Below are 57,671 nucleotides of genomic sequence, written 5' to 3' on the forward strand. Positions count from 1 at the left end.
GACCCCGTACCGCGTTGTCGATGTCGGCGTACCCGAAGGGGCACGCCACCCGCCCGGATCCGTCGGGCCGAAGCCCGGCCCGCTGGGCGACCTCCTCCAGGTCGTCCCGGAGGGCGGGTCGCCAACTCCCCGGCGTACGCAAGGGATCCGCCAGCTTGGTGGCCACGCGGAGCACGGACGACGTGGTGCACCGTTCCGGTGGGCCCCAGCCCACCAGCACCGCGGGTGTGCCACGACGCACGAGCGGCCCCGCCCCGGTGAGCAACTCGGCGAGCCCCTCGGAGTCCCCGGCCACGCAGCCGATCGGTTCGAAGGCGGTCACGAGGTTGTACGCGGGCTCCCTGTACCCGGGCTCCCCGGAGGCACCGACCGCGTCGGCCACGTCCTCAAGAGTCCCGTCGACGATGAGCCTCTCCGCACGCGCGCGCGTGCCCCAGTCCTGCGGCACCAGCCTTTCCCGCGCCAGACGCACCCGCTCGGGTGACTTCGCGTCGATGCCGGTGACGGTGGCCCCCCGGGAGGCCGCCATCAGCAGAGCGAGCCCGGAGCCGCAGCCGAGGCCCAGCACCCGCGTACCGGAACCCACTTCGAGTCGCTCATAGACGGCCTCGTAGAGAGGTACCAGCATCCTTTCCTGGATCTCGGCCCAGTCACGCGCGCGTGTGGCCTGGTCCATGCGGGGCGCTGCCCCCGCGAGAGGTAGGTGCTGCCGCATGAGCGTAGGTGTCATATCGAAGCGCCCCAATCCGCCGAGAGTTGCCACGTTGCCCTGTTGCCCGTTTTCCTGGGCCCCCCGCAGTGCGGTCGCACTCCCCCCGCTTTGTCCCCCGTATGCCAGGAAACTCCGCACCCGACGCCCCGTCCAGTGGTCACGGGCACCCGCTTGCGTGACGACCGTGCTCCAGGAAAAGAATTCACATCCCCGCAACGTGGCCCCGTACCATCGCGCCATGGCCAAGGCACCCGTTCTCACACCCCGGGCGGACGACTTCCCGCGCTGGTACCAGGACCTGATCAACAAGGCCGAACTGGCCGACAACGGGCCGGTGCGCGGCACCATGGTCATCCGACCGTACGGGTACGGGCTGTGGGAGCGGATGCAGGCCGAGATGGACGCACGGATCAAGGAGACGGGGACCCAGAACGCGTACTTCCCGCTGCTGATCCCGCAGTCGTACCTCACGCGTGAGGCCGACCACGTCGAGGGCTTCGCGCCCGAACTCGCCGTGGTCACGCACGGCGGTGGCAAGGAGCTGGAGGAGCCGGCGGTGGTCCGCCCGACCTCCGAGATGATCGTCAACGACTACTTCTCGAAGTGGGTGCAGAGCTACCGCGACCTTCCCCTGCTGATCAACCAGTGGGCGAACGTGGTCCGTTGGGAACTCAGGCCCCGCCTGTTCCTGCGCACCACCGAGTTCCTGTGGCAGGAGGGCCACACCGCGCACGCCACCTACGAGGACGCGCGCGACTTCGCCGCGCACATCCACCGCAAGGTCTACGAGGACTTCATGGTGAACGTCCTCGCGATGGACGTCATCGCCGGCCGCAAGACCGTCAAGGAGCGGTTCGCGGGCGCCATCAACACCCTCACCCTCGAAGGCATGATGGGCGACGGCAAGGCCCTGCAGATGGCCACCAGCCACGAGCTGGGCCAGAACTTCGCCAAGGCCTTCAACACCCGGTATCTGTCGCGGGAGGGCAGACAGGAGCTGGTCTGGCAGACGTCCTGGGGCTCGACGACCCGCATGATCGGTGCCTTGGTGATGATGCACGGCGACGACAGCGGCCTGCGCGTCCCGCCCCGCCTCGCCCCGGTCCAGGCCGTCGTCCTCGCGGTCAAGGAGGACGACGCGGTGCTGGCCAAGGTCCGGGAGATCGGTGACCGGCTCAGGGCGGCGGGCGTACGCGTCCACGTCGACGACCGCACGGACACTCCGTTCGGGCGCCGTGCGGTCGACTGGGAGCTCAAGGGCGTCCCCGTGCGCATCGAGGTCGGGCCCCGCGACCTGGAGAAGGGGACCGCGATGCTGGCCCGCCGTATCCCGGGAGGCAAGGAGCCCGTCGCGATCGACTCGCTCGCCGGCATGCTCCCCGCGGTCCTCGAAGCGGACCAGGCGCTCCTGCTGACGCAGTCGCGCGAGCTCCGCGAGTCCCGTACGAGCGATGTGGCGACGATCGAGGAAGCCGTCGAGGCGGCGGCCGCCGGCGGCTGGGCGCGCCTCCCGTGGGCCGTGCTCGGTGAGGAGGGCGAGGTCAAGCTGGCCGAGCACGCGGTGACCGTACGGTGTCTGGTCGCCGAGGACGGGTCGGTGCCCGACTCCGACGACGCGCCGGGTAACGTCGCCGTCGTGGCGCGCGCCTACTAGTGGCCTTAGGAGTGCGCCCGGCTCCGCTGCGCCCGGCTCCGCTGCGGGAGAGGCCGAACGGCATCTTGCGCACGTGACGACTCCGGGGTGCCCCCGGCGGGAGGAGACGGGCGGGCGTACGCGTGTCTACGTACCGCCTTGGTATGAGCTGTGCGGCTTCTCCGCAGATCGGCGTACCCGCCCTCGTCAGGTCGCATCAGCGGCAACTGACGGGTACGTGCAAATTATTTGAGATGCCCCGGAATAGGAACACAGCGGGACCCGGGCTCGTTGTCATTACGTGAGCACGACACAGACACCACCTGTTCTCGCCGCAGAGCTGGCACAGGCGTGGGCCGACATTCAGCGGTACCACCCCGAGCTGCCGGATCTTGCCGCTCCCGAGTCCCTGATCGGAGAGTCGTCGTCCGCATGCGGGCACGAGCTCTCCTTCGAGCGACTGCTCCATGAGGCAGTCCACGGCATCGCCGCCGCCCGCGGAGTCCGCGACACCTCGCGCGCCGGCCGCTACCACAACCGCAGATTCCTCGCCATCGCCGAGGAGCTGGGCCTGGACCACCCCGAGGAGCCGCACCCCAGCAGTGGCTTCTCGCTGGTCACGCTCAACCCCGAGGCGAAGCGGCGCTACCGCCCGACCATCGAGCGGCTCCAGCGCGCGCTGAAGGCCCACTCCGCCGCGACCGCCGCCGACACGGCCCGCTCCTTCCGCGGCCCGGCCGCCCGCCACGGCTCCTCCGGGGGCGGTGTCCGGGTGAAGGCGGTGTGCGACTGCGGGCGCAACGTCCGGGTCGTACCGTCGGTCCTGGCCCAGGCGCCGATCGTGTGCGGCGGATGCGGAAAGCCCTTCCGCATCCCCGAGGTGGTCGGCGCGGCGGCGAGCTGAGACGACGGCTGCTCGTGGCAGCCGTACCTCAGCCGTCGCAGCGGGGGACGAGTGGGCGCGGCGGCACCCTGCCCGGGCGGTGAGCGGACACGCTTCGCCGAGCCGGCGCCGGGTGTCGCTCAGTCATGCCCGGGAACCCCCTCGGCCGGAGTGATCTCCGGCGTGTGGCACAATGACTAGCTGTACTCGACAGCCGCACAGGACCCCTCTCTCCTCCGGCTGACGCGTCCATCGGGCCACTCGGGTACCGCAACCCCACGCGGCATCTCGTTGTGCCCAACCACGTCAAACCAGGAGAACCCACTCCCGTGGCAGTCAAGATCAAGCTGAAGCGTCTGGGCAAGATCCGTTCGCCTCACTACCGCATCGTCGTCGCCGACTCCCGTACCCGCCGTGACGGCCGGGCCATCGAGGAGATCGGCAAGTACCACCCGACGTACCACCCGTCGGTGATCGAGGTCGACGCCGAGCGCGTCGCGTACTGGCTGGGTGTCGGCGCGCAGCCGACCGAGCCCGTGCTCGCGATCCTCAAGAAGACCGGCGACTGGCAGAAGTTCAAGGGCGAGCCCGCCCCGGCGCCGCTGCTCGTCGCCGAGGCCAAGTCCGGTCGCCCGTCGTTCGAGGCTCTCGGCGGTGACGACGAGGGCAAGGGTGAGGCCATCACCCAGAAGAAGAAGGCCGAGAAGAAGGACGAGGCCGCGGCTGAGTCCGAGTCGACCGAGGCCTGAGCAGCATGCTCGAAGAGGCGCTTGAGCACCTCGTGAAGGGCATCGTCGACAACCCTGACGATGTGCAGGTCGCCTCGCGCAACCTGCGTCGCGGGCGCGTTCTTGAGGTCCGGGTCCACCCCGACGACCTCGGCAAGGTGATCGGCCGCAACGGCCGCACCGCGCGCGCCCTGCGCACCGTCGTCGGAGCCATCGGCGGCCGTGGTGTCCGCGTCGACCTCGTCGACGTGGACCAAGTCCGCTGACGCGAACGCAGCACCGGCTCGGGCCGGGGAGGGCCACTGGGCCGTCCCCGGCCCGCAGTCGTATGACAGGAGATCTTCACAAGTGCAGCTGGTAGTCGCACGGATCGGCCGCGCCCACGGCATCAAGGGCGAGGTCACCGTCGAGGTACGTACCGACGAGCCGGAGCTGAGGCTCGCACCCGGCGCCGTCCTCCTCACGGATCCCGCCTCGGCGGGCCCGCTCACCATCGAGACCGGCCGGGTGCACAGCGGCCGGCTGCTCCTGCGCTTCGAGGGCGTACGCGACCGCAACGCCGCCGAGGCCCTGCGCAACATCCTTCTGATCGCCGAGGTGGACCCGGAGGAGCTCCCCGAGGACGAGGACGAGTACTACGACCACCAGCTGGTCGACCTGGACGTGGTCACCAAGGACGGCGTGGAGGTCGGCCGGATCACCGAGATCTCGCACCTGCCCTCGCAGGACCTCTTCATCGTCGAACGGCCCGACGGGAGCGAGGTGATGATCCCCTTCGTCGAGGAGATCGTCACCGAGATCGACCTGAAGGAGCAGAGGGCGGTCATCGACCCGCCGCCCGGCCTGATCGACGACCGAGCCGAGACGGCCTCGCCGAGGGAGCCGGGGGAGCCGGGGGAGCCGAGTGAATCGAGGGAGTCGAAGGACGAGCACGCATGAGACTCGATGTCGTCACGATCTTCCCCGAGTACCTCGAACCCCTGAACGTGTCGCTCGTGGGCAAGGCACGCGCGCGTGGACAGCTGAACGTGCACGTGCATGATCTGCGGACCTGGACGTACGACCGCCACAACACGGTCGACGACACGCCGTACGGCGGCGGCCCCGGCATGGTCATGAAGACCGAACCCTGGGGGGACGCGCTGGACTCCGTGCTGGCCGACGGCTACGAGACGGGCTCCCACGGCCCCGCCCTCATCGTCCCCACCCCCAGCGGCCGCCCCTTCACCCAGGCGCTCGCCGTCGAACTCTCCGAGCGCCCCTGGCTGGTCTTCACGCCCGCCCGTTACGAGGGCATCGACCGCCGCGTCATCGACGAGTACGCGACCCGTATGCCCGTCTACGAGGTGTCCATCGGCGACTACGTCCTCGCCGGCGGTGAGGCGGCCGTCCTCGTCGTCACGGAAGCCGTGGCGCGACTGCTGCCGGGCGTCCTCGGGAACGCCGAGTCACACCGGGACGACTCCTTCGCGCCCGGAGCCATGGCCAGTCTCCTGGAGGGCCCGGTGTATACGAAGCCGCCCGCGTGGCGCGGCCGTGGCATCCCCGAGGTGCTGCTCAGCGGACACCACGGCAAGATCGCCCGCTGGCGCCGAGACGAGGCGCTCAGGCGTACGACCGTCAACCGGCCCGACCTCATCGAGCGCTGCGACCCCAAGGTGTTCGACAAGAAGGACCGCGAGATGCTCTCCATCCTCGGCTGGTCGCCGGACCCCGAGGGCGAGCAGCACGGCCGATTTTGGCGCAGGACAGAGGGCGTGGAAGAATAGGCCGCTGTTGTGCGTCGTCCGGCGCGCGTCCCTGCCACAGGGGGACACGACGCCCGCCCCGACCCGGACAGCAATCCTCCCGAACAACCTAGCTCCCGCCGATGACCTGTGGCATGGGCGAAGAAAGCAGACGAAATGTCTCACCTGCTCGACTCCGTCGACGCCGCGTCGCTGCGCAGCGACATCCCGGCCTTCCGCCCGGGTGACACCGTCAACGTCCACGTCCGCGTCATCGAGGGCAACCGCTCTCGTGTGCAGCAGTTCAAGGGTGTTGTCATCCGCCGCCAGGGTGCTGGTGTCCGCGAGACCTTCACGGTCCGCAAGGTCTCGTTCTCCGTCGGCGTCGAGCGCACCTTCCCGGTGCACACCCCGATCGTCGAGAAGATCGAGCTCGTCACGCGCGGTGACGTCCGCCGCGCCAAGCTGTACTACCTGCGCGACCTGCGCGGTAAGGCGGCGAAGATCAAGGAGAAGCGCGAGAACTGAGCGCGCTCAGGTGTCACAGAGCGGGGCCGGATAGCATCTGGCCCCGATGGACACCGAAGCACACCACGTGGAGCGCGACCGCTCCTCCCGCCCCTCTGGGGACGAGACCTCATCGGACAACTCCGGCCGGGCGCCGGACGGTTCCGAAGAGATCTCGGACACAGCGGAGCCGGAGGGACGGTCGCGTTTCTCGTTCGGCATCCGTGTCGCCGACTGGCTCCCCGGCGGGCGGATCACCCTGACCGCACTGGTTTGCCTGCTTTTCCCGCTGCTGCTCAGCACGTTCGTGATCCAGCCGTTCCAGATTCCCAGCAGCTCCATGGAGAGCGGATTGAGGGTCGGGGACCGCGTTCTCGTAAATAAGTTGGCGTACCGTTTCGGTTCCGAGCCGCAGCGGGGTGACGTCGTGGTGTTCGACGGCACCGACTACTTCGGGAACGCCGACTACGTCAAGCGCGTTGTCGGCGTCGGGGGAGACCATGTGGTCTGCTGCGACAGGGAGGGGAGGCTTGAGGTGAACGGCCGGTCGGTCGACGAGTCGGCGTTTCTGTACCGCGGGGACAGCCCGTCGGACGTGCCCTTCGACGTGGTCGTGCCCGACGGCACCCTGTTCGTCCTCGGTGACCACCGCAGTGACTCCAGTGACTCCCGTGACCACCTCGGGTCGCCGGGGGGCGGCATGATCCCGGTCGGGAGAGTGATCGGCAGAGCCGGCTGGATCGCCTGGCCCGTCGGGCACATGACGGTCCTGGACCGCCCCGGCGCCTACGCGCGCGTGCCCGCCGCGTCCACCGCGGACGGTGCGCATGGGTAACCGCGGCAAACCCCGCGGGGTCGTCAGCACCCCCGCCGACAACCTGTTGCCCACGGGCGCCCGACGGGCCGGTGGAGCGGCCCGGCCGAGCCGGGTCGAACGGCGCAAGCTCGCCCGTAAGATCAAGCGCCGCAGGCGCCGCTCGGCCCTCAAGGAGATCCCGCTCCTCATAGGCGTCGCCGTGGTCATAGCCCTGGTCCTGAAGACCTTCCTGGTCCAGGCGTTCGTGATCCCGTCGGGCTCGATGGAGAACACGATCCAGATCGGCGACCGCGTCCTGGTCGACAAGCTCACCCCGTGGTTCGGCTCCGAGCCGCAGCGCGGGGACGTCGTCGTGTTCAAGGACCCCGGCGGCTGGCTGGAGGACGAGCAGACGACGGTGAAGCAGGACGACCCCGTCGTGATCAAGCAGATCAAGGAGGGCCTCCAGTTCATCGGACTGCTGCCCTCCGACAACGAACGGGACCTGATCAAGCGGGTCGTCGCGGTCGGCGGAGACACCGTCAAGTGCTGCGACACCCAGGGGCGCGTCACGGTCAACGGCATGCCGCTCAACGAGCCGTACATCCGTGCCGGCAACGCACCGTCGTCGATCAAGTTCGAGGTGGCGGTGCCTCCGGGCCGCTACTGGGTCATGGGCGACCATCGTGCCAACTCCGCCGACTCGCGCTATCACCGCACCGAGTCGTACAACGGCACCGTCTCCGCGGACTCCGTCGTCGGCCGTGCCGTGGTCATCGCCTGGCCCATAGGGAACTGGAGCCAGCTGGAGGAGCCGGACACGTACGCGTCGGTGCCGAGCGGGTCGACCACCGCTCTCGGCGCGTCGCATAGGGTGGCCTCAGCGGATCTGAATGGATTGATCCCGCTCCCGACCCCTGCGGAACTCCCGCTCGTTATGGGAGTGGTGGGCCTGCACCGGATGAGGCGTGGGCGGCGGTACGGCGTGAGGAGTGGATGTGGGGGATTTGGCGGTCGGCGCACGATCCGGACACGGTGGCCCCGAGGAGCAGCCGGAGCGGCCCGACGAAGCGGCTTCCCCGGCCTCGGAGGACGCGGCGCGCTCCAGCAACGCCGCAGGCCCGGGTGGTACCGGGGGTTCCGCGGGCTCCGGGAGTGACTCCCCGGACGCCGAAAACCCCAGGGACGCCGAAGACCCCAGGGACGGCGAGGATCCAAGGGACGGCGAGGACCTCAGGGACGGCGAGGACTCCGCGGACGGCGAGGAGGGGGGCCAGCAGCGGCGCAAGCAGCGGTCCTTCTGGAAGGAACTGCCGATCCTCGTCGTCATCGCGCTGGTCCTCGCGCTGCTGATCAAGACTTTCCTGGTGCAGGCGTTCTCGATCCCCTCGGACTCGATGCAGAACACGCTGCAGCAGGGCGACCGGGTCCTGGTCGACAAGCTCACCCCGTGGTTCGGCTCCGAGCCCGAGCGGGGCGAGGTCGTCGTCTTCCACGACCCCGACAACTGGCTCGCGGGCGAGCCCACGCCCGAGCCCAACCCCGTGCAGCGGGTGCTCAGCTGGGTCGGCCTGATGCCCTCCTCCGAGGAGAAGGACCTCATCAAGCGGGTCATCGGCGTCGGAGGCGACACCGTCGAGTGCAAGGGCACCGGCCCCCTGAGGGTCAACGGCAAGGCGTTGAACGAGCCGTACGTCTACGCGGGCAACACCCCGTGCACGGTCGACGACCAGGGCGGCCAGTTCAAGGTGAAGGTGCCCGAGGGCAAAATCTGGGTCATGGGTGACCACCGGCAGAACTCGCTGGACTCCCGCTACCACCAGAACGACAAGAACAAGGGCTTCGTCCCCGTGGACAGCGTCGTGGGCCGTGCCATCGTGATCGCCTGGCCGCCCACGCGCTGGGACACGCTGCCCATTCCCGACACCTTCGACCAGGGTCTGAGTGCCGCGGCTCCCGGTGCGCTCGGTCTCGCGGGAGCGGTTCCGCTGGTGCTGTGGCGCCGACGCCGTCTCCTTACCGACGGAAACCCGAGGGTTTCTGGCGGTGGTACCGCCGGGTAGGGTGCCGTCCCAGATCGCCGATCCTCCGCGGCCGCGCACGGGCCCCGGGAGGTTGGTTCTCCGACCTGGGGGAGCACTGGGATGAGCGGGACGACAGGCCGTACGGACGAGGGCCGCGGACGGCTCGGCAGCACGCTGTCGGGACTGGCCGTGGCCCTCGGCTGTGTGCTCTTCCTCGGCGGATTCGCCTGGGGCGCCTTCGTCTACCAGCCGTACACCGTGCCCACCGACTCGATGGCGCCCACCATCACGGCCGGGGACCGGATCCTCGCCGAGCGCATCGACGGCGCCGCGGTCAAGCGCGGTGACGTGGTCGTCTTCAGTCAGAAGACCTGGGGCGACATGCCCATGGTCAAGCGGGTCGTCGCGGTCGGCGGCGACACGATCGCCTGCTGCACCGGCGGCAAGCTGACCGTCAACGGCAAGAAGATCGACGAGGCGTATCTCCCCGAGGGCCAGGACGCGGAGGCGATGGGCATCCCGGAGATCACCGTGCCCGACGGGCGGCTGTTCCTCCTCGGCGACGAGCGCAGCGGTTCCCTGGACTCCACGGCCCATCTCACGGAGGCCGGCAGCGGCACGGTGCCGCGCGACTCCGTGGACGCGCGCGTCGACGCCGTTGTGTGGCCCATGGACGGCATGCTGGCCCGCCCCACGGGCTTCGAGACGCTCGGCTCGCTCTCGTCGCCCGGTCCGCTGCGGCTGATCACGGCCGCGATCATCGTGGGCGCGGTGCTCGTGCTGGGCGGCGGGGCATACGGGCCGATCGCCCAGCGCAGGGCCACGCGCCGCCGCTCGACGACGGCGACGGAGCCTGCCGGTGCCCGCTGAGGCGACCTTCGAGGGCGGACTGCGCAAGGTGGCCAGGGTCGTGCTGCTGGACCCGCAGGAGCGCGTCCTGCTGCTGCACGGGCACGAACCGGACGACCCCGCGGACAACTGGTGGTTCACACCCGGCGGCGGCCTGGAGGGCGCGGAGACACGCGAGGAGGCCGCGCTGCGGGAACTCGCGGAGGAGACCGGCATCACCGAGGTGGAGCTCGGCCCGGTGCTGTGGCGGCGCAGATGTTCCTTCCCGTTCGCCGGCCGTCGCTGGGATCAGGACGAGTGGTACTACCTGGCCCGTACGCGTCAGACCACGACCGTGGCCGCCGGTCTCACCGACCTGGAACGCCGCAGCGTCGCCGGAGCGCGCTGGTGGACCTGTCAGGAACTGACCGAAGCGCATGAGACGGTGTATCCGACCAGGTTCGCCGAGCTCCTGCGCAGGCTGCTCGACGAAGGTCCCCCGGCCAGGCCCGAGGTCCTCGACACGGAAATCGTCTAGCGGCTCACGGGGCTGGCGCACAATGGGGGGACGCACGGCTGAAGGGGAACATGCCATGAGCGCCGAGGACCTCGAAAAGTACGAGACCGAGATGGAGCTCAAGCTCTACCGGGAGTACCGCGACGTCGTCGGTCTGTTCAAATACGTGATCGAGACCGAGCGACGTTTCTACCTGACCAACGACTACGAGATGCAGGTGCACTCGGTCCAGGGTGAGGTGTTCTTCGAGGTGTCGATGGCGGACGCCTGGGTGTGGGACATGTACCGCCCGGCCCGCTTCGTGAAGCAGGTGCGCGTTCTGACGTTCAAGGACGTGAACATTGAGGAGCTGAACAAGAGCGATCTGGAGCTCCCGGGTGGATGAGGGATCCGGCTCCCGGGCGAGTGACGCTGTGCGCCCCTCGTGTGGGTGACGGAGTTGTCCACAGTCGCTGAATTGTCCACCAAGATCCACTGAGTGGAGGCGGATGCGTGACTGTTGGCGCCGGAGGTGGTGCCGACATGAACACACGCAACGCACGCGGCGCGATCGGCAGGTACGGGGAAGAGCTGGCGGCCCGACGGCTGACCGAGGCCGGGATGACCGTCCTGGAGCGCAACTGGCGCTGCGGCAGGACCGGCGAGATCGACATCGTGGCCAGAGACGGCGACGTCCTCGTCGTCTGCGAGGTGAAGACCCGCAGCAGCACCAGTTTCGAACATCCGATGGCCGCCATCACCCCGGCCAAGGCCGGACGCCTGCGTGAGCTGGCCGAGCACTGGCTCCACGCGCACGGAGGGGCGCCGCCGGGCGGCGTACGCATCGACCTGGTGGGCGTGGTCCTGCCCGACCGCGGTGCCGCCGTCGTCGAACACGTGCGGGGGGTGGCCTGATGGGATTCGCCCGTACGTGTGCGGTGGCACTGGTCGGCGTCGAGGGCGTCGTCGTCGAGGTCCAGGCCGATCTGGAACCGGGCGTCGCGGCGTTCACGCTGGTGGGACTGCCCGACAAGAGCCTGACGGAGAGCCGGGACCGGGTCAGGGCGGCGGTGGTCAACTCCGGCGCCGAGTGGCCCCAGAAGAAGCTCACTGTGGGGCTGAGCCCCGCGTCGGTACCGAAGGCGGGCAGCGGCTTCGATCTCGCCGTCGCCAGCGCCGTCCTGGGCGCCTCCGAGCGCATCGACCCGCGGGTCCTCGCCGACATCGTGATGATCGGCGAGCTGGGGCTCGACGGCCGGGTCCGTCCGGTGCGGGGCATTCTCCCCGCGGTGCTGGCCGCAGCCGACGCGGGCTACGAGCAGGTGGTGGTCCCGGAATGCGCGGCGGCGGAGGCGTCGCTGGTCCCGGGCGTGTCCGTGCTCGGCGTACGCAGCCTGCGCCAGCTGATCGCGGTGCTCACCGACGAACCCGTACCCGACGAGGAACCGGACGAGACCCGCCCGGACCCGCTGATGGCCGGCCTGCGCGTGCCGGGAGTGGGCGCGGCCACGGGCATGCACGGCGTGAGCGCCGCACACCACGACCACGGGCACGACCTCGCCGACGTCGTCGGCCAGCTCTCGGCGCGGACCGCGGTGGAGGTCGCCGCCGCCGGAGGGCACCATCTCTTCCTGGAGGGTCCGCCAGGTGCCGGCAAGACGATGCTCGCCGAACGGCTCCCGGCCGTCCTGCCAACGCTCACCAGGCAGGAGTCGCTGGAGGTCACGGCCGTCCACTCGGTCGCCGGACTGCTGCCCGTGGGCAAGCCCCTGGTCGACGTCCCGCCCTACTGCGCCCCGCACCACTCGGCCACCATGCAGGCACTCGTCGGCGGCGGCCAGGGTGTCGCCCGGCCGGGTGCGGTGTCGCTGGCCCATCGAGGGGTGCTCTTCCTCGACGAGACCCCCGAGTTCAGCGGCCAGGCCCTCGACGCGTTACGTCAGCCGCTGGAGGCGGGGCACGTCGTGATCGCGCGCAGCGCGGGTGTGGTCCGGTTCCCGGCGAAGTTCCTGATGGTGCTCGCGGCCAATCCGTGCCCGTGCGGTCGCTTCTCGCTGAAGGACGACCTGTGCGAGTGCCCGCCCGCCTCGATCCGCCGCTACCAGGCCCGCCTCTCCGGTCCGCTCCTCGACCGGGTCGACCTCCGGGTGGAGGTCGACCGGGTGACCCGCTCCGAGCTGACGGAGCGCGGCGCGCGGGGCGAGTCCACGGCGGCGGTCGCCGACCGGGTGCGCGCGGCCAGGGAGCGGGCGGCCGCACGTCTGGCCGGCACCCCGTGGCGGACGAACAGCGAGGTTCCGGGGCGGGAGCTGCGCAGCCGGTGGTACGCCGCGCGGGGCGCCATGGACGAAGCCGAGCGCGGCCTGGAGCGGGGTGTGCTGACCGCTCGCGGCCTCGACCGCGTACTCCGGGTCGCCTGGACCATCGCCGACCTCGTGGGGCACGACCGGCCGGACGCCATGGACGTCGGTCTCGCCCTGCAGTTGCGGACCGGTGTGCCCCGCGGAGTGCCCGTGGCGATCGGAGCGCTGTCATGAGGGGCGCCCTGCGGCCGAGTGAGGAGGAGCCGTGAGCGCGGGCGGCCTTCCCGAGGCCGAGCGGCTCGACCGGGTCTTCCTTTCCCGGGTCACCGAGCCGGGGGACGAGCTCGGCGGGCGGTGGCTCCGCGAGCTGGGCGTCCGCGAGACGGTGCGGCGGCTCACCGGGGGCGGACGGCCGCTGCCGGGAGCCTCGGATAAGCGATGGGCGGGGCTGCGTGCCCGCGCCGAGCGTGCGGATCCGCAGCGGGACCTCGCGCAGGCACAGGGCGCCGGAGCCCGGTTCGTCTGTCCGGGGGACGTCGAGTGGCCCGGGCAACTGGACGACCTGGGGGACACGCGGCCCGTCGGGCTGTGGGTGCGGGGGCAGGTCAGCCTGCGGATGTGGGCCTCGCGGTCGGTCGCCGTGGTGGGCGCCCGGTCCTGTACGGAGTACGGGGCCCACATGGCGGCCGACCTGGGGGCAGGGCTCGCCGAGCGGGGGTGGGTCGTCGTGTCCGGCGGGGCCTACGGCGTCGACGGGGCCGCCCACCGAGGGGCTCTCGGGGCCGGGGGCGCGACCGTCGCCGTGCTGGCCTGCGGGGTGGACCGGCCCTACCCCCGAGGGCACACCCAGTTGATCAGCAGAATCGCCGAACAGGGGCTCGTGGTCGGAGAGCTGCCCCCCGGGGACCATCCGACACCCAGCAGGTTCATCCTCCGCAACCGCGTCATCGCCGCGCTCACGCGGGGGACCGTGATCGTCGAGGCCGCGTACCGCAGTGGCGCGCTCGCGACGGCGCGGGCCGCGCAGCGGCTGGGACGGTTCACGATGGGCGTGCCGGGACCCGCGACCAGCGGGCTGTCAGCGGGGGTGCACGAACTGCTGCGCGGCGAGGCGACGCTGGTCACCGACGCCGCCGAGATCACCGAGCTGGTCGGCGACATGGGCGAGCTGGCGCCGGACCGGCGTGGGCCCGTACTGCCGCGTGACCTGCTGGAACCAGGGGCCCGGCGCGTCCTCGACGCCCTTCCCGCCCGCCGGGCCGCCACGGCCCGTGCGATCGCCCTGGGCGCCGGCACGGCGGAGGACGAAGCGGTCGGCAGGCTGTACGAACTCCGAGCACTTGGCTACGTCGAACGACATGGCGAGGGCTGGAAGTTGACACGCCAGGCCATGATCTCCGGTTCATCCGATCGACGCCGATGCTGACCTAGCGTGTTCGTCCGTCCGGGGGAACGCCGACTGCCCCGGCAATTCCCGGAGTTGGCGCCCCCACGGGGTCACGCAGTGCGACAGCTGCGACCCCGGGGAGCACCCGGCGCGGAGGGTTCGCGTACGGGCGATCCCTCGCCCTTCGCTCACTGCGACGCTCCAGTCACGCTACGCTCACGAGGATTCCGGCGTAGACGGCAGGACGACGCAGACGGCAACTCGACACAGGCACCAGGCAGCAGGCACCACCAGCTCACGGCAGAACGGCACAAGGCGACGAATGCCCCAGCACACCTCCGGGTCCGATCGGGCGGCAGTTCCCCCAGCCACCCGTGTCGACGTGCGACCGCCCGCCCCCTCGACGCTCGACGAGCTGTGGCGGTCGTACAAGGCGACGGGCGACGAGCGGCTGCGCGAGCAGCTGATCCTGCACTACTCGCCGCTGGTCAAGTACGTCGCGGGCCGGGTGAGCGTCGGCCTGCCGGCCAATGTCGAGCAGGCGGACTTCGTGTCGTCCGGGGTGTTCGGGCTGATCGACGCGATCGAGAAGTTCGACATCGACCGGGAGATCAAGTTCGAGACGTACGCGATCACACGCATCCGGGGCGCGATGATCGACGAACTGCGGGCGCTGGACTGGATCCCGCGGTCCGTGCGGCAGAAGGCGCGCAACGTCGAGCGGGCCTACGCCACCCTGGAGGCACGCCTGCGGCGCACCCCGTCCGAGGGTGAGGTGGCCGCCGAGATGGGCATCGCCGTGGACGAACTCCACGCGGTGTTCAGCCAGCTGTCGCTGGCGAACGTGGTGGCCCTGGAGGAGCTGCTGCATGTCGGGGGTGAGGGCGGCGACCGGCTGAGCCTGATGGACACGCTGGAGGACACCGCAGCCGACAACCCCGTCGAGGTGGCGGAGGACCGGGAGCTCAGACGGTTCCTGGCGCGGGCGATCAGCACCCTGCCCGAGCGGGAGAAGACCGTCGTCACGCTGTACTACTACGAGGGCCTCACCCTCGCGGAGATCGGCAACGTGCTCGGGGTGACGGAGAGCCGGGTCAGCCAGATCCACACCAAGTCCGTGCTCCAGCTCCGGGCGAAGCTGGCGAGTTTCGGCCGTTGACCTGGCCGAGGCCGCCCCGTCGGACGAAGCGTCTCCCGTGGGCGTTGATTCGTCCGTAAAGTGGTTGACGTGCCAAGGATTCGAGCGGCCTCCGTGGCCGAGCACCGGTCGATGCAGCGTGCCGCCCTGCTGGACGCGGCGCGCTCCTTGCTGTCCGAGGGCGGGACGGAGGCGCTGACGTTCCCCGCGCTCGCCGAGCGCACGGGACTCGCGCGGTCGTCCGTGTACGAGTACTTCCGGTCGCGGGCCGCCGTGGTCGAGGAGCTCTGCGAGGTCGACTTCCCCCTCTGGGCGGCGGAGGTCGAGGCGGCGATGGCCGCCGCGGACAGCCCCGAGGGCAAGGTCGAGGCGTATGTGCGGCAGCAGCTCGCACTGGTCGGGGACCGGCGGCACCGGGCCGTCGTCGCCATCTCGGCGAGTGAGCTCGACGCGGGGGCGCGGGAGAAGATCCGCGCCGCGCACGGTGGGCTCGCGACGCTGATCGTCGAGGCGCTGGGCGCACTGGGACACACACAGCCCCGGCTGGTCGCGATGCTGCTCCAGGGTGTGGTCGACGCGGCCGTACGGCGGATCGAGCTCGGCGCGGCGGAGGACCCCGAGTCGATCACCGAGGCGGCGGTCGCGATGGCGCTGCGGGGCGTTCGCGGCTGAGGCTCCGTTACTCCGTCCCGTCGGTTGCTCCGGTACCCGAACAACGGCAGGCCGCCCTGCGTCCCGATCACCCACAGTCCACCCCGCTACCGCGATCACCAGCAATTCGCCCTGGTGTCCCGATCACAGTCACTCCGGTACCCCCATGCGCCGGCGGTGACTCCGGCGCTCGAATCATCCAGAGTCACCCGGCACCCTGGCCACCGGCAGCAGCCGTGACGGGCCCCTGGTCAGCAGCCACGGGGGCAGCAAGGACAGCGGGTCCAGATAAGCGTCGGCTCTGAGCAGGCCCCAGTGAAGGCACGACGACGGGCAGTGCGAGGCGCCGGGTTCGAGGACGCCCAGGACATCGCCCGCGGCTACCTCGTCGCCCCTCTTCACCGAGGCCCGGACCGGTTCGTAGGTCGTCCGCAGGGGCGGATCGCCCGTGCCCGTCAGCTCCACCGAGACGACCCCGCGCCCCGCGACCCGGCCCGCGAACGACACACGGCCCGGCGCGACGGCCCGCACCGGGGCATCGGTGGCCGCCGTGAGGTCCACGCCCCGGTGGCCACGGCCGTACGCCGTCGCAGGGGGTTCCCAGCCCCGCAGGACCAACGGGCGCTGCCCCACGGGCCAGTTCCGCCCGACGGCCGGTACGGAGGTGTCGGCGCCCGGCGGACCGGCCGGGCCCTCCTCGGGGCTCGACGACGCCTCCGCGCCGCCCGGTCCGGTCCTGGCGGACGGCATCTCCTGCCGCATGGCCGCCGGCGGTACCGCGCCCGCCAGGGGCACGGGCCCGTCGCGCCCCAGGGAGGCGCCTGCGCCCGCTCCCGGTGGGATGCCCGCCACGGCGGCGACCGTCAGCGCCAGGAGCAGGCCCGGCCACGTCCATGTCCACGTCCACGTCCACGCACATCGTTTCGCTCGCATGAGAGAACCGTGCCGGAGCGCGGTCGATCATGGCCGGGATCTGTGGACCACCGGCGGCTTGTGGACAACGGCGTCACCCGGGGCCCCGCGGGTCCCGTACACTTCTGATGGCGACCCGGGCCACCGGGTCGACTTCGCACGCCCCGATACGAGGCCTGTCAGTGGTCCGTATCAGCGCCCCTCGGTCCTTCGCGGCACGGCGCGTCGCGGGCGTCAGGCGCGCGTGCCGTCCGGCACGCGCGGCACAACCGAGAAACACAAGGAGAACGGCCATGGCCGTCGTCACGATGCGGGAGCTGCTGGAGAGCGGCGTCCACTTCGGTCACCAGACCCGCCGCTGGAACCCGAAGATGAAGCGCTTCATCTTCACCGAGCGCAACGGCATCTACATCATCGACCTGCTCCAGTCGCTGTCGTACATCGACCGCGCCTACGAGTTCGTCAAGGAGACCGTCGCCCACGGCGGCACGGTCATGTTCGTCGGCACGAAGAAGCAGGCGCAGGAGGCCATCGCCGAGCAGGCCACCCGCGTCGGCATGCCGTACGTCAACCAGCGCTGGCTGGGCGGCATGCTCACCAACTTCTCGACCGTCTACAAGCGTCTGCAGCGCCTGAAGGAGCTTGAGCAGATCGACTTCGAGGACGTGGCGTCCTCCGGTCTGACCAAGAAGGAACTGCTGGTCCTCTCCCGCGAGAAGGCCAAGCTGGAGAAGACCCTCGGTGGTATCCGCGAGATGCAGAAGGTGCCCAGCGCCGTCTGGATCGTGGACACCAAGAAGGAGCACATCGCGGTCGGTGAGGCCCGGAAGCTCAACATCCCGGTCGTCGCCATCCTCGACACCAACTGCGACCCCGACGAGGTCGACTACAAGATCCCGGGCAACGACGACGCGATCCGCTCCGTCACCCTGCTCACCCGCGTGATCGCCGACGCCGTCGCCGAGGGCCTCATCGCCCGCTCGGGCGTCAAGACCGAGGGCGAGAAGGCCGCGGGCGAGCCGCTCGCCGAGTGGGAGCGCGACCTGCTTGAGGGCGGCGAGAAGAAGGCCGAGGAGACCCCGGCCGCCGAGGCCGAGAAGCCGGCCGAGGCTCCGGCCGCCGACGCTGCTCCGGCCGCCGACGCTGCTCCGGCCGCCGAGGCTGCTCCGGCGGCCGAGGCTCCGGCCGCCGACGCCGAGCAGGCCTGACACCAGGGCGTTGACGGCGGGAGCGGCACGGCACCCCACAGCGCCTCCGGCGCGGTGAAGTCCGCTCCCGCCGTTCACCCGTAGGTCGACGGCGCGTCAGGGATCCACGGCTGTATGTGGATCGCAACCCCGTAGATCTTCGATCCTCCAGACTTCGAGAAAGACTCACAGACTCATGGCGAACTACACCGCCGCCGACGTCAAGAAGCTCCGCGAGCTCACCGGCGCCGGCATGATGGACTGCAAGAAGGCGCTGGACGAGGCCGAGGGCAACGTCGAGAAGGCCGTCGAGGCGCTCCGCATTAAGGGCCAGAAGGGCGTCGCCAAGCGCGAGGGCCGCTCCGCCGAGAACGGCGCCGTGGTCTCCGTCATCGCCGACGACAACAGCTCCGGTGTCCTGGTCGAGCTGAAGTGCGAGACGGACTTCGTCGCCAAGGGCGAGAAGTTCCAGGCCGTCGCCAGCGTGATCGCCGAGCACGTCGCCAAGACCTCCCCGGCCGACATCGAGGCGCTGCTCGCCTCCGAGATCGAGGCCGGCAAGACCGTCCAGGCGTTCGTGGACGAGGCCAACGCCAACCTCGGCGAGAAGATCGTCCTGGACCGCTTCGCGCAGTTCTCCGACGGCTTCGTGACGGCGTACATGCACCGCACGATGCCCGACCTGCCGCCGCAGATCGGTGTCCTCGTCGAGCTCGACAAGCCGAACGCCGAGGTCGCCAAGGGCGTCGCCCAGCACATCGCCGCCTTCGCGCCGAAGTACCTCTCCAAGGAGGACGTCCCGGCCGAGGTCGTCGAGTCCGAGCGCCGCGTCGCCGAGGAGACCACCCGCGCCGAGGGCAAGCCGGAGGCCGCCCTGCCGAAGATCGTCGAGGGTCGCCTCAACGGCTTCTTCAAGGACGCCACGCTGCTGGGCCAGCCGTACGCGCTCGACAACAAGAAGTCCGTCCAGAAGATCCTGGACGAGGCCGGTGTCACCCTGAAGCGCTTCACGCGCATCAAGGTCGGCATCTGAGTCATTACAGCGATCGACGCGCGACCCCGCTAGGGTCGACAGCAGTCGTCCGAGTCGTCCGTGTCGCTCGCGTATGCCGTCCCGTACACGCGTGACGGACGACAGCAGATCTGACGAGGAGGCCATTGCCGCGCATGGGAAGCGAAACACGCCCCACCGGCAGTGGCCTTCTTCGTATGTGCAACAGCTGAAAGAGGCGGGAACCCCATGACCACCAAGGCCCAGAAGAGCGACGACGGCAAAGTACGCGGCCGGTTTCTGCTGAAGCTGTCCGGAGAGGCCTTCTCCGGCGGTGGGGGCCTGGGCGTGGACCCCGACGTGGTGCACAAGATCGCCCGCGAGATCGCGGCCGTCGTACGGGACGGCGCGCAGGTCGCGGTCGTCATCGGCGGCGGCAACTTCTTCCGCGGCGCCGAACTCCAGCAGCGCGGCATGGACCGCGCCCGGTCCGACTACATGGGCATGCTCGGCACCGTGATGAACTGCCTCGCGCTCCAGGACTTCCTGGAGAGGGAAGGCATCGACAGCCGGGTCCAGACCGCCATCACCATGGGCCAGGTCGCCGAGCCGTACATCCCGCTGCGCGCCGTGCGCCACCTGGAGAAGGGCCGCGTCGTCATCTTCGGCGCCGGTATGGGCATGCCGTACTTCTCCACCGACACCACCGCCGCCCAGCGCGCCCTGGAGATCGATGCCGAGGCGCTGCTGATGGGCAAGAACGGCGTGGACGGGGTCTACGACTCCGACCCCAAGACCAACCCGGACGCGGTCAAGTTCGACTCCCTCGGATACGGCGAGGTCATCACCCGCGACCTCAAGGTCGCCGACGCCACCGCGATCACCCTGTGCCGCGACAACAAACTGCCGATCCTCGTGTTCGAGCTTCTGGCGGAGGGAAATATCGCGCGGGCCGTCAAGGGTGAGAAGATCGGCACCCTCGTGGGTGAACAGGACAGCCGGGCCTGATCGGGGACCACCCCTGCCCGGAGGACGGACCCTGACCGGGGGATGGACAATGTTCTGATGGTCGGGAACCGTGCAGGAACAAGACGCGACGCAGCCGGCCGCCGACGTGACAGAGAACAGCAGCCGGGCCTACTCAAGACACGCAGGAGCAAGTGGTGATCGAAGAGACCCTCCTCGAAGCCGAGGAGAAGATGGAGAAGGCCGTCGTGGTCGCCAAGGAGGACTTCGCCGCGATCCGCACCGGTCGTGCGCACCCGGCGATGTTCAACAAGATCGTGGCGGACTACTACGGAGCGCTGACGCCGATCAACCAGCTGGCTTCGTTCTCGGTGCCGGAGCCGCGCATGGCCGTGGTGACCCCGTTCGACAAGAGCGCCCTGCGCAACATCGAGCAGGCGATCCGCGACTCCGACCTGGGCGTCAACCCGAGCAACGACGGAAACATCATCCGGGTGGTGTTCCCCGAGCTCACCGAGGAGCGTCGCCGCGACTACATCAAGGTCGCCAAGACCAAGGGCGAGGACGCCAAGGTGTCCATCCGCTCCGTCCGCCGCAAGGCCAAGGACGCCATCGACAAGCTGATCAAGGATGGCGAGGTCGGCGAGGACGAGGGCCGCCGCGCGGAGAAGGAGCTCGACGACACCACCGCGAAGTACGTCGCCCAGGTGGACGAGCTCCTCAAGCACAAGGAAGCGGAGCTGCTCGAAGTCTGATGAACGAGTCTTCCTGGGGGGCGCCGCCACACACCGGGTACTGGGGGCCGTCCGACCACGGGCCTGTCCAGGGGGTTGCCCCGGCGGGTCCCGCGTACGATGCGCACGTGGGTCCGCGTCCCTCGCGAACTCAGCCCATGCCCGTCGTGCCCGACGTCCCCGCGCATGGCGGAAACCAGGATGACGACCGGGGGGTCGCTCGGATGAGCGGCCCTTCGTTCCGCAACGAGATGCCGCCGGCGCAGCCTCACGGGGTGGCGCCGCAGAAGCCGGAGCCCATGCCCGACGCCCCTCAGCCCAGCCCGCGGAAGAAGAGCGCGGGCCGTGACCTGAGCGCCGCGATAGGGGTCGGCGTCGGGCTCGGGGCAGTGATCGTCGCCTCGTTGTTCATCGTCAAGGCCGTCTTCGTGGGCGTGGTCGCGGTCGCCGTGGTGGTGGGCCTGTGGGAGCTCACATCGCGTCTGCAGGAGCGCAAGTCCATCAAGGCGCCGCTCGTACCGCTCGCGGTCGGTGGCGCGGCGATGGTCGTCGCCGGGTACGTACGGGGCGCCGAGGGCGCGTGGGCGGCCATGGCGCTGACCGCGCTCGCGGTGCTGGTCTGGCGGATGACGGAGCCGCCGGAGAACTATCTCAAGGACGTCACGGCGGGGGTCTTCGCGGCCTTCTACGTCCCGTTCCTGGCCACCTTCGTCGCGCTGATGCTCGCCGCGGACGACGGTCCGTGGCGGGTCCTGACGTTCCTGCTCCTCACGGTCGTCAGCGACACGGGCGCGTACGCGGTCGGATGGCGCTTCGGCAGGCACAAGCTGGCCCCCCGCATCAGTCCCGGCAAGACCCGCGAAGGCCTGCTCGGCGCGGTCGCGTTCGCCATGGTGGCCGGCGCCCTGTGCATGCAGTTCCTCATCGACGACGGCACCTGGTGGCAGGGCCTGCTCCTCGGCCTCGCGGTCGCCGCCAGCGCCACGCTGGGCGATCTCGGCGAGTCGATGATCAAGCGTGACCTGGGCATCAAGGACATGGGCACGCTGCTGCCGGGCCACGGCGGGATCATGGACCGGCTGGACTCGTTGCTGCCCACCGCGCCGGTGGCGTGGCTGCTGTTCGTCCTCTTCGTGGGGTCCGGCTGACCGCCGTATCGCCGCTCACTCCTCACCCACCCCTTCCGTCCGTAGGATCACCTCAGGGAGATCGCGCGACGGGAGGGGTGGGGCGTATGCGGGAGCTGCGCAGCCCGGACGAACTCCAGGAGTGGCTCCGGAGCAACGGCATCCCCTCCGAGTCATGGGGCGTCGGCGCCGTGAAGTCCGTGCGGAACCTGTGGGACGAGATCACCTCGGGCGAGGCGACCCTGTCGGACGATCCACCGCTGCGCCGGGTGTCGGTCGTCAGCGTGCGCATCCGGCGGGACGGGAAGCAGCTCACGGAGGTCGGGCAGCTGATGGTGGGCGGAGCCCCGCGGAAGAGGAGCACACCGCCCACCGAGAAGATGAAGCCGGGGGAGACGGTGATCGCGGCGGCGCTGCGGTGCCTGGCCGAGGAACTCGGAGTCCGGGCAACGGACGTCACCATCGATCCGCACTCCCTGTCGGTGACCGTCGAGAACGTCGTCTCACCCTCGTATCCCGGCCTGCCGAGCGAATACCGCCTCCATACGGTCGACGCCCAGGTCTCCGGCCTTCCCGGAACCAGCTTCACGACCCAAGAGGCCTCCGGCAGCGGCGATGCGGTCATCTCCACCCACTACTGGGAGTGGCGGTAACGGGCGGACACCGCCGAGGCGAGGACCTTTCACGGCAACGGACGTATGACTCCGCTTCAGAACGCGTCGCCGACCGTGCCGACGGTCCAGGCGCCGTGGCTGTTTCCGGGTTCGGGGCCCGGAAATCGATCTGCGACACTGGTACGGCCATGCCTAAGCCCGGAGAACTCACTTTCGTCGCGCCGCGCGGAGCCAAGAAGCCGCCGCGGCATCTCGCTGATCTCACGCCCGCCGAGCGCAAGGAGGCGGTGGCCGCGGTCGGGGAGAAGCCGTTTCGTGCGAAGCAGCTGTCTCAGCACTACTTCGCGCGGTACGCGCACGACCCGGAGCAGTGGACCGACATCCCCGCCGGTTCGCGCGCCAAGCTGCGGGAGGCGCTGCTTCCCGAGCTGATGACGGTCGTGCGGCACCTGTCCACGGACGAGGACACCACCCGCAAGACCCTGTGGCGGCTCTTCGACGGCACGCTCGTCGAGTCCGTGCTGATGCGCTACCCGGACCGCGTCACCATGTGCATCAGCTCGCAGGCCGGGTGTGGCATGAACTGCCCGTTCTGTGCCACCGGGCAGGCAGGGCTCGACCGGAATCTGTCCACCGCCGAGATCGTGCACCAGATCGTGGACGGGATGCGGGCCCTCAGGGATGGAGAGATCCCGGGCGGGCCGGCGCGGCTCTCCAACATCGTGTTCATGGGCATGGGCGAGCCGCTCGCCAACTACAAGCGTGTTGTCGGTGCCATTCGCGCGCTCACCGATCCCGAGCCGGACGGGCTCGGGTTGTCCCAGCGGGGGATCACGGTGTCCACCGTCGGGCTCGTGCCGGCCATTCACCGGTTCGCCGACGAGGGCTTCAAGTGCCGGCTCGCCATCTCGCTGCACGCCCCCGACGACGAGCTGCGCGACACCCTCGTACCGGTCAACACGCGGTGGAAGGTGCGGGAGGTGCTGGATGCCGGGTGGGAGTACGCGGCGAAGTCCGGGCGGCGGCTGTCCATCGAGTACGCGCTGATCCGGGACATCAACGACCAGGCGTGGCGCGGTGACCGCCTCGGGCGGCTGCTCAAGGGCAAGCCCGTGCACGTCAATCTGATTCCGTTGAACCCGACGCCCGGTTCGAAGTGGACGGCCTCGCGGCCCGAGGACGAGAAGGCGTTCGTCGAGGCGATCGCCGCGCACGGTGTGCCGGTGACCATTCGGGACACCCGTGGACAGGAGATCGACGGGGCCTGCGGTCAGCTGGCGGCCACCGAGCGGTAATCTGAGCGCGTACATCTCAATATTCCGGCAGGGGAGCGCCACAGCGCTGAGAGTGCGGCACGGGCCGCAGACCCTCTGAACCTCGCCCAGGTCATTCTGGGTAGGGAGATCGGTCGTCACTCAAGCTGTTGCGTCCTGCCCGGGATTCTCGGAGCTGTCCGGTGATCCCGGGCAGGGCCGCGTCTTCTCCTGGTCATCCCCAGGAGGAATTCAAGTGAGCACTGGCAAGAAGGTCGTGGCAGCCGCCGTCGGGCTCGGTCTGGCCACGCTGTCCGCGTGTGGGTCGTCCGACTCGGGCAGCGGCGGCTCGGGTTCCGGTTCGAAGACCGTGACCCTCGTCAGCCACGACTCCTTCGCCGCGTCCAAGGACGTGCTGAAGGCGTTCGAGAAGGAATCCGGGTACGAGGTCAGGGTCCTGAAAGACGGTGACGCCGGTCAGGCCGTCAACAAGGCCATCCTGACCAAGGACAACCCGCAGGGCGATGTCTTCTTCGGCGTCGACAACACGCTGCTCTCGCGGGCGCTGGACAACGGGCTGTTCCAGTCCTACGAGGCGAGGGGTTCTGACTTGATCCGGCCACAGTACCGGGCCGACCAGGGCAAGCACCGGGTCACACCCGTCGACTCGGGAGACATATGCGTCAACTACGACAAGGCGTACTTCAGTGAGCACAAGCTGACGCCACCGGCCTCCTTCGACGACCTGATCAAGCCCGAGTACAAGAACCTCCTCGTCACCGAGAACGCCTCCACCTCCTCACCCGGCCTCGGCTTCCTGCTCGGCACCGCCGCCAGGTACGGCGACGAACGCTGGCAGGACTACTGGAAGAAGCTCAAGGCGAACGGCGTGAAGGTCGTCGACGGCTGGGAGCAGGCCTACAACGAGGAGTTCTCCGGATCCGCGGGCGGCAGGAAGGCGAAGGGCGACCGGCCGCTCGTCGTCTCGTACGCCTCCTCGCCGCCCGCCGAGGTCGTCTTCGCCGACCCGAGGCCGAAGACCGCGCCGACCGGGGTGGCGTACGGCACCTGCTTCCGGCAGATCGAGTACGCGGGACTGCTCAGCAACGCCAGGAACAGCGAGGGCGGCAAGGCGTTGCTGGACTTCCTGGTCAGCAAGGAGTTCCAGGAGGACATGCCGCTCAGCATGTTCGTCCACCCGGTGATCGAGGGGGCGTCGCTGCCCGAGGAGTTCACCGAGTACGGTCCCGCCGCCAAGGACCCCGAGACCATGGCGCCCTCGCGGATCGCCGCCAACCGTGACCAGTGGGTCAAGTCGTGGACGTCACTCGTACTGAAGTAGCCGTCGACCGGAGACGGGCGGGGAGCGCGGTGCGGCTCGGACTCATGGCCCTGCCCGTCGCGTTCTTCGCGGTGTTCTTCGCCTGGCCCGTCGCCGCGATCGTGGCGCGCGGGCTGAAGGTGGACGGGGCGTGGCGGTTCGGACGGATCGTGGACGTGGTCGCGCAGTCCGACATCCGGCACGTGCTGTGGTTCACCACCTGGCAGGCGCTTGCTTCGACGGCGCTCACGCTGCTGATCGCACTCCCCGGCGCGTATGTCTTCGCTCGCTTCGACTTCCCCGGCAAGCACGTGCTGCGGGCGGTCGTGACGGTCCCGTTCGTGCTGCCGACCGTCGTCGTCGGTACGGCGTTCCTGGCCCTCGTCGGGCGCGGCGGGCTCCTCGACGAGTTGTGGGGCGTACGGCTCGACACGACCGTGTGGGCCATCCTGCTGGCCCACGTCTTCTTCAACTACGCGGTGGTCGTACGGACCGTCGGCGGGCTGTGGGCCCAGCTGGACCCGCGCCAGGAGGAGGCCGCGCGGATGCTCGGCGCATCGCCGCTGAGGGCCTGGCGCGGGGTCACCCTGCCCGCCCTCGCGCCCGCCGTGGCCGCCGCCGCGCTGATGGTCTTCCTCTTCACCTTCACCTCCTTCGGCGTGGTGCAGATCCTCGGCGGGCCGGCCTTCTCGACGCTGGAGGTGGAGATCTACCGGCAGACCTCGGAGATCTTCGACCTCGCCACCGCCGCCGTGCTCACGATCGTCCAGTTCGCGGCCGTGGGCGCCATCCTGGCCGTGCACGCCTGGACCGTACGGCGGCGGGAGACCGCCCTGCGCCTGGTCGACGCGGACAGCACGGCCCGGCGGCCGCGCGGCGCCGGACAGTGGGCGCTGCTGGCCGGCGTCCTCGTCACCGTCGCCGTACTGCTCGTGCTGCCACTCGCCGTGCTGGTGCGACGCTCCCTGGACGCACCCGGCTTCGGCTACTACCGGGCGCTGGCGGGCGAGGACGGCGGCACGTTCCTCGTCCCGCCGATCGAGGCGATCGGCAACTCGCTGCGGTACGCCCTCGCCGCGACCGCCATCGCCGTGGTGATCGGCTCTCTCGCCGCCGCGGCCCTCACCCGCCGTGACGCGGGCCGGCTGGTCCGCGGCTTCGACGCGCTGCTGATGCTGCCGCTGGGCGTCTCCGCGGTGACCGTCGGCTTCGGTTTCCTGATCGCCCTCGACGAGCCGCCCCTCGACCTGCGCTCCTCCTGGATCCTCGTGCCGCTCGCCCAGGCCCTGGTGGGTGTCCCCTTCGTCGTACGGACCATGCTGCCCGTGCTGCGGGCCGTGGACGTACGGCTGCGGGAGGCGGCTGCCGTGCTCGGTGCGTCGCCGTGGAGGGTGTGGCGGGAGGTCGATCTGCCGATGGTGCGGCGGGCGCTGCTGGTCGCGGCCGGGTTCGCGTTCGCCGTGTCGCTCGGGGAGTTCGGGGCGACGGTGTTCATCGCGCGGCCCGACAGCCCGACGCTGCCGGTCGCCGTGGCGCGGCTGCTCGGCCGGCCCGGTGACCTCAACTACGGCCAGGCGATGGCCCTTTCAACGATTCTGATGGTGGTGTGCGCGGTGGCGCTGCTGGTGCTGGAGCGGCTGCGCACCCACCGGACCGGGGAGTTCTAGATGCCGCTGAGCCTGTTGAGCCTTCAGGACGCGACCGTCCGCTTCGGCGGGCGGGCCGTGCTCGACGCCGTCGGCCTCGATGTCGCCGAACACGAGATCGTGTGCGTCCTCGGGCCCAGCGGCAGCGGCAAGTCGACACTGCTACGGGCGGTGGCGGGGCTGCAACCCCTGTCCGGCGGGCGGGTGCTGCTCGACGGGCGGGACCAGACCGGGGTGCCCGCGCACCGGCGCGGGGTGGGCCTGATGTTCCAGGACCATCAGCTGTTCCCGCAGCGCGATGTGGGCGGGAACGTGGCTTTCGGGCCGCGGATGCACGGCGAGGCGAAGGGCGAACGGGCCGCGCGCGTCCGGGAGTTGCTGGAGCTGGTCGGGCTGCCGGGGGCCGAACGCCGGGCCGTGACATCCCTCTCCGGCGGTGAGCAGCAGCGCGTGGCCCTGGCCCGCGCGCTCGCCCCGAGGCCCAGGCTGCTGATGCTGGACGAACCCCTCGGTCAGCTGGACCGATCGCTGCGCGAGCGGCTCGTGGTAGAACTCCGGGGGCTCTTCCATGAGTTGGGCACCACCGTACTCGCCGTGACGCACGACCAGGGTGAGGCGTTCGCGCTCGCCGACCGGGTGGTGGTGATGCGGGACGGAAGGATCGCCCAGTCCGGCACCCCGCTTGAGGTGTGGCAGCGGCCGGCGGACGAGTTCGTGGCGCGTTTCCTCGGCTTCGACAACGTGGTCGCGGCGACCGTGAGCGGCCAGGCCGCGGACACCCCCTGGGGCAAGGTGCCCGTGCCGGAGGGAACACCGCAGGGGCCGGCCGCGCTGCTCGTCAGGCCCGCGGGCGTACGGCTCGTGAAGCCCGCGGAGGGGCTGCGCTGCACCGTGGCGGCGCGGACGTTCCGGGGCACCCACGTCACCGTCCACCTGCAACCCCGGGACGCGCCGGGACTGGAGGCGGCGTGTGCCCTGCGGGAGGCGCCGGGGCCCGGGGACGAGGTGGGTGTGGCGTTCGACGCAGCGGAAGTCGTCGTGCTCATGGAGCCTTCGGCCAGGGCCTAGGGTCAGGATCATGACCCCACTCGAACATGACCGCTATTGCGACGAGATCGACCAGCAGGTACGGCAGCTGAGATCGGTGGTGACCTCCGGCGCGGACCTCACGGCGACCGTGCCGACCTGCCCCGACTGGTCCCTGGAGCAGTTGGTGCGGCATGTCGGAGGGGCGCTGCGCTGGGTGGACCACATCGTCCGCTCACGGGCGCGGGACCAGGTGCCAGACGATGAGGTGCCGCACTTCAAGGGCCCCGAGGAACAGGGCGACCCGGCCGCACTGGACGCCTGGCTCGCCGAGACCGGCGCGTCGGTCGTCGAGGCCATACGCGCGGCCGGGCCCGACACCCCGGTGTGGACCTGGTCCTGGGACCGGAGCACGGCGTTCTGGGCCCGGCGGATGGCCCACGAGATCACGATCCACCGCGCGGACGCGACACTCGCCGCCGGGCTGCCGTACGAGGTGGCGCCCGAGATCGCCGCCGACGCCATCGACGAGTGGCTGCAGATCGTCGAGTTCGTGCAGCGGGCGATGCCGGACAGCGCCGCGAGCGCGCTGCGCGGACCGCACCGCAGCATCCACCTCCACGCGACCGACGCCCCGGACGGCGTGAACGCCGAGTGGTTCATCGAGCTCACCGAGGAGGGTCTCGCCTGGCGCCGGGGTCACGAGAAGGCGACGGTGGCGCTGCGGGGACCGCTCACGGAGGTGCTGCTCGCCTTCTACCGCCGGCTTCCGCCCGACGACGGGCGATTGGAGGTGCTGGGAGACCGGGAACTGCTGGACTTCTGGCTGGAGCGGGCGACGTTCGGGTGAGTGACGCACAGCGGCGGCCCGCCCCCTGGTCGAGGGGACGGGCCGGAACGCTTCAGCGGGACGTGGCCTCGCGACGGCGCGTGCTGTAGTAGATGGCGCCACCTCCGACCGCCAGGAAGGCGGCGGCGACCCCGGCGATCACCGGGGTGTTGGAGTCGGCACCGGTCTCGGCGAGGTTCGAGTCGCCCTCGGGCGACGGGGTGTTGCCGTCCCCGGCGGGTTCCGGAGCGGTGCTCTCCGACTCCGACTCCGCCGGCACCGGTGTGGCGGTGTCGGTGTCCGCGGGGGTGGACGGCTTGTCCGACGGCTTCGGGTTCTCCGGCGCCGGCGGGTTGTCCTCGTCCGTCTCGCATGCCTCGGACGGCGTGGTCAGGTTCGGCTTGATGTCCTCGTCGACGTAGCCCTTGGCCTTGACGTGGACGCGGTACTCGGCGTTCGGCTCCCAGTCCTCCGAGAACGTGACGGTGACGCCCTTGGCCGTCGAGTCCTCGATGGTCTGCGTTCCGACCAGCCGCTCGTCCGCGCCGTTGTTCTCCAGGTAGACGGAGACCTCGGCGGTGACGCCCGTGGGGTCCACGTCGGTGACGCTGATGACGCCCTTGCCCTGGGCGTCGCACTCGGCCTTGGCCGAGAAGTCACGGATGCTGCAGGCCATTGCGTTGCCCGCGACGCCGAGCACGAGTGCGACGGACGCGGAGACAACACCCAGGAACCGCACCGATCGTGCGGTGCGCGGAGATATGGACACGGTTGCCCTTCAAGGGAAATGCGGGGGGTTCGGGCTACACATGTGACAGCTGTAAGCCCATGTGGCAACAGGTTTATAAGCGCGGCGTAAGTACTGTCAATCCGGCGGCGCCTCACCGCAGTTGGGCTTTGCCCGCTCATTAACCGCCGTGCCGTTTCAACCGCCGAGACGTGCGAGGGCCTCCGGCGCCTCCTCGACGCGGTCCACCAGCGCGATCCGCGACTCCATCGACCGTTCCCGGGCCAGCGACCTCAACAGGGGCCAGGCGGGGAGGCGCTCCGTCCAGTGGGCGCGGTCCACGAGGACCATGGGGGTGGGTTCGCCGCGCGACTCGTAGTAGTTCGGGGTCGCGTTGTCGAAGATCTCCTGCACCGTGCCGGCGGCGCCGGGCAGGAAGACGACGCCCGCGTTCGAGCGCGCCAGCAGACCGTCCTCGCGCGTGGCGTTGGCGAAGTACTTGGCGACGTGGGAGGCGAAGGCGTTCGGCGGCTCGTGGCCGTAGAACCAGGTGGGGATGCCGACCGAGGCGTTGCCCTTCGGCCAGCGGGCGCGCACCTCGAACGCGCACCGCGCCCATTCGGTGATCGACGGCGTGAACGAGGGCGCCTTCCCGACGAGCCGGCAGGCCTCCTCCAGCATGGCGTCGTCGTACGGGGCCGCGTACGCACCGAGGTTCGCCGCCTCCATCGCCCCCGGGCCGCCGCCCGTCGCCACCGTGAAACCGGCGCGGGCCAGGGCGCGGCCGAGCCGGGCGGCGCCCTCGTACGCCTGCGTGCCGCGCGCCATCGCGTGGCCGCCCATCACGCCCACCACCCGTGCTCCGCTCAGGAGTTCGTCGAGGGCGTCGGAGACGGAGTCGTCGTGGACGGCGCGCAGCATCGACGCGTAGATGTCGCCGTCGGCCTTGGTGCGCTGGAACCAGGCGTACGCCAAGGCGTCCGGTGTCTCCTCGTAGCCCTTGCCGAGTGAGGCGAACAGCTCGTCGGGTGTGTAGACATGAGCGCGGTAGGGGTCGAAGGGCAGGTCCGGGACGGGCGGGAAGACCAGGGCACCGTCGGCGCGTATCTTCGCCTCGGCGTTCTCCCGCATGAGGCAGCCGAGGAAGACGGCGCCGGAGGTGTCCGTGGCGAGCAACTCCCTTGTACGGTCCGTCAGATCGACGCCCTGGACGCGGTATCCGACGAGCGTGCCGCGGGCCGAGACGGTCGCGTCGAACTCCTCCCGCGTCTCTATCTCACGGTCGTTGTGGTGGGCCGCATGGGCGGGGCTCGTCTGCACCGGCTCATGCTAGTGCCCCTGCCGGGGCTAGGGCCTGTGTCGAAAGTGGCGCCTGCCGGGCGACGTCTGGCACGCACTCTCGCCGCACCGGGCGAAAGCCCAAGTACATCCAGTACGAGGGCTTCCGCCCGGCACGCCGAGAGCACGCACCAGACGCCGCCCGGCCCGCCCTCCGGGCGGACGCCGCCACTTTCGACACAGGCCCTAGGTCCTGTCGTCACACCCCTTGCCGTCTTCTCGGAGGACAGGCTCCACGGCCTCCGCGGGCACGGCGTGCTCAGCCCTGGACCGCCGCCGGATCCATCCACACGACCTCCCAGGTGTGGCCGTCCGGGTCGTCGAAGGAGCGGCTGTACATGAAGCCCTGGTCCTGGGTGTCTCCGGTCGCCGAGCCGCCCGCCGCGATCGCCCTGTCGACGAGCTCGTCCACCTTCTCGCGGCTCTGAGCGCTCAGACACAGCAGCACCTCGCTGGTCTTGGCCGAGTCCGCGATCTGCTTCTTCGTGAAGCTCTGGTAGAACGGCTTCGTCAGCAGCATGGCGAAGATCGTGTCGCTGATCACCACACAGGCGGCCTTGTCGTCGCTGAACTGCGGGTTGATCGTGTAGCCGAGCTCCGTGAAGAACTTCTTCGAGGTGTCCAGGTCGTTCACGGGCAGGTTCACGAAGATCATCTGCTGGTACATGGGTGGTCTCTCCCGTCGGTGTCGATCCGTTCGTGGGGTAGACCGGAGGGCCGCGCGGAACTCATCGCCGGGCGCGGATTTCTTCGCGGGAATTCCCGGGGCGGTGTCCGAGTGCCGTCAGCGAGCCAGAGGCGCGGCCGCGAGCGCCGCGACCGTCCAGGTCAGCGGGGCGAACACGGCGAGCAGGAGACCCGCGCGCAGCACGGCCGCGGAGCGCAGTACGGCCGCGGGCGCGCCGAGCCGCAGGAGGGCCGCCACGGTCTCCGCGCGCGTGGTCCGCGCCTCGATCGCGGCCGTCGCCAGCGTGAGGAGCGTGCAGCCCGTGACCAGGAGCGCGCCCAGCACCGTGAGCGGGCCCACGTCGAGCCGCGCCCCGGTGTGCAGGGTGGCCATGGCGTACGCGCCCGAGGCCACCGCGCACACCACACCGAGGGGGCGTCCGATCCGGCGGGCCTCCTCCTGGAGGATGCGCCCGGCGAGCAGCCGTAGCGCCCCCGGCCGTACGGCCTGCAACAGCAGCGCGCACAGATGGGTCAGCCCCGGCCCGGCGAGGATCAGTCCGACTGCCGTGAGCATCCATCCGGCGAGCACCCCGGCCGGGCTGCCCGCGGAGCCACCGGGGAGAGTGAGGCCGGGGGCGGGGCCGGAGCGGCTCGCGTACATCTCGAAGGCGAGACCGGCGGCGAGCACGGCCACCCCCCACGGGAGGCCGCCGGGGGCGGGCCGGGGAGCGGTGGAGCGGTACGGGTCGGACTGCTGGGCGGTCCCGGGCGCCGGGGCGTACGAGCCGGACGACGCACCCAGCGCCAGCGCCTCGGACAGGGCGTGCGAGCCGGTGTTGCCGCGCCCGGCGCGGGTCTGGGCACGGGTGAGGCCGTCGGCGGGGGTACCCGGCTGTGGCGTCTCCTGGTGCTGGGCGGCGGCCGGGTGTCCGGGGTGTTCAGGCGCTTCGTGCTGGGGGCCGACCGGATGTTCCTCGGGTCGCCCCGTCTTCTTCCGCCGGAGTCCGCCCGGCTGCCCCGCGCGCCCCGGTGCGCCACCCCGGGGACGCAGCAGCAGCGCGGTCGCCAGCGAGGCGATCACCGGGACCAGCAACAGCAGTGTCAGTGCGGCCGGGAGGGGCAGGGGGTGGTCCGCGGCCACGGTGTCCGGGGCGGTGCCGTCGAGGGGGACCCCCGTCAGGTCGCCGCGCAGAAGGAGGAAGTACAGCAGGGCGAGCAGCGAGCCGAGCGTGGTGGACAGGGCCGTCGTCAGCGCCGAGACGGCCATCAGGCGGCCCGGGCCGAGGCCGATCGCCGCGAGACCCGGGCGGGGGCGCGTCCCCGGGTCCGTACGGGCGACCGCCACCGCGAAGTACACCGTGGCCGCCAGCGGCACCCCGCACCACACGAGCCGCAGCACGGAACCGGTGGGCGCGTCCGGGTGCGCCAGCGCGTGCCCCAGCGCGCACAGCAGCAGGAAACCCGTGCCCGCCGACGCCGCCGTGACCAGCAGGCGGCGCAGGTGGACGGCCGGCTGGGCGCCGCGGGCTAGACGGAGAGCGAGCACGCGGCCCGGCCTTCCGTATCGGAGGCATGGGGGAGGCTGACGGAGCGCACGCGCCGTCCGTCGAGCAGCGACACCGTTCGGTCGGCCAGCGCCGCGGTGTCCGGGCACGTGGTGGCGAGGACGACCGTGATCCGGTGCGAACGGGCCGCCGCCGCGAGGGTCCGCAGGACGTGGGCGCACTCGGCGCGGTGCAACGGCGCGGTCGGCTCGTCCGCGAACAGCACGGTGGGGGAGCCGACCAGCGCGCGGGCGACAACCACGCGCTGGCGCTCGGAGTACAGCAGGGCGTGCGGGCGCTTGCGGGCGCAGTCGCCGATGTCCAGGCGCTCCAGCCACTCCAGCGCGGCGGTCTTGGCGGCCCGGCGGCCGGTGCCGCGCAGCATCAGCGGCAGGGCGGCGTTCTCCCAGGCGGTCAGTTCGGGGACGAGGGCGGGCTCGGGGTCGATCCAGCCGAAGCGTTCCCGGCGCAGCCGCTCACGGGTGTGCGGCCGCAGGGTGTGCACGGGAGTGCTGTTGAACCACACCTCGCCCTGCTGCGGCAGGACCTGTCCCGAAAGGCAGCGCAGGAGCGTGGTCTTGCCGCTGCCGCGCGGACCGCTGACCGCGAGGATCTCGCCCTCGCGGACGCCGATCGACACGCCGTGAAGCGCGGGCGAGCCATCGTGGGTGTGGGTCAGGCCGTGTGCCCAGAGCACGTCGTTGTCCGGCGGGGCCACCATGGGCGTACACCTCGGTTCAGATCAGGATTGCCGTGGGGAGTCCCCCGTACGGGGGAACGAAGGCAGGGCCGATCGGTCACTGGGCACGCTAGGCAGCGGGTGGGGCGGGGCCGGACAGTACGCGGCCCCGGGCCGCCGTTTCTCACTCGAACGGGCGGCTCCGGGGCCGTTTTTCATCACACTCTCACCTGATCAGAGTCTCACCCGATCGGAGTCGTGACGATCACGGACGATCACAGCTTGGTCCACGCCTCCGTCAGCGTGGCCCGCAGGATCTGCTCGATCTCGTCGAACGTCCCCTGGTCCGAGATCAGCGGCGGCGCGAGCTGGACGACCGGGTCGCCGCGGTCGTCGGCGCGGCAGTACAGGCCGTTGTCGAAGAGCGCCCTGGACAGGAAGCCGTACAGGATCCGCTCGGTCTCCTCGTCGTCGAACGTCTCCTTGGTGGCCTTGTCCTTGACGAGTTCGATGCCGTAGAAGAAGCCGTTGCCGCGGACGTCGCCGACGATCGGCAGGTCGTGCAGCTTCTCCAGCGTGGACCGGAAGGCCGCCTCGTTGTCGAGTACGTGCTGGTTCAGGCTCTCGCGCTCGAACAGGTCCAGGTTGGCGAGGCCGACCGCCGCCGACACGGGGTGACCGCCGAAGGTGTAGCCGTGCAGGAAGGTGTTGTCGCCCTGGTAGAAGGGCTCGGCCAGGCGGTCGGAGACGATGCACGCGCCTATCGGGGAGTAGCCCGAGGTCATGCCCTTGGCGCAGGTGATCATGTCCGGGACGTAGCCGAACTTGTCGCAGGCGAACATCGTGCCGAGCCGGCCGAAGGCGCAGATGACCTCGTCCGAGACCAGCAGCACGTCGTACCGGTCGCAGATCTCGCGCACCCGCTGGAAGTAGCCGGGCGGCGGCGGGAAGCAGCCGCCCGCGTTCTGCACGGGCTCCAGGAAGACCGCCGCGACCGTCTCCGGGCCCTCGAAGAGGATCTGCTGCTCGATCTGGTCGGCGGCCCAGCGGCCGAAGGCCTCGGGGTCGTCGCCGTGGATCGGCGCGCGGTAGATGTTGGTGTTCGGGACCTTGTGCGTGCCCGGGACGAGCGGTTCGAAGGGGGCCTTCAGGGCGGGGAGGCCGGTGATGGACAGGGCGCCCTGCGGGGTGCCGTGGTAGGCGACGGCGCGGGAGATGACCTTGTACTTGGTCGGCTTGCCCGTGAGCTTGAAGTACTGCTTGGCGAGCTTCCACGCGGTCTCGACCGCCTCGCCGCCGCCGGTGGTGAAGAAGACCTTGTTCAGGTCGCCGGGCGCGTGGTGGGCCAGCCGTTCGGCCAGCTCCACCGCCTTCGGGTGGGCGTAGGACCACACCGGGAAGTAGGCCAGCTCCTGCGCCTGCTTGGACGCGGTCTCGGCGAGCTCCGTGCGGCCGTGCCCCGCCTGGACCACGAACAGGCCGGCGAGGCCGTCGAGGTAACGCCTGCCCCTGTCGTCGTAGATGTGGGTGCCCTCGCCCCGCACGATGGTGGGGACGGGGGACTTCTCGTACGAGGACATGCGGGTGAAGTGCATCCACAGGTGGTCGTACGCGGTCCGGCTGAGGTCCTTGGAACTGCTGAGGTCCTTGGGGTCGCTGAGGTCCTTGGAACTGTCGGTGCTCACGGTTATCGGGTCCTCACGGTCATCGGGTCCCCCACATGTAGGTCTGCTTCTTGAGCTTCAGGTAGACGAAGCTTTCGGTGGAGCGCACTCCGGGGACGGCCCGGATGCGTTTGTTGATGACCTCCAGGAGGTGGTCGTCGTCCTCGCAGACGATCTCCACCATGAGATCGAAGGAGCCGGCGGTCATCACCACGTACTCGCACTCGCCCATGGCGCTCAGCGCGTCGGCCACGGACTCCACGTCGCCCTCGACGGTGACGCCGACCATCGCCTGGCGGCGGAAGCCCACGGTGAGCGGGTCCGTGACGGCGACGATCTGCATCACGCCCTGGTCGAGCAGCTTCTGGACGCGCTGGCGCACGGCCGCCTCGGACAGGCCCACCGCCTTGCCGATCGCGGCGTACGGCCGGCGGCCGTCCTCCTGGAGCTGCTCGATGATGGCGAGGGAGACGGCATCCAGGTGCGGGGTGCCGTTCCTGGACTCGCGGGTGTCCCGGGGGTCCCTGGGGTCTGCGCTTCGACTGGCCACGGGCTCACTGTGCATGAGGAGTCAACAGTTTCGCAAGGCTCAATCGATGAAATTCGTTGTCCAGGGGCCTGTCGTTTGCGGATTCCGTAGCTCTGCTGGGATCGGTGCTGTTGAAAACGTGGCTGAGCGGGCTAGTGTGGGTGTCTCAGAGATTGGACACTCAGACACCCGGGCACATCCGGCCTCGGGACACGAGAACTTGGAGGGTCGGCAGTGAGCACCGAGCTGCGTCGTCTGCGCAACTACATCAACGGTGAATTCCGCGATGCCGCCGACGGGCGGACCACCGAGGTCGTCAATCCCGCGACCGGCGAGGCCTACGCGACGGCGCCGCTGTCCGGGCCCGCGGACGTCGACGCCGCGATGCAGGCCGCCGCCGCGGCCTTCCCGGGCTGGCGCGACACGACACCCGCCGAGCGTCAGAAGGCCCTGCTGAGGATCGCGGACGCCTTCGAGGAGCGGGCCGAGGAGCTCATCGCGGCCGAGGTGGAGAACACGGGCAAGCCGATCGGGCTGACCCGCACCGAGGAGATCCCGCCGATGGTCGACCAGATCCGCTTCTTCGCGGGCGCGGCCCGCATGCTGGAGGGGCGGAGCGCCGGTGAGTACATGGAGGGCATGACCTCGATGGTCCGGCGCGAGCCCGTCGGTGTCTGCGCGCAGGTCGCGCCCTGGAACTACCCGATGATGATGGCCGTGTGGAAGTTCGCCCCGGCGATCGCGGCGGGCAACACCGTCGTGCTGAAGCCGTCGGACACCACCCCTGCCTCCACCGTCCTGATCGCCGAGATCCTGGGCTCGATCCTGCCCAAGGGCGTCTTCAACGTGGTCACCGGCGACCGTGAGACCGGCCGGTTGATGGTGGAGCACGACATCCCGGCCATGGCGTCCATCACCGGCTCCGTACGCGCCGGTATGCAGGTCGCCGAGTCCGCGTCCAAGGACCTCAAGCGCGTCCACCTGGAGCTGGGCGGCAAGGCCCCGGTCGTCGTCTTCGAGGACACCGACATCCCCAAGGCCGTCGAGGACATCTCCGTCGCGGGCTTCTTCAACGCGGGCCAGGACTGTACGGCCGCCACCCGCGTCCTCGTGCACGAGTCCATCCACGACGAGTTCGTGGCCGCGCTCGCCAAGGCCGCCGCCGAGACCAAGACCGGCCGGCCGGACGACGAGGACGTGCTGTACGGGCCGCTCAACAACCCGAACCAGCTCAAGCAGGTCTCCGGCTTCATCGAGCGGCTGCCCGCCCACGCCAAGGTCGAGACCGGCGGCCACCAGGTCGGCGAGAAGGGCTACTTCTACGCGCCGACCGTCGTCTCCGGCCTGAAGCAGGACGACGAGATCATCCAGAAGGAGGTCTTCGGACCGGTCATCACCGTCCAGTCCTTCTCGGACGAGGCCCAGGCGATCCAGTGGGCGAACGGCGTCGAGTACGCCCTCGCCTCCTCCGTCTGGACCAAGGACCACGCGCGCGCGATGCGGCTGTCCAAGGCGCTCGACTTCGGCTGCGTGTGGATCAACACGCACATCGCGCTGGTCGCGGAGATGCCCCACGGCGGCTTCAAGCAGTCCGGGTACGGCAAGGACCTGTCGGCGTACGGGTTCGACGACTACACGCGGATCAAGCACGTGATGACCTCCCTGGACTGACATCCGGGCAGGTGCGCGGCCCCGGGCGGGATCCGATCCCACCCGGGGCCGCGCGCGTCGCACGCCACGAAGGACGGCCACGCGATGGACTCACCGTGCCGTGAGCCCGCCCCGGGCCGCGATGCGCTCACGGATACGTGCGGCCATGCCGGACGCTTCCCCGGGCCGCGTCGCCAGCACGCCGTTCTCGGCCATCAGCGCGTGGAACTGCTGCCGCTCGTACGGCACGCCCGGCGGCAGGCCGGCGATGTGCCAGTGCAGATGCGCGTTGCCCTGCCGGCTTCCCAGCGAGTACAGGTAGGTCCGCTCGGCTCCGACACAGTCCTCCACCGCGAGAGCGACCTCCCGGACGACCAACATGAGCCGGACGTAGGCGTCCTGGTCGAGCTCGCGGACGACGTGCTCGATGTGTCTCCTCGGCGCGACCAGAACCTTTCCGGGCAGGGTGGGCCACCGGTCGCGGAAGGCGACGTGATCCTCGTCCTCGAAGACCGTGTGGTGTGGGTAGTCGGGGTGACCCGACAGAAAGGCACACACGAAGCACGGCCCATGCCGCGCCATGGCCTCGTAGGCTTCCAAGTCCACCCTGTGTCCTCCGTCCTCTGACCTCCCGCGTCTCAGCGGACGGCGCGTCGGTGCCAGACCTCGAAGAGTTCCGCGGCGAGTTCGTCCAGCGTCGCGCCGGGCCGCTCCGCCGCGTCAGGAGGTGACCACGGTCAGCCCCTCCGGGGCCACCACCTCCACTGATCCGTCCGCCGCGAGCGTGACGTCCAGTCGGCCTCCGCCGACCTGGAGCCCCGTCACCGTCAGCGGGCCGTAGGCGCCGGCGAAGGTGGGGGACAGTGTGATCGTGCCGCCGGGGACGTCCGCCTCCAGGCCGAGGGCCGAGCGGAGGACCTGGACCGCGGAGGTGGCCGCCCAGGCCTGGGGGCGGCAGGACGCCGGGTAGGCGACGGGGTACGGGTTCTCCTCGGCGCCGTGACCGGCGAAGAGTTCCGGGAGGCGGGCGTCGAAGGCCGCGGACGCGGTCAGCAGGCCGGCCGCCAGTGAGGCCGCGGTGTCCGGGAACCCGGCCTTGACGAGGCCGTCGACAGCGATCGCCGTGTCGTGCGGCCAGATCGAACCCACGTGGTAGCCGTACGGGTTGTAGCCCACGGCTTCGCTGCTGTACGTCCGCAGACCGTGGCCCGCGTCGAGGCCGGGCCCGGCGATCCGGGCCGCGAGCAGCGCGCTCTCCTCCGCGTTGAGCAGACCCGTGCCGAGGAGGTGGCCGAAGCCGGAGGTGACCGAGTCGACCGGCTTGCCGTCGCCGTCCAGCGCCACCGCCGGGAACGGACCCCGCTGGTCCTCCACCCAGAAGCGCCGGCGGAAACGCGTGGCGAGCCGCTCCGCCCACTCCTCCCACTCGTCGGCCCCCTGCCGGCCGAACGCGCGCAGCAGTGCGGCTCCGCCCCGGGCGGCCTCGTAGGCGTACGCCTGGACCTCGCACAGAGCGATCGGCGCGTGGGCACGGCGGCCGTCGCGGTAGCGGATGGAGTCCTCCGAGTCCTTCCAGCCCTGGTTGGACAGGCCGTGCCCGGTCTGGTCGATGTACTTGAGGAAGCCGTCGCCGCCGACGTCCGCCTGGTCGCGCAGCCATGCGAGGGCGGACTCCGCGTGCGGCAGGAGCTGTTCGACCTCGGCCGGGTCGAGTCCCCAGCGCCAGGCGTCGTGGAGGAGGGTGATCCACAGGGGGGTGGCGTCGACCGTGCCGTAGTACACCGAGGGCAGGGAGAGCCGGTCCGCGAACTGGAGGGTGTCGCGGCGGACCTCGTGCAGGATCTTGCCGGGCTGTTCCTCCGTCGCCGGGTCGGTGACGGCGCCCTGGCGACGGGCGAGCGTGCGCAGGGTGCCGGCCGCGAGGTCCGTGCCGAGGGGCAGCATCATGCGGGCGGCCCAGAGCGCGTCGCGGCCGAAGAGGGTCAGGAACCAGGGGGCGCCCGCCGCCAGGAACTGGTCCGGGCGGCCCTCACTCGACTGGGGGTCCGTCAGGCGCAGCCGCTCCAGGTCGGCGAGGGACTGCTCCAGCCAGCGGTCCAGGCCGCGGTCCGCGCTGCGCAGCACGGGGGTGCGCCAGGGCAGCTGGTCCGCGGGCGGGGCGGGGAACTGGTCGCCGTCCGCGTACCCCGCCGTGCAGGACAGCGTCACCGACCACGAGGCGCCGGGGGCCAGTTCGACGTCGTACGAGAATCGTCCCGCCGGCAGGTCCAGCGCGTCCGGCGCGGGTTCGGCGACCAGGTGGGCGGTGAAGTCGCCGCCGGTCCAGGACAGGCCGACGGCGCCGAAGTCCGCGGCCTCGGGGGGCAGCAGCTCCAGGGAGCGTCCCGACTTGACCTGGTCCATGGCGGCGAGGTCCGTGCCGGCGGTCACCGTCAGCCGGAAACGGACGTGCTCGCCGCCGGCGTTGGAGACGTCGAAGCACTCCTCGAACCGGCCCGCCGCCGTGCTGCGGCGGCGGTGCAGGGCGACGGCCGGGTCCGGTGTGACCTCGCCGAGGCCGCGCAGGATGGACCGGAACTCCGCGTGGTCGGCGCCCCGCAGCCCGCCGCCGACCGGGGCCAGGGGGATGCCCTCGACGGCGACGGTGAGCTGTGACAGCGCCCTGCGGTCGCCGTGGTAGACGCCGTCCGCGCCCTCGCCGATCTGCCCGTCCGCACGCGAGATGACGAGGCTCGGCGCGTGCAGCGTGACCACCGCGTCATGGAGGAACGGCTGCAGGCCCTCGGTGGCGGAAGCCGTGACCGTGACCGAGTCGTTGGTGTCCTGGGGCTTGACAGTGGAGTCCAAGGAAGTGGAACCTCTCAGCGTTGGATCGTTCAAAAGACACTAAGCGAGTCGTCAGAGCGATGACAATGCTTTTTGAACGCTAAAACCAAGCCCGTCGCTTTCTCTGCACGTCGGAGACCCGCATGCCCCGCTCCAGCACCAGTTCCTCGGCCAAAAGCGGCCCGGTGACCCTCGCGATGGTCGCCCGGCGCGCCGGCGTCTCCTCGCAGACCGTGTCGAACGCGATCAACTCGCCGGACCTGCTGCGCCCCGAGACCCTGGAGCGGGTCCGCCGTGTGATCGACGAGATGGGGTACCGCCCCAGCCGCGCCGCGCAGACGCTGCGCACCCGTTCCAGCAAGCTGATCGGCTACGGCATCCAGCCCGCCGCCTTCAGTTATCCGGTCCTGGATCGCTTCCTGCACGCCGTGTCCCAGGCCGCGGAAGAGGCCGGGTACCGGATCCTGCTGTTCGCCTGCCCGCCCGGCGGTCCGACCCTGGAGGGCTACGAGGAACTGCTGGACCAGCACGAGGTCGACGGCTTCGTGCTCAGCGGCACCGAGCGGGGCGACCCGCGCCAGGCGTGGCTGACCAAGCGGGGCGTGCCGTTCGTCGGGTTCGGCCGGACGTGGTCGGGCCGGCCCATCGGCGACTGGGTCGACGTCGACGGCGCCTCGGGCACGGACGCCGCGGTCGAGCACCTGGTCGCCCTCGGGCACCGCAAGATCGCCTTCCTGGGCTGGGAGCGGGGTTCCTCCAGTGCCGGTGACGACCGTGCCGAGGGATGGCGGCGGGCGATGCGACGGCACGGGCTGCCGACCCGCGGGCGGCGCGGGCAGAGCAGCGTGAACGACAGCGACGTGGCCCGTGCCGCCGTGAAACCGCTCCTGGACGGGGGCGCGACCGCGGTGGTCGCGGCCAGTGACATGCTGGCGCTCGGCTGCTACCAGACGCTGCGCGAGCGCGGGCAGACCCCGGGCCGTGACGTCGCCGTGATCGGCTTCGACGACTCGCCGACCGCCGAGCTCCTCTCGCCCGCGCTGTCCTCCATCGCCCAGCCGCTGGAGGCGATCGGCCGGGAGTGCGTACGGCTGCTGCTGGCGCGGATGGCCGCCCCCGACGCACCGCCCGAGCGGATCCTGCTGGAGCCGTCCCTGGTCGTCCGCGACAGCGCCACCGCCTCGCTGATCGCCGGCGGCTAGGGCCCCAGGCCCCCGGCGAACTGGATCGGGCCCTGCCCGACCGGTCCCGTCGCACCTAGAAACGTTTCTTCTCCTCCACCCCCACACCCTGGGCCCACGTCCCCGTGGCCCAGGGCGGAGCCGCAGCCACCACCCGTAACCCTCGGAGGAAGTCATGCCCCACCGTTCGGCCACCGCGGCCCTCGTCACCTGTGCGGCCATGCTGGCCGCCACAGGCTGCTCGTCGAATTTCGGCGACGACAAGAAGACCGAGCAGGACACCGGTTCCAAGCAGCACCTGACGGTGCTGATCGCCTCCTCGGGCGACGCCGAGACGAAGGCCGTCAAGGAGGCGGCGGCCGCGTACGCCAAGCAGTCCGGCAACACGGTGACCGTGCAGCTCGCCAAGGACATCAACCAGCAGCTCGCCCAGTCGTTCGCCGGGCACAAGCCGCCGGACGCCTTCTACGTCAACTCCGACCAGTTCGCGAACTACGCCAAGGGCGGCTCCCTCTACGCCTACGGCGACCAGATCAAGGACGCGGACGACTTCTCCGCACAGCTGCGCACCTCCTTCACCTACGACGGGAAGCTGGTGTGCCTGCCCAAGGACACCTCCACCCTCGCCCTGGCGATCAACGACGACCTGTGGAAGAAGGCCGGGCTGACCGAGAAGGACTACCCGACCACCTGGGCCCAGCTGAAGACCGTCGCCGACAAGCTGACCAAGGGCGATGTCACCGGGCTGGTCACCAGCGGTGAGTACGCGCGGCTCGGCGTCTTCATGAGGCAGGCCGGCGGCTGGATCACCAACGACGACCAGACGAAGATGACCGCCGACAGCGCGCAGAACACCGAGGCGCTCGACTACGTGCGGTCGCTGCTGAAGTCCGGCTCCATGAAGTACGCCAGCCAGGTCGACACCAACTGGGGCGGTGAAGCCCTCGGCAAGGGCAAGGCCGCCATGACCATCGAGGGCAACTGGCTCATCGGCGGCATGAAGGCCGACTACCCGGACGTGAAGTACACGGCGGTCCCGCTGCCCGCCGGCCCGGCCGGTGAGGGCACGCTCGCCTTCAGCCAGTGCTGGGGCGTGGCCCAGGAGAGCGCCCACCGGGCGGCGGCCGTGGACCTGGTCAAGTACCTGACCACCAGCGAGCAGATGCTGAAGAACGCGGACGCCTTCGGCGTGATGCCCTCCCGCACCAGCGCCCTGGCCGAGTACGCGACGAAGAACCCCGACGCCAAGGCCTGGGTCGACGCCTCCGCCCACGCGCAGGGCCCGGTGACCGTCGCGGGTTTCGAGAAGGTGCTCACCCAGTTCAACACCGACCTCGCGGCGCTGCCCAACACCGACCCGAAGAAGATCCTCGCCGACCTCCAGCGCAACGGCGAACAGGCCCTCACGAAGGGCAACTGAGCCGCCGTGTTCCCGCGTACGACATCACACCCCCGCCCGGCCGCGCGTTCCCGCGCGGGCGGGGGTCCCCGTACGGCCGACTCGCCGGGCACACCTGACGCGCCCGGCGAGCCCGGCCCGGCCGCGGCGCCCCGCGCCAAGCCCGCCCCGCGTGTGGGGCGCCGCGGCGAAGGCATCTGGGGCTGGCTGTTCGTCAGCCCCATGGTGACCATCCTCGGCCTGTTCATGGTGCTGCCGATCCTGATGGCGCTGTGGGTGAGCCTGCTGAACTGGGACGGCCAGTCCAACCCCTTCAGCACGGACGCACAGTTCGTCGGCCTGGACAACTACCGGGACCTGCTCACCCGGGACGGACTCGACCGCACCCTGTTCGCGACCTCGCTGCGCAACAACCTCTACTACGTGCTGCTCACCGTGCCGCTGCAGACCGGCGTCGCGCTGACGCTGGCGCTCATCGTCAACCAGAAGCTGCTGCGCGGCCGTGGCGCCCTGCGCACCGCGTTCTTCTTCCCCTCGGTCACCAGCTCGATCGCCGTCTCCACGGTCTTCCTCTTCCTGTTCCAGGGAAGCGGCGCGGTCAACACCGCGCTGTCCTGGATCGGGGTGAAGGGCCCGAACTGGTTCAACGACCCCCGCGGTGTGCTCTCGCTCCTGCTCGGCGGCCTCGGCATCGTCGACCCCGACGACCCCTCAGGCGCCCTCGCCGGCCACTCCTTCCTGGGACTGTCCTGGTTCGAGTGGCTGTCCGGACCGTCCGTCGCGATGTGCACGATCATCCTGCTCGCCGTGTGGACGACCTCCGGCACCTTCATGCTGATCTTCCTCGCGGCCCTCCAGGACATCCCGCGCGAGCTGGAGGAATCCGCCGCCATCGAAGGGGTCAGCCGCTTCCAGATGCTGCGCTACGTGATCCTTCCCGCGCTGCGCCCCGTGCTGTTCCTGGTGCTCACCCTCGGGCTGATCGCCACCTGGCAGGTCTTCGACCAGGTGTACGTCATGGGCCAGGGAGCCCCGGGCAACACCACCCTCACACCGGCCTTCCTGTCGTACGCGTCCGCCTTCGACAACGCCGACTTCGGGCAGGGCATGGCCATCGCCTTCATCCTGCTCGCGCTGATCCTGACCATGACCGTCCTGCAACGCTTCCTGTTGCGCGAGCGCACCCCCCGCCCCCGGAGGACCCGATGAAGCTCTCGGAGAACCGGATATCGGAGAACCGGACGAGGGCGAAGCCGAGGTCCACGCGCGTACGACCGGTGCTCCGCCGCTTCCCCGTGCCCCTGCGGGTCATCGGCTACACGGCTGTGGCGATGGTCGGACTGCTGTACCTCATGCCGTTCGTGATCCAGCTGGTGACCGGGTTCAAAACGGACCCCGACGCGGCCTCCCACCCCCTCGGGCTGATCCCGGTCACCCCGACGACCGCCGCGTACCAGCGCCTGTTCGGACTGAGTCAGGCCGGCGACGGGGTGCCGTTCCTGCGCTGGCTCGGCAACTCCACGGTCATCGCCGTCGTGGTCACGGCCTCGCGGGTCCTGTTCGCCTCCATGGCCGGCTACGCCCTGGCCCGGCTGCGCTTCCCGGGCCGTACCCTGCTGTTCGGCTTCCTCCTCGCCTTCATGGCGGTGCCCCCGGTGGCCCTGCTGATCCCCAAGTTCCTGGTCCTCAACACCTTCGGGCTCTTCGACACCTACACCGGCATGATCGTGCCGCTGATGGTGGACGCGGCCCAGGTCTTCATCATGAAACAGTTCTTCGAGTCGATCCCCCGGGAAGTGGAGGAGGCCGCCCGCGTCGACGGCGCCGGCGTCTTCCGCACCTACTGGTCGGTCGTCCTGCCCATGGCCCGCCCGGCCCTGATCACCGTGACCATCCTGGCGTTCCAGTCCTCGTGGAACGAGTTCACCCACTTCCTCGTGTCCACCCAGTCCAGCCAGTACGAAACGCTGACCACCGGTCTCGCCCGCATGGTCTCCGGCGGCCTCGGCGGCGGCACCCAGTACCCCCTGAAGCTCGCCGCGGCCCTGCTGGCCACCCTGCCCGTCGCCGCGCTGTTCTTCTGCTTCCAGCGCTACTTCGTGCAGGGCGCCAACGCGGGAGCCGTCAAGGAATAACGGGAGCCTCTCAAGCACGAGCGATCACACCCTCCCCCCCCGGCCCGCACACCCAGTCGAGGCCGATTCACGCACCGTGGCCGTCGCGGCGCCGTTGCTCCTACCATGGGGTCACCATCGGGGGAGGGTGGGACGTGACGCGCAACTCATCGCAGTCGTCCGGGCGTCGGCTGGAAGACCGGATCGCCTGGGCGGTCAGGAACGCTGACGGTGTCGTCGCCATCGGTGTCGCCCTGGTCATCGGGGTGCTGGACATCCTGGACGACAACTTCGACAACAACATCGTCTCCGGCGCCACCCTGCTGGTCCTGGCGGCGCTGGTGTACGGATCGCTGACCGAGCGCCGACGGCGGATGGCCGACATCCGGGGCGCGACCGAGGGGACGAGCCGGGCCATCGAGGACCTGGCCATGGTGCGGACACTGGCCGGCGCCGAGGTCGGCCTGGCGCACGAGAAGGCCCGCCGGAACACCACCCGCTGGGTGTTCAAGGGCGGCACGGGCACCTATCTGCGCGCCGTCACCCTGCCGGAATGCGTGGAGGAGGTGAAGCGGCAGCGCCGCTCCCTCAGCATGAAGATCGACATCCTCAACCCCGCCGACGACCGGGTGTGCGCCGCCTACGCGCGGTTCCGGCACACCTTCGGACGCCAGGGCGAAGCCGGGGCGTACCCGGAGTGGACCGCCGAACGCACCCGCAAGGAGTCGTACGCCACCGTGCTCGCCGCCGCCTGGCACCGGCAGCGGCTGGACACCCTGGAGATCGACGTGCACCTGTCCTCGGTGGCACCGACCCTGCGCTTCGACCTGTCCGACACCTGCCTGATCATCACCCAGGACGACCCGCGCCGGGTGAGCCTGTACGTGGAGCGGGGCCGGCCGCTGTACGACTACTACGTCACCGAGTTGCACCAGAGCCGGGAGCAGGCGGTCAAGCTCGATCTGCGGGAGGCCACCCCGCTGAGCGACGAGCCGACCGTGGACGAGGCCAGGCGGCTGCTCGACCGGCTCGGGCTGCCGCTGCCGACGAGTTTCACCGACCGGGATGTCGGCGACATCATCGACAGGGCACTGCGGGCGGAGGACCCCTACCGCAGGTGAGCGCCGTGTTTCGGCCGAGGGGGGAACGATGGACTACCGGGCCCTGGAACGGGCCGCCCGGCGAGAGGCCACCGCCGAGCTGTCGTGGCACGCCGTATCGGAACTGGAGCAGATCGTTTCGGGCCGTCGCGCCCTGCGCGCGGTGCGCCATCCACTGGGCTTCGTCTGCCTGCCGATCCTCCGCGACGGTCCCCGGGGGGTCTGCGTCCATGTCTTCGGGAGGATGGCCTTCGGGGGGACCGCCTCCGAGGGGATGGGCTCCGGGGTGATGCCACAGCCGGAGTCGACCGTCCCTCAGGTGCACTCGCACAGCTGGGACCTGACGAGCACGGTGCTGTACGGGCGGCTGGGCAACCGGCGCATGCGCGTCCACGACGAGCCCGCGCAGCCCACCCACCGGGTGTTCGAGGTGCACAGCGATCCGTCGGGGGTCGACGACCTGCGGCCGACCCAGCGGCTGGTGCGCTGCCTGCCCGGCGCCGAACAGACGACGGCACGAGGGCAGACCTACTCCCTTCTCGCGGGTGAATTCCACACCAGCGTCGTGCCGGGCGGCCGTCCGGCCGCCACCTTGGTACTGGGACGCACACGGCCCGACAGGTCGGACCTGTCCCTCGGCCCGTTGTCGGCCCCGGGCCACCGCATGGTCCGCGGGACGTGCGACGCGGCCCAGACCGCCCGGATCGCTCAAGCCGCCCTCAGGAGGATCCATGAGCCCGAACCGGAATCGCTTTCCTGACCCCTCGGCCGGCTTCGCCTCCGAGTGCCGTACGGCGGTGGCCGCGGCCGAGGAGGCCGGGGCGTTGCTGCGGTCCCGGTTCCCGGACGGGTTCGCCGCCCGCCCGAAGGGCGAACACGGCGATGTCGTCACCGATCTGGACCTGATGGCCGAACGCCTCGTCGTGGACCGTATCCGGGAGCGCTTCCCGCACGACCGGATCCTCGCCGAGGAGTCCGGGGAACTAGGGGGCGACGGCGGCGGCCGCACCTGGCTGGTGGACCCCCTGGACGGCAGCAACAACGTGGTCATCGGGCTGCCCGCCTACGTGGTCGGCATCGCCCTGTGCGTCGACGAGGCGCCGGTGGTGGGCGTCGTGCACGATCCGGTGACCGGACACACCTGGTCGGCGCTGCGCGGCGGCGGTGCCCACGGGCCGCGCGGACGGCTCGCGGGCGTCGTGGGCGGCCGCCCGCTCTCGTCGGCCGGACCGTTGCTCGCCTGGACCCAGGGGCACGCCGTCGACCGCGACGATCCCGCGGCCCGTGCCCTGAGGCACACCCTGGAGAACCGGTCCAGGCGGCTGCTCCAGCTGTGGGCGCCGCTGCTGACCTGGGCCATGCTGGCCCGCGGGGACATCGACGGGTTCGTGGGCTACCGGGCGGAGGCGATCGATCTGCCGGCCGGGGCACTGCTGGCCCGCGAGGCGGGAGTGGCCGTCCGGCACCTGGACGGAGGTGAGTTCGGCGGCGGCTTCACCGGACCGGACACCGAGCGTTCGTTCGTCGCGGGGCGGCCGGAGGTGCTGCCGCATCTGCTGGAGCTGGTGACGGTGTCCGGTGCCGTCGGGCGGGGCGGGCCCTCGTACGTGCCGCGCCGCTCCACTCCGTAAGCCCCTACGCGGTGAGCGTCAGCGCCACCACCGACGCCAGCACCGCGGCGACGGCCAGCACCGCACCCGTCCCCATCAGCCGCGCGACCGGCACCCGCACCCCGTACGCATGGCACCGCTCGTACCACAGCAGCGTCGCCAGCGAGGCCCACGGCGTCACCACCGGTCCTACGTTGGTGCCGATGAGCAGCGCGAGCAGCTGGTCGTGGTTGCCCACCGGGACGGCCGCCTCCCCGGCCAGGTAGACGGGGAGGTTGTTCAGTACGTTCGACAGGCCCCCGCCGACCGCGGCCGCCCGGAACAGGCCCCAGAGGCCGCCGTCATGGCCGACCGCCGAGGCCAGCAGGTCGTGCAGCCCGTTGACGTTGACCGTCTCCACGACCAGGAACATGCCGGGCACCATCACCAGCAGCCGCCACGGGACCAGTGACAGCCGCAGCGTCGAGCGGCGGCGCACCGCGAAGGCCGCCACGGCGACGGCCGCGGCCGTCGCGGACGCCACCCACAGCTCCACGTCGGCCAGGATCGCGATCAGGAAGCCCGCGCAGGCGAGCCCACAGGCCCGGAACAGCACGGGGTCGGCGGGCCGGTGCACCTCGGGCGGCCGGTAGCGGTCGGCGTTCCCCGCCCCTCGCACGTCTCCCGCTCTTCCCCCTCGCACGTCCCCCGCGTTTCCCGCTCGTACGTCGTCCGCGCGGGCCGCGCCGGGCCCCGCCGCCGGGGCGTCGGTACGGGCCGACAGGCTCGCCCCCTGGGCGTCCGGTCCTGGCAGGGCCGCGACTCCGCCGTCACGCTTTCCGCGCCGCCAGTAGAACAGCCACAGGCAGACCATGGTCACCGCGATGGCCGCCAGCTGCGGCGCCCACATCCGGGAGGCCAGGCCCAGCGGGGACAGCGCGACCCGGTCGGCGGCCAGCAGGTTCGTCAGGTTGGAGACCGGCAGCAGCAGGCTCGCCGTGTTGGCCAGCCACACCGTGGTCATCGCCAGCGGCACCGGGGCGATACCGACCCGCGAGGCGAGCGCCAGCATCACCGGGGTCAGCAGCACGGCGGTGGTGTCCAGATTCAGGGCGATCGTGGTGACGGAGGCGAAGACCACACAGAGCAGGAACAGGGCCGCGTAGCTACCGCGTCCGGCGCGGGCGACGCGCGCCGCCACCACGTCGAACACCTCGGCCTCGCTGGTCAGCTCGGCCAGCACGATCACCGTGCCCAGGAACGCCAGCAGCGGGGCGATCCGCGTCATCGCGTCGCCCGCCGACCCGGTGGGCAGCAACCCCGTGGCCAGACACAGCAGCCCGACCACCAGCAGGCCGATCGCCACCCGGTCCAGCACATGCAGACGCAGAAAGACACGCACGGAGGGAAGGGTCGCACATCTGTGCCCGGCTGTGACCAGGGGCTGTTCGTGAGACCTGCTCCCGGCCGGGCCTTTCAGCCACCTGAGTCGCGGCACGAGTCGCCGCACTTGCCACAGGTGTCGCCCCATGAGTCGTCGTGAAAACGGTTCATACCGAGGCTCTCTCATTGCATCATGAATATATGGGGCGGCAGATCACCACGGGGGAAACCGGACCATTGGACTTCTTCGTCAGCTACTCTCCGGCCGACGAACGCTGGGCGTCCTGGATCGCCTGGACGCTGGAGGAGGCCGGGTACCGCACGGTCCTCCAGGCCTGGGACTTCGTCCCGGGCACCAACTTCGTCGACTTCATGGACCGCGGGGTCAGCGAGTCCGCCGCCGTGATCGCCGTACTGTCCCGCAACTACGAGCGCTCCCGGTACGGCCGGATGGAGTGGCAGGCCGCGTTACGCGCCGACCCCGACGCCCCGGAGCGACGGCTCCTGACCGTACGGGTCGAGGACATCCCGGTGGAGGGCCTGCTGGCCACCATCACCTACGTCGACCTGGTTCCCGTCACCGACCCGTCGGCCGCAAGGGAGCTGCTCCTCACCCGGGTTCGCCAGGCCCTCGACGGCCGCGCCCGGCCCAGCCTGAGCCCCGGCTACCCGGGCGGCCTCCCCGCGCCCGCGCCCCCGCCGGAGCCGACCGCTCCGCCGGCGCCCGCACGGCCGCTCGGCGGCCTCGGCTGGGCCGGCCGGCGCAGGCCCGCGGTACCGCCGTCGTACCCGCTGAGCCGGGGGGACGTCCAGGCGCGTGAGGCGGTCAGTGTGCTCCACCTGGCCGGGCCCGCCTTCGGCCGCGGGCAGGACCCCGCCGAGTTGCAGGCGGCGATCTGGGGCGACCTCGTCGAACTCACCGACGCCGGTGCACCCGCCCCCGACCTGCTGGTGGTCACCGGCGACCTGACCGCCTCCGGCAGCCCGCGCGAGTTCGAACAGGCGCTGGCCTTCCTCACCGGCCTGCGGGCGCTGCTCGGCCTGGAACCGCACCGGGTCGCCCTCGTGCCCGGCGGCCAGGACGTCAACCAGGCCGCCTGCCGGGCCTACTTCAGCACCTGCGAGGCCGACGAGATGCCGCCCCGGCCGCCGTACTGGCCCAAGTGGCGGCACTTCGCCCGGCTCTTCCAGGAGCTCTACCAGGGCCTCGACGCGGTCTTCGACAGCGACCAGCCGTGGACCCTCTTCCCCGTGCCCGAACTGCACACCGTCGTCGCGGGCCTGAACTCCTCGATGGCCTACAGCCACCGCCTCGACGACCAGTACGGCATGGTCGGCCCCGAGCAGGCCGCCTGGTTCGCCCAGGCGCTGCGCCCGTACGAGGACGAGGGGTGGCTGCGGATCGGTGTCCTGCGCCATCCCCCCGGCACTCCCGCCCGGACCGGTGCGGTGCGCGGCGGCACCCCGGACGGCACCGGCCCGCTGCGCGACACCGACGTCCTGGCCCGGCTGACCGCACCCCGGCTGCATCTGCTACTGCACGGCCCGAGCGGCCCCGGCGCGCAGCCGGTCCTCGCCACCGGGTCCGGTGAGGTGCATGTGCTCGGCGCCGCCGGGCCGGGCCGGCACCAGCTGCTCCGCATCAGCCGTGACGGCCTGACGAGTTGGCATGGCCAGGGCCAGGGCCAGGGCCAGGACCTGCGCCAGGGCCAGGGCCAGGGCCAGGACCAGGGGCCGCGGCGCCACCCGGTCGAGTGGCGGCGCGCCCACCGCGCGTTCGGCCCCGGCCCCGACGAACCCGCGGACGCCGCGGGCCCCGGAAGCGCCACGACGGACACCGCCGGGAACCCGGCCGTCCCGGACGGCGACGGCGGCGCGGCCGAGCCGGAGCTCCGCGCCGTGCAGTCACCGGCCGAGGCGCTGCTCGCACGCGTCGCGGAGGTCTGCCGCACCCGCCACGAGGGCGCCCAGATCCGCCCGGTGGCCGGACCGGTGCCCCAACTGCTGGTCACCTGGACCCAGTCGGGCTTCGTCCGGCAACAGCGGGTGGCCGTGCACACCGGCACCCCCACCGCACAGGACGTCGAACGTTTCGTGGCCCTCGTACACGCCGCGGACTCCGAGACCGAGGCCGAACTCGTCCACGACGGCCCGCCACCCGCCCGCGACCTGCGCGACCTGGCCCGCCGCAGGGGCGTACGGGTGCGCAGCTTCACCGAGTTCCAGGGCCTGCTCGACCTGCGCGGCTACGTCGGCGCACAGAGTGAGCGGCTGCGCACCGACCCCCGCTACCCCCCGGACATGTACCTGCCGCAGCGGTACCGGGAGGTGGAACGCCTCGGCGCCGAGGACCGCGACGGACTGGTCGACGACATGCTCCGGCTGCTCGACTCCGACCAGGGCCGCTTCCTGCTGCTGCTCGGCGACTTCGGGCACGGCAAGACCTTCGCGCTGCGCGAGCTGGCCCGCCGCATCCCGGCCGAACTGCCACACCTGGTCCCACTGCTGGTGGAACTGCACGCGCTGGACCGGGCCTACTCCTTCGAGGGACTGGTCGCCGCCCACCTCGCCGCCCACGGCGTCGACAACATCGATCTGCGTGCCTTCCGCTACATGCTCCAGCAGGGCCGGATCGTGCTGCTCTTCGACGGCTTCGACGAACTGGTCACCCAGGTCAGCTACGACCGCGCCGCCGAACGCCTCCAGGTGCTGCTGGACTCCGCCGTGGACAACGCCAAGATCGTGGTCAGCAGCCGCACCCAGCACTTCCGCTCCCAGGGGCAGGTGCTCACCGCGCTCGGCGAACGCGTCGGCCTGCTCCCGCAGCGCCGGGTGCTGGCCGTCCAGGAGTTCACCCCCCAGCAGATCCGCGCCTACCTGGTCAACCGCTACGACGGCGACGAACGCGCCGCCGACCGCCGCGTACGGCTCCTGGACGCCATCCCCGATCTGCTCGCCCTGTGCCGCAACCCCCGGCTGCTCGGCTTCGTCGCCGACCTCGACGACGACCAGCTGCGCGCCGTCGCCGGGGCCGGCCGCGCGCTCAGCCCCGCCGGGCTCTACCAGGAAGTGCTCACCGCCTGGCTGCGCTTCGAAGCGCACCGCGGCACCGGCGGGCCCGGCCGGGCGCCCGGACTCGGCCTGGACCAGCTGTGGAACGCGGTCACCGCGCTCGCCCTGCGACTGTGGGAGAGCGGCCAGGACTCGCTGCGGCTCGACGAGCTCACCGACGTCGCCGAGACCCTGACCGGACTCGCCGACAGCCGGCTGTCCGTGCCGCAGGCCGCGCACGCCGTCGGCTCCGGGAGCCTGCTGGTCCGCAGCGAGGACGGCGTGTTCCGGTTCATCCACGGCTCGGTGGTGGAGTGGCTGATCGCCCGGGAGTGCGCCCGGCGGCTGGCCACCGGCGACACCACCCTGCTGGCACGGCGCCAACTGAGCCGGCTGGCCGTCGAGTTCCTGTGCGACCTCGCCGACCACCGGGTCTGCCAGGAGTGGGCCGAGGGCGCGCTGAGCGACACCGCCGGGGACGACCCGGAGCTGACCGTGCGGGGCGAGGAGACCGCCCGCGCCAACGCCGTGAAGATCCTCACCCGGCTCCGGGTCCCCGCCCACACCGACCTGCGCGGCGCCGCCCTCGCCGGGGAGGACCTCTCCTACCGCGACTTCTCCGGCGTCGACCTCACCCGCGCCGACCTCACCGACGCCCGGCTCGTCGGCGCCAACCTCTCCGGCGCCGTGCTGCGCCACGCCCGGCTCACCGGGGCGTGGCTCGACGGCGCCGACCTGACCGGCGCCGATCTGCGCGGCGCGGATCTGCGGCGGGCCCGGCTGATCCGCACCGATCTGACCGGCGCCCAGGTGGAGGGCGGCCGGTGGCGGCGGGCGGCACTCGTCGCGGCGACCACCGGACCCGGCCTGCCGGACACCCCCGAACTGGCCACCGCCGCCATCGCCCCCGGCATGGCCGTCGACTCCGGCTTCCGGCCCTCCGCGGTCGGTGTGCCCTACGGCTTCGACATGCGCACCAGCCGGCTGCCCGAGCCCATCTCGTACAGTCCCGACGGCGAACTCCTCGCCGTGGGCAGCGAGGACGGCGGAGTGCTGGTGTGCGACGCCGTCACCGGCACCGCCCTGCGCACCCTTCAGGGCCACACCGGCCGGGTCTACGCGGTCAAGTTCCGCGACCGGGTGCTGGCCACGGGCAGCGCCGACGGCACCGTACGCCTGTGGGACCCGGTCTCCGGACGGTGCCGCCACGGCTTGCGGATCCACCCCGGCGGGGTCTGGCCGGTCGTCCTCGACGCCGACGGCTCCCTGCTGGCCACCGGCGACGCCGACGGCGTGGTCACCTTGTGGGACACCGCCTCGGGCACCCCGCTGCACCGGCTCCCCGGCCACTCCGCCCCCGTCTACACGGTGGCCTTCGGGCCGGACGGCACCACCCTCGTCACCGGGGACGCCTCCGCCGCCGTACGGCTGTGGGACCTCGCCACCGGACGGCGGCTCGGTGAACTGCCGGGCCACCGGGGCGCGGTGTTCCGGGCCCGGTTCAGTCCCGACGGCCGCCTGCTCGCCACCGGGGACATGGGCGACGGGCAGGGGGCCGGCACGGTCCGGGTGTGGGACGTCACCGAGCGGCGGGTGCTGCACGAGTTCACCGGCCATCCGGGCCGCGTCTACACCCTGGACTTCCACCCCGGCGGCAGGTTCCTGGTCAGCGGCGACACCGAAGGGGACGTCCGGCTGTGGGACCTGGTCGCGGGCGGCCCCGCCGGGCTGCTCGGCGGCTGCCGCGGCGCCGTGTACCAGGTGCTGTTCGATCCCGACGGGACGCTCCTCGCCGCCGGGGACAGCGCCGGAGTGGTCCGGCTGTGGCGGATCGACGCGGAGGCCGACCCGGTGTCCGGCGGCTCGCCCGTCGCCGTGCCGCTGAGCCGGCAGCCCTCGGAACATCGCGGCTCGGTCTGGGTGTGCAAGTTCCGTCCGGGCGGCGACACGCCCGCCCTGGACACCGGCTCGCTGCTGGTGACCGGCGGCAACGACGGCGTCGTACGGATCTGGGACCCGGCCACCGGCCAGGGCAGACGCATCCTGCGCGGCCACGGACGCCGCATCGGCACCGTGTCGTTCAGCGCCGACGGTTCGATGCTGGCGGCCGGCGGCAACGACGGCGTCGTCGGCGTGTGGCACACCACCTCCGGGCGGCGGCTGCGCGAACTCACCGGCCAGGGCGACCGCCTGGTCTCGGCGGTGTTCAGCCCCGGCGGCTCCCTGCTGGGCACCGCGAGCAGCGACGGCGACATGTACCTGTGGAACGCCGCCACCGGCGAGTACCAGCGTGAGATGGACGTCGAGACGGACCATGTGTGGGCGGAGGCGTTCAGCCCCGACGGCGAACTGCTGGCCACCGCCAACGACGACGACACCGTACGGCTGTGGTACCGGGCCACCGGCGCGCACGTCACCACCATCGGCGAGCACTTCGGCCGGGTCCGCTCGATCGCCTTCCGCTCCGACGGCGCGGTCCTGGCCACCGGCTGCGACGACCGCAAGGTGCGGATCTGGGACCTGGCCGACCGCCGGATCACCGCCGTCCTCGACGGACACACCGACCGGGTGTACGCCGTGGCGTTCGCGCCCGACGGGTCCTGGCTGGCCAGCGCCTCCTGGGACGGGCACGCCGTGATCTGGCATGACGGCGCGGCCGCGCACCGGCTGACCGGCCACACCGGAAAGCTGTGGACGGCCGCGGCCCACCCCATGCGCCCCCTGCTGGCGACGGCCGGCGACGACCGGACGGTACGCCTGTGGGACGCGCACACCGGCCGCGAGACCGCCGCCCTGACCGGCCACACCGGCCGGGTCCTGGCGATGGCCTTCAGCCCCGACGGCTCCCTGCTGGCCAGCGGCGGCGAGGACGGCACGGTACGCCTCTGGAACGTCCCCGCCGACGCCCCCGCAACCCTGCGCGCCACCCTGGTCGGCATGCCCGGCGGCTGGGCCGCGCTGTCGCCGTCCGGCGGCTACAAGTACGAGGGCGACGTCACCGGCGAGTTCTGGCACGTGGTCGGCATGTGCCGCTTCGAGCCCGGCGAACTCGACGACAACCTGCCGGGCGTGCGGCACATACCGCTGGAGGAGCCGCTGGGGTGAGGTGACCTGGGGCCTAGCCGAGCGCGGCCTGGATGATCCGGACCGCCACCGGGTTCATGTCCTCGGACTTCGCGTCGGTGGCGTTGACCGAGTACACGAGGGTGAGGGACAGATCGCGGGTCGCGGCGATGACCGTGCTGTAGCCGGGACGGGCGCCCGTCTTGACCCACACCTGACGGCCGTTGGGCAGCTTCTCCAGCTTCAGCCCCGCGCTCATCGTCGCGCCGGGGATGTCCGGCACGGTGAACATCTCCTTCAACTGCGGCTCGGGCACGACCTGTCCGCCGAACAGCGCGACCAGGAACCGCTCCAGGTCCGCCGTGGTCGAGATCATGTCGCCCGCGGCCCACCGGTCGGACATGTTCCACTCGGTGGCGTCGACCAGGCGCCCGTCGGTGAGGAGTTGGTAACCGCGGTTGTGGGGGCCGTGGATACGGGGGTCGGGGCCGCCGGGGAAGGACGTGTGCCGCATGCCGACCGGCTTCAGCACGCGGACGTACGCCTGGTGCTCGTACGAGTCGCCCGTCACCCGCTCGATCAGCAGGCCGAGGACGGTGTAGTCGATGTTCTGGTACTGCTGCTCGTCACCCGGGCCGAAGTCGGGGCCCTGGGCGACCGACGAGGCCACGACCTCCTCGGGCGTCAGGGTGACGTAGCGGTTCTCGTAGCCCTCGCCGTCGACCGGGCCGAGGCCCTTGCCCGGTTTCAGCCCGCTCGTGAAGGTCAGCAGGTGCCGTACGGTGACGGGCTCCTTGAAGGTGTCGGGGAGAAGGCCGGGGAGGTACGTCTCCACGTCCTCGTCCAGGTCGACGCGCCCCTCGGCGGCGAGTTGCAACACCACCGCCGCGGTCACCACCTTCGTTGTGGAACCGGCGCGGAAGCGTCCGTTCTCCAGGGCCGGGCGGTTCGTCGTCAGGTCGCGGACCCCGGAGGTGCCCCGCCAGGTGCCGGAGGTGCCGCCGACCCGCACGAGCGCGGCCGTCGCGTCGTCGTCCGGCAGCTCGGAGATCGCGTCGCAGAGCGCGGTGTGGTTCGGGCCCGTGGTGTCGCAGCGTGCCGGCGGTCGGGTCACGGGGGAGGCGGCGGCCACCGCGGGGCCGGCCGCCACGCCCAGGGCGAGGACGGAGGCGAGGGCGACGGCCAAGCGCGAACGAAGGGGCATCGGCAACTCCTGTGCAGGGGGCGGGTGTTGCCGCTGATCATGCTGTGGGGTGCGCGTCCCGCGGATCGTCACTGAGGAGGGCGCGGTCCCCGGAGGCGGTCCCGGGGCTGCCCCTAGGGGACCGGGAGGGGGCTACGTCCCGCGCAGCGCACACAACATGTCGATCCGGTTCGTCGTGATCGAGTCGACCCCCGCGGCCAGCAGCCGGCGCATCGAGCGGCGGGTGTCGGGGGTCCACACCGACAGCAGGTAGCCGTTCCGGTGGACGCGGGTGGCGAGTTCCCGGGTCACCAGGCCGAAGCGGTAGTTGAGCCAGCGCGGGCGGATGGCGTCGAGGAGTGCCGGGCGCGGTGGGGCGAGCGTCGTCCAGGTCAGGGCGATCTCGGCGGAGGGGGCTGCGGCGCGCACGGCGAGCATCGTGCCGGCGCCCGCGCAGTAGTAGACCCGCTCCTCGGCCCCGCACTCCCGGACGACGTCCACGACCCGCCGCACGGCTCGGGGGTCGGCCGCGCCCGGAAGGTCGATCATCAGCCGGGTGCCGGCGGCGGCGAGCAGCGCGTCCGCCAGCGTCGGCACCCCGCCGCCGGTGAGCCCGCGCACCTCGGCCGAGGACAGCGAGGCCAGCGGCCGGTCCTGCGCCCACAGCCGCTTCAGGGTCGCGTCATGCAGCAGGACCGGCATGCCGTCCCGGGTCAGCCGTACGTCGATCTCCACCGCGTCCGCGCCCGCCCGGAGTGCGGAGTGCAGGGAGGCGATCGTGTTCTCGCGGGCCTGGTAGGGGTGGCCGCGATGGGCCACGGCTGTCACGGTGCGCATGCGCTCCATTGTGCTGGCCCGGAGTGTCAGGGAGTGAGCCAGGCAGAGGTGTACGTGTCGATCTCGGCCGTGATCCGGGCCTTGCCCGCGGCGTCCAGGAAGGACGCCTCCACCGCGTTCTTGGCGAGCGCGGCCAGCCCCTGCTCGTCGAGGTCGAGGAGGCGGGCGGCGACGGCGTACTCGTTGTTGAGGTCCGTGCCGAACATCGGCGGGTCGTCGGAGTTGATGGTGACCAGGACCCCGGCCCGCACGAACTCCTTGATCGGGTGTTCGTCGAGCGTGCGGACCGCGCGGGTGGCGATGTTGGAGGTCGGGCAGACCTCCAGGGCGATGCGCTGCTCGGCGAGGTGGGCGAGGAGCTTCGGGTCCTGCGCGGCGCTGGTGCCGTGCCCGATGCGCTCCGCGCGCAGTTCGGTCAGGGCGTCCCAGACCGTCTCAGGGCCGGTGGTCTCCCCGGCGTGCGGGACCGAGCGCAGTCCGGCGGCGATGGCCTGGTCGAAGTACGGCTTGAACTGCGGACGCGGTACGCCGATCTCGGGCCCGCCGAGCCCGAACGAGACGAGGCCCTCCGGGCGCAGCCCGTCCGTCGTGGCCAGCCGGGTCGTCTCCTCGGCGGAGGCGAGGCCCGCCTCTCCGGGGATGTCGAAGCACCAGCGCAGCACGGTCCCGAAGTCGGCCTCGGCCGCCTTGCGGGCGTCCTCGATCGCGTCCATGAAGGCGCGCTCG

Annotated in this window: 52 protein-coding genes and 1 pseudogene (2 of these 53 running past the window's edge); 38 read left to right on the top strand and 15 right to left on the bottom strand. The window is 71.1% G+C overall.

Going from position 1 to position 57,671, the window contains the following annotated elements:
- Window positions 1-676: the 5' portion of a class I SAM-dependent methyltransferase gene (locus IE262_RS17935; protein ID WP_229877312.1), read on the bottom strand. 155 nt of this gene lie to the left of the window's left edge; 676 of the gene's 831 nt are visible here — the first part of the coding sequence; it begins with the start codon at window positions 674-676; the stop codon falls past the left edge of the window.
- Between the two features lie 274 nt (window positions 677-950).
- On the opposite strand from IE262_RS17935, the gene proS reads away from it, so the two are divergent.
- The 18 genes and pseudogenes from proS to IE262_RS18025 all read left to right on the top strand — a co-directional run bounded on the left by proS (window position 951) and on the right by IE262_RS18025 (window position 15,834).
- A complete protein-coding gene (proS, locus tag IE262_RS17940) occupies window positions 951-2,366 on the top strand; it encodes a proline--tRNA ligase (protein ID WP_134036466.1) in 1,416 nt (471 codons plus the stop codon).
- A 280-nt stretch (window positions 2,367-2,646) separates the two neighbouring features.
- On the top strand, window positions 2,647-3,249 hold the full coding sequence (locus tag IE262_RS17945; protein ID WP_131559784.1) for a hypothetical protein: 603 nt from the start codon (window positions 2,647-2,649) through the stop codon (window positions 3,247-3,249).
- Window positions 3,250-3,557: 308 nt separating this feature from the next.
- Complete coding sequence (gene rpsP, locus IE262_RS17950) at window positions 3,558-3,977, top strand: 30S ribosomal protein S16 (protein WP_131559783.1); 420 nt, start codon at window positions 3,558-3,560, stop codon at window positions 3,975-3,977.
- Window positions 3,978-3,982: 5 nt separating this feature from the next.
- Complete coding sequence (locus tag IE262_RS17955) at window positions 3,983-4,222, top strand: RNA-binding protein (RefSeq protein ID WP_014176063.1); 240 nt, start codon at window positions 3,983-3,985, stop codon at window positions 4,220-4,222.
- An 82-nt stretch (window positions 4,223-4,304) separates the two neighbouring features.
- Entirely contained in the window at window positions 4,305-4,895 is a 591-nt protein-coding gene (rimM, locus tag IE262_RS17960; RefSeq protein ID WP_189874811.1) for a ribosome maturation factor RimM, read from the top strand.
- Complete coding sequence (gene trmD / locus IE262_RS17965; RefSeq protein ID WP_189874813.1) at window positions 4,892-5,725, top strand: tRNA (guanosine(37)-N1)-methyltransferase TrmD; 834 nt, start codon at window positions 4,892-4,894, stop codon at window positions 5,723-5,725. Before rimM ends, trmD begins: the two co-directional genes overlap by 4 nt.
- Before the next feature lie 135 nt (window positions 5,726-5,860).
- Complete coding sequence (gene rplS / locus IE262_RS17970) at window positions 5,861-6,211, top strand: 50S ribosomal protein L19 (protein ID WP_134036475.1); 351 nt, start codon at window positions 5,861-5,863, stop codon at window positions 6,209-6,211.
- A gap of 46 nt (window positions 6,212-6,257) precedes the next feature.
- A complete protein-coding gene (lepB, locus tag IE262_RS17975; protein ID WP_134036478.1) occupies window positions 6,258-7,025 on the top strand; it encodes a signal peptidase I in 768 nt (255 codons plus the stop codon).
- Window positions 7,018-8,097 (top strand): annotated as a pseudogene (gene lepB, locus IE262_RS40545) (signal peptidase I); the annotation flags it as partial. The gene lepB (IE262_RS17975) and the pseudogene lepB (IE262_RS40545), both read left to right, overlap by 8 nt.
- Window positions 7,985-9,049 carry a signal peptidase I gene (gene lepB / locus IE262_RS17985; protein WP_189874815.1) on the top strand — a complete coding sequence of 355 codons (1,065 nt, stop codon included), beginning with the start codon at window positions 7,985-7,987 and terminating at the stop codon, window positions 9,047-9,049. The pseudogene lepB (IE262_RS40545) and the gene lepB (IE262_RS17985), both read left to right, overlap by 113 nt.
- An 81-nt stretch (window positions 9,050-9,130) precedes the next feature.
- On the top strand, window positions 9,131-9,880 hold the full coding sequence (lepB, locus tag IE262_RS17990) for a signal peptidase I (protein WP_134036484.1): 750 nt from the start codon (window positions 9,131-9,133) through the stop codon (window positions 9,878-9,880).
- Window positions 9,870-10,376, top strand: coding sequence for an NUDIX hydrolase (locus IE262_RS17995; RefSeq protein ID WP_134036487.1), 507 nt, complete (start codon window positions 9,870-9,872; stop codon window positions 10,374-10,376). The genes lepB (IE262_RS17990) and IE262_RS17995 overlap by 11 nt, the downstream gene beginning before the upstream one ends.
- A 55-nt stretch (window positions 10,377-10,431) precedes the next feature.
- Window positions 10,432-10,740, top strand: a complete 309-nt coding sequence (locus IE262_RS18000; protein WP_003965949.1) for a DUF2469 domain-containing protein — start codon at window positions 10,432-10,434, stop codon at window positions 10,738-10,740.
- Between the two features lie 107 nt (window positions 10,741-10,847).
- The gene (locus IE262_RS18005) at window positions 10,848-11,249 is read left to right on the top strand and encodes a YraN family protein (protein WP_134036490.1); all 402 of its coding nucleotides are present in this window, start codon (window positions 10,848-10,850) and stop codon (window positions 11,247-11,249) included.
- Window positions 11,249-12,871 carry a YifB family Mg chelatase-like AAA ATPase gene (locus IE262_RS18010; RefSeq protein WP_189874817.1) on the top strand — a complete coding sequence of 541 codons (1,623 nt, stop codon included), beginning with the start codon at window positions 11,249-11,251 and terminating at the stop codon, window positions 12,869-12,871. Before IE262_RS18005 ends, IE262_RS18010 begins: the two co-directional genes overlap by 1 nt.
- Before the next feature lie 31 nt (window positions 12,872-12,902).
- The gene (dprA, locus tag IE262_RS18015; RefSeq protein WP_189874819.1) at window positions 12,903-14,063 is read left to right on the top strand and encodes a DNA-processing protein DprA; all 1,161 of its coding nucleotides are present in this window, start codon (window positions 12,903-12,905) and stop codon (window positions 14,061-14,063) included.
- Window positions 14,064-14,346: 283 nt separating this feature from the next.
- The gene (gene whiG / locus IE262_RS18020; protein WP_134036500.1) at window positions 14,347-15,183 is read left to right on the top strand and encodes an RNA polymerase sigma factor WhiG; all 837 of its coding nucleotides are present in this window, start codon (window positions 14,347-14,349) and stop codon (window positions 15,181-15,183) included.
- 93 nt (window positions 15,184-15,276) lie between these two features.
- Complete coding sequence (locus IE262_RS18025) at window positions 15,277-15,834, top strand: TetR/AcrR family transcriptional regulator (protein WP_134036887.1); 558 nt, start codon at window positions 15,277-15,279, stop codon at window positions 15,832-15,834.
- Window positions 15,835-16,008: 174 nt separating this feature from the next.
- Here IE262_RS18025 and IE262_RS18030 read toward each other — a convergent pair whose 3' ends face one another.
- On the bottom strand, window positions 16,009-16,563 hold the full coding sequence (locus IE262_RS18030; protein ID WP_373305075.1) for a peptidoglycan DD-metalloendopeptidase family protein: 555 nt from the start codon (window positions 16,561-16,563) through the stop codon (window positions 16,009-16,011).
- Between the two features lie 455 nt (window positions 16,564-17,018).
- Between IE262_RS18030 and rpsB the strand changes: the two genes are divergently transcribed.
- The 11 genes from rpsB to IE262_RS18085 all read left to right on the top strand — a co-directional run bounded on the left by rpsB (window position 17,019) and on the right by IE262_RS18085 (window position 28,440).
- A complete protein-coding gene (rpsB, locus tag IE262_RS18035; RefSeq protein WP_189874821.1) occupies window positions 17,019-17,933 on the top strand; it encodes a 30S ribosomal protein S2 in 915 nt (304 codons plus the stop codon).
- Window positions 17,934-18,108: 175 nt separating this feature from the next.
- Window positions 18,109-18,945, top strand: a complete 837-nt coding sequence (tsf, locus tag IE262_RS18040; RefSeq protein ID WP_134036506.1) for a translation elongation factor Ts — start codon at window positions 18,109-18,111, stop codon at window positions 18,943-18,945.
- Between the two features lie 207 nt (window positions 18,946-19,152).
- Complete coding sequence (gene pyrH, locus IE262_RS18045) at window positions 19,153-19,911, top strand: UMP kinase (protein WP_134036509.1); 759 nt, start codon at window positions 19,153-19,155, stop codon at window positions 19,909-19,911.
- A 155-nt stretch (window positions 19,912-20,066) separates the two neighbouring features.
- Window positions 20,067-20,624 (top strand): ribosome recycling factor, encoded by a 558-nt coding sequence (frr, locus tag IE262_RS18050; protein ID WP_131559753.1) that lies wholly within the window; start codon window positions 20,067-20,069, stop codon window positions 20,622-20,624.
- Entirely contained in the window at window positions 20,624-21,751 is a 1,128-nt protein-coding gene (locus IE262_RS18055) for a phosphatidate cytidylyltransferase (RefSeq protein WP_189874823.1), read from the top strand. The genes frr and IE262_RS18055 overlap by 1 nt, the downstream gene beginning before the upstream one ends.
- A gap of 86 nt (window positions 21,752-21,837) precedes the next feature.
- Window positions 21,838-22,383 carry an NUDIX hydrolase gene (locus IE262_RS18060; RefSeq protein WP_189874825.1) on the top strand — a complete coding sequence of 182 codons (546 nt, stop codon included), beginning with the start codon at window positions 21,838-21,840 and terminating at the stop codon, window positions 22,381-22,383.
- 149 nt (window positions 22,384-22,532) lie between these two features.
- Window positions 22,533-23,639: a dual-specificity RNA methyltransferase RlmN gene (rlmN, locus tag IE262_RS18065; protein ID WP_134036519.1), complete on the top strand. Its 1,107-nt coding sequence runs from the start codon at window positions 22,533-22,535 to the stop codon at window positions 23,637-23,639.
- 214 nt (window positions 23,640-23,853) lie between these two features.
- Window positions 23,854-24,939, top strand: coding sequence for a thiamine ABC transporter substrate-binding protein (locus IE262_RS18070; RefSeq protein ID WP_134036522.1), 1,086 nt, complete (start codon window positions 23,854-23,856; stop codon window positions 24,937-24,939).
- Window positions 24,940-24,983: 44 nt separating this feature from the next.
- Window positions 24,984-26,585 carry an ABC transporter permease gene (locus IE262_RS18075; RefSeq protein ID WP_189875020.1) on the top strand — a complete coding sequence of 534 codons (1,602 nt, stop codon included), beginning with the start codon at window positions 24,984-24,986 and terminating at the stop codon, window positions 26,583-26,585.
- Complete coding sequence (locus IE262_RS18080) at window positions 26,586-27,632, top strand: ABC transporter ATP-binding protein (RefSeq protein ID WP_134036528.1); 1,047 nt, start codon at window positions 26,586-26,588, stop codon at window positions 27,630-27,632.
- Between the two features lie 10 nt (window positions 27,633-27,642).
- Window positions 27,643-28,440 (top strand): maleylpyruvate isomerase family mycothiol-dependent enzyme, encoded by a 798-nt coding sequence (locus tag IE262_RS18085; RefSeq protein ID WP_134036531.1) that lies wholly within the window; start codon window positions 27,643-27,645, stop codon window positions 28,438-28,440.
- 52 nt (window positions 28,441-28,492) lie between these two features.
- Here IE262_RS18085 and IE262_RS18090 read toward each other — a convergent pair whose 3' ends face one another.
- The 7 genes from IE262_RS18090 to IE262_RS18120 form a co-directional block, all read right to left on the bottom strand.
- On the bottom strand, window positions 28,493-29,188 hold the full coding sequence (locus tag IE262_RS18090) for an LAETG motif-containing sortase-dependent surface protein (RefSeq protein ID WP_189874827.1): 696 nt from the start codon (window positions 29,186-29,188) through the stop codon (window positions 28,493-28,495).
- A 156-nt stretch (window positions 29,189-29,344) separates the two neighbouring features.
- Window positions 29,345-30,466: an LOG family protein gene (locus IE262_RS18095; RefSeq protein WP_189874829.1), complete on the bottom strand. Its 1,122-nt coding sequence runs from the start codon at window positions 30,464-30,466 to the stop codon at window positions 29,345-29,347.
- A gap of 277 nt (window positions 30,467-30,743) precedes the next feature.
- On the bottom strand, window positions 30,744-31,151 hold the full coding sequence (locus IE262_RS18100) for a VOC family protein (RefSeq protein ID WP_134036540.1): 408 nt from the start codon (window positions 31,149-31,151) through the stop codon (window positions 30,744-30,746).
- Window positions 31,152-31,268: 117 nt separating this feature from the next.
- On the bottom strand, window positions 31,269-32,699 hold the full coding sequence (locus tag IE262_RS18105; RefSeq protein WP_189874831.1) for a hypothetical protein: 1,431 nt from the start codon (window positions 32,697-32,699) through the stop codon (window positions 31,269-31,271).
- Window positions 32,681-33,418, bottom strand: coding sequence for an ABC transporter ATP-binding protein (locus tag IE262_RS18110; RefSeq protein ID WP_134036545.1), 738 nt, complete (start codon window positions 33,416-33,418; stop codon window positions 32,681-32,683). Before IE262_RS18110 ends, IE262_RS18105 begins: the two co-directional genes overlap by 19 nt.
- 233 nt (window positions 33,419-33,651) lie before the next feature.
- A complete protein-coding gene (locus IE262_RS18115; protein ID WP_189874833.1) occupies window positions 33,652-35,061 on the bottom strand; it encodes an aspartate aminotransferase family protein in 1,410 nt (469 codons plus the stop codon).
- A 19-nt stretch (window positions 35,062-35,080) separates the two neighbouring features.
- Window positions 35,081-35,605, bottom strand: a complete 525-nt coding sequence (locus IE262_RS18120; protein WP_189874835.1) for an Lrp/AsnC family transcriptional regulator — start codon at window positions 35,603-35,605, stop codon at window positions 35,081-35,083.
- A 198-nt stretch (window positions 35,606-35,803) separates the two neighbouring features.
- On the opposite strand from IE262_RS18120, the gene IE262_RS18125 reads away from it, so the two are divergent.
- Window positions 35,804-37,240, top strand: a complete 1,437-nt coding sequence (locus IE262_RS18125; RefSeq protein ID WP_134036555.1) for a gamma-aminobutyraldehyde dehydrogenase — start codon at window positions 35,804-35,806, stop codon at window positions 37,238-37,240.
- Between the two features lie 90 nt (window positions 37,241-37,330).
- Here the strand turns inward: IE262_RS18125 and IE262_RS18130 are convergent, their stop codons facing one another.
- A complete protein-coding gene (locus tag IE262_RS18130; protein ID WP_189874837.1) occupies window positions 37,331-37,825 on the bottom strand; it encodes an HIT family protein in 495 nt (164 codons plus the stop codon).
- Window positions 37,826-37,939: 114 nt separating this feature from the next.
- Window positions 37,940-40,066 (bottom strand): amylo-alpha-1,6-glucosidase, encoded by a 2,127-nt coding sequence (locus IE262_RS18135; protein WP_189874839.1) that lies wholly within the window; start codon window positions 40,064-40,066, stop codon window positions 37,940-37,942.
- Between the two features lie 122 nt (window positions 40,067-40,188).
- On the opposite strand from IE262_RS18135, the gene IE262_RS18140 reads away from it, so the two are divergent.
- The 7 genes from IE262_RS18140 (at window position 40,189) to IE262_RS18170 (ending at window position 47,470) form a co-directional block, all read left to right on the top strand.
- Entirely contained in the window at window positions 40,189-41,247 is a 1,059-nt protein-coding gene (locus tag IE262_RS18140) for a LacI family DNA-binding transcriptional regulator (RefSeq protein ID WP_134036561.1), read from the top strand.
- A 154-nt stretch (window positions 41,248-41,401) separates the two neighbouring features.
- Window positions 41,402-42,646, top strand: a complete 1,245-nt coding sequence (locus tag IE262_RS18145; RefSeq protein WP_189874841.1) for a sugar ABC transporter substrate-binding protein — start codon at window positions 41,402-41,404, stop codon at window positions 42,644-42,646.
- Between the two features lie 201 nt (window positions 42,647-42,847).
- Window positions 42,848-43,834, top strand: a complete 987-nt coding sequence (locus IE262_RS18150) for a carbohydrate ABC transporter permease (protein WP_134036894.1) — start codon at window positions 42,848-42,850, stop codon at window positions 43,832-43,834.
- Window positions 43,831-44,760 (top strand): carbohydrate ABC transporter permease, encoded by a 930-nt coding sequence (locus IE262_RS18155; RefSeq protein ID WP_189874843.1) that lies wholly within the window; start codon window positions 43,831-43,833, stop codon window positions 44,758-44,760. Before IE262_RS18150 ends, IE262_RS18155 begins: the two co-directional genes overlap by 4 nt.
- Window positions 44,761-44,894: 134 nt before the next feature.
- On the top strand, window positions 44,895-45,860 hold the full coding sequence (locus IE262_RS18160) for a hypothetical protein (protein WP_229877315.1): 966 nt from the start codon (window positions 44,895-44,897) through the stop codon (window positions 45,858-45,860).
- Window positions 45,861-45,888: 28 nt separating this feature from the next.
- Window positions 45,889-46,599, top strand: coding sequence for a hypothetical protein (locus tag IE262_RS18165; RefSeq protein WP_189874845.1), 711 nt, complete (start codon window positions 45,889-45,891; stop codon window positions 46,597-46,599).
- A complete protein-coding gene (locus tag IE262_RS18170) occupies window positions 46,571-47,470 on the top strand; it encodes an inositol monophosphatase family protein (RefSeq protein ID WP_189874847.1) in 900 nt (299 codons plus the stop codon). The genes IE262_RS18165 and IE262_RS18170 overlap by 29 nt, the downstream gene beginning before the upstream one ends.
- A 4-nt stretch (window positions 47,471-47,474) precedes the next feature.
- Here IE262_RS18170 and IE262_RS18175 read toward each other — a convergent pair whose 3' ends face one another.
- The gene (locus IE262_RS18175) at window positions 47,475-48,830 is read right to left on the bottom strand and encodes an SLC13 family permease (RefSeq protein ID WP_229877316.1); all 1,356 of its coding nucleotides are present in this window, start codon (window positions 48,828-48,830) and stop codon (window positions 47,475-47,477) included.
- A 182-nt stretch (window positions 48,831-49,012) separates the two neighbouring features.
- Between IE262_RS18175 and IE262_RS18180 the strand changes: the two genes are divergently transcribed.
- A complete protein-coding gene (locus IE262_RS18180) occupies window positions 49,013-54,967 on the top strand; it encodes a WD40 domain-containing protein (protein ID WP_189874851.1) in 5,955 nt (1,984 codons plus the stop codon).
- A 13-nt stretch (window positions 54,968-54,980) separates the two neighbouring features.
- Here IE262_RS18180 and IE262_RS18185 read toward each other — a convergent pair whose 3' ends face one another.
- The 3 genes from IE262_RS18185 to IE262_RS18195 all read right to left on the bottom strand — a co-directional run.
- Window positions 54,981-56,129, bottom strand: coding sequence for a serine hydrolase domain-containing protein (locus IE262_RS18185; RefSeq protein WP_189874853.1), 1,149 nt, complete (start codon window positions 56,127-56,129; stop codon window positions 54,981-54,983).
- Window positions 56,130-56,261: 132 nt separating this feature from the next.
- Complete coding sequence (locus IE262_RS18190; RefSeq protein WP_189874855.1) at window positions 56,262-56,945, bottom strand: glycerophosphodiester phosphodiesterase; 684 nt, start codon at window positions 56,943-56,945, stop codon at window positions 56,262-56,264.
- Between the two features lie 26 nt (window positions 56,946-56,971).
- A protein-coding gene (locus tag IE262_RS18195; protein ID WP_134036584.1) for an adenosine deaminase crosses the window boundary here: on the bottom strand, window positions 56,972-57,671 show its 3' portion. The gene runs 386 nt beyond the window's last position; 700 of the gene's 1,086 nt are visible here — the last part of the coding sequence; its start codon lies beyond the right edge, outside the window; the stop codon is at window positions 56,972-56,974.

It is taken from the genome of Streptomyces bluensis (assembly GCF_014650715.1).
In the GTDB taxonomy this organism is placed as follows: Bacteria; Actinomycetota; Actinomycetes; order Streptomycetales; family Streptomycetaceae; genus Streptomyces; species Streptomyces bluensis.

Coding starts and splice junctions, on each gene's coding strand:
- IE262_RS18120 (WP_189874835.1), bottom strand. CDS start 35,605: ATGCACAGTGAGCCCGTGGCCAGTCGAAGCGCAGACCCCAGGGACCCC.
- tsf (WP_134036506.1), top strand. CDS start 18,109: ATGGCGAACTACACCGCCGCCGACGTCAAGAAGCTCCGCGAGCTCACC.
- IE262_RS18080 (WP_134036528.1), top strand. CDS start 26,586: ATGCCGCTGAGCCTGTTGAGCCTTCAGGACGCGACCGTCCGCTTCGGC.
- IE262_RS18150 (WP_134036894.1), top strand. CDS start 42,848: ATGGTGACCATCCTCGGCCTGTTCATGGTGCTGCCGATCCTGATGGCG.
- IE262_RS18190 (WP_189874855.1), bottom strand. CDS start 56,945: ATGCGCACCGTGACAGCCGTGGCCCATCGCGGCCACCCCTACCAGGCC.
- IE262_RS18085 (WP_134036531.1), top strand. CDS start 27,643: ATGACCCCACTCGAACATGACCGCTATTGCGACGAGATCGACCAGCAG.
- IE262_RS18185 (WP_189874853.1), bottom strand. CDS start 56,129: ATGCCCCTTCGTTCGCGCTTGGCCGTCGCCCTCGCCTCCGTCCTCGCC.
- IE262_RS18145 (WP_189874841.1), top strand. CDS start 41,402: ATGCCCCACCGTTCGGCCACCGCGGCCCTCGTCACCTGTGCGGCCATG.
- whiG (WP_134036500.1), top strand. CDS start 14,347: ATGCCCCAGCACACCTCCGGGTCCGATCGGGCGGCAGTTCCCCCAGCC.
- IE262_RS18030 (WP_373305075.1), bottom strand. CDS start 16,563: ATGCCGTCCGCCAGGACCGGACCGGGCGGCGCGGAGGCGTCGTCGAGC.
- IE262_RS18180 (WP_189874851.1), top strand. CDS start 49,013: ATGGGGCGGCAGATCACCACGGGGGAAACCGGACCATTGGACTTCTTC.
- IE262_RS18000 (WP_003965949.1), top strand. CDS start 10,432: ATGAGCGCCGAGGACCTCGAAAAGTACGAGACCGAGATGGAGCTCAAG.
- IE262_RS17955 (WP_014176063.1), top strand. CDS start 3,983: ATGCTCGAAGAGGCGCTTGAGCACCTCGTGAAGGGCATCGTCGACAAC.
- lepB (WP_134036478.1), top strand. CDS start 6,258: ATGGACACCGAAGCACACCACGTGGAGCGCGACCGCTCCTCCCGCCCC.
- rpsB (WP_189874821.1), top strand. CDS start 17,019: ATGGCCGTCGTCACGATGCGGGAGCTGCTGGAGAGCGGCGTCCACTTC.
- lepB (WP_134036484.1), top strand. CDS start 9,131: ATGAGCGGGACGACAGGCCGTACGGACGAGGGCCGCGGACGGCTCGGC.
- rlmN (WP_134036519.1), top strand. CDS start 22,533: ATGCCTAAGCCCGGAGAACTCACTTTCGTCGCGCCGCGCGGAGCCAAG.
- IE262_RS18110 (WP_134036545.1), bottom strand. CDS start 33,418: ATGGTGGCCCCGCCGGACAACGACGTGCTCTGGGCACACGGCCTGACC.
- IE262_RS18165 (WP_189874845.1), top strand. CDS start 45,889: ATGGACTACCGGGCCCTGGAACGGGCCGCCCGGCGAGAGGCCACCGCC.
- pyrH (WP_134036509.1), top strand. CDS start 19,153: ATGACCACCAAGGCCCAGAAGAGCGACGACGGCAAAGTACGCGGCCGG.
- rplS (WP_134036475.1), top strand. CDS start 5,861: ATGTCTCACCTGCTCGACTCCGTCGACGCCGCGTCGCTGCGCAGCGAC.
- IE262_RS18010 (WP_189874817.1), top strand. CDS start 11,249: ATGGGATTCGCCCGTACGTGTGCGGTGGCACTGGTCGGCGTCGAGGGC.
- proS (WP_134036466.1), top strand. CDS start 951: ATGGCCAAGGCACCCGTTCTCACACCCCGGGCGGACGACTTCCCGCGC.
- IE262_RS18170 (WP_189874847.1), top strand. CDS start 46,571: ATGAGCCCGAACCGGAATCGCTTTCCTGACCCCTCGGCCGGCTTCGCC.
- IE262_RS18060 (WP_189874825.1), top strand. CDS start 21,838: ATGCGGGAGCTGCGCAGCCCGGACGAACTCCAGGAGTGGCTCCGGAGC.
- IE262_RS18055 (WP_189874823.1), top strand. CDS start 20,624: ATGAACGAGTCTTCCTGGGGGGCGCCGCCACACACCGGGTACTGGGGG.
- trmD (WP_189874813.1), top strand. CDS start 4,892: ATGAGACTCGATGTCGTCACGATCTTCCCCGAGTACCTCGAACCCCTG.
- IE262_RS18075 (WP_189875020.1), top strand. CDS start 24,984: ATGGCCCTGCCCGTCGCGTTCTTCGCGGTGTTCTTCGCCTGGCCCGTC.
- IE262_RS18100 (WP_134036540.1), bottom strand. CDS start 31,151: ATGTACCAGCAGATGATCTTCGTGAACCTGCCCGTGAACGACCTGGAC.
- IE262_RS18155 (WP_189874843.1), top strand. CDS start 43,831: ATGAAGCTCTCGGAGAACCGGATATCGGAGAACCGGACGAGGGCGAAG.
- IE262_RS18140 (WP_134036561.1), top strand. CDS start 40,189: ATGCCCCGCTCCAGCACCAGTTCCTCGGCCAAAAGCGGCCCGGTGACC.